Source organism: Streptomyces sp. NPDC042259, assembly GCF_055582085.1.
In genome coordinates, this window is sequence record NZ_JBVJDW010000006.1 from 39,022 (window position 1) to 95,797 (window position 56,776).

49 protein-coding genes, 1 tRNA gene and 1 pseudogene (1 of these 51 cut by a window edge) are annotated in these 56,776 nt (G+C 72.3%); 36 read left to right on the forward strand and 15 right to left on the reverse strand.

All coding sequences use genetic code 11. The features are described 5' to 3' along the window. Positions 1-502: 502 nt before the first annotated feature. On the reverse strand, positions 503-1,285 hold the full coding sequence (locus ACZ6MA_RS17940; protein ID WP_469435178.1) for a hypothetical protein: 783 nt from the start codon (positions 1,283-1,285) through the stop codon (positions 503-505). A gap of 286 nt (positions 1,286-1,571) precedes the next feature. Here ACZ6MA_RS17940 and ACZ6MA_RS17945 point away from each other — a divergent pair, with 286 nt between their 5' ends. Then, on the forward strand, positions 1,572-2,819 hold the full coding sequence (locus tag ACZ6MA_RS17945; RefSeq protein ID WP_469434755.1) for a glycosyltransferase family 4 protein: 1,248 nt from the start codon (positions 1,572-1,574) through the stop codon (positions 2,817-2,819). Continuing rightward, on the forward strand, positions 2,819-3,811 hold the full coding sequence (locus ACZ6MA_RS17950; protein WP_469434757.1) for a hypothetical protein: 993 nt from the start codon (positions 2,819-2,821) through the stop codon (positions 3,809-3,811). Before ACZ6MA_RS17945 ends, ACZ6MA_RS17950 begins: the two co-directional genes overlap by 1 nt. 140 nt (positions 3,812-3,951) lie before the next feature. Here the strand turns inward: ACZ6MA_RS17950 and ctaD are convergent, their stop codons facing one another. Beyond that, a complete protein-coding gene (gene ctaD, locus ACZ6MA_RS17955) occupies positions 3,952-5,637 on the reverse strand; it encodes an aa3-type cytochrome oxidase subunit I (RefSeq protein ID WP_469434758.1) in 1,686 nt (561 codons plus the stop codon). Positions 5,638-6,106: 469 nt separating this feature from the next. Between ctaD and ACZ6MA_RS17960 the strand changes: the two genes are divergently transcribed. Then, positions 6,107-6,322, forward strand: a complete 216-nt coding sequence (locus ACZ6MA_RS17960; RefSeq protein WP_469434760.1) for an I78 family peptidase inhibitor — start codon at positions 6,107-6,109, stop codon at positions 6,320-6,322. 128 nt (positions 6,323-6,450) lie between these two features. Here ACZ6MA_RS17960 and ACZ6MA_RS17965 read toward each other — a convergent pair whose 3' ends face one another. Further along, the gene (locus tag ACZ6MA_RS17965; RefSeq protein ID WP_469434762.1) at positions 6,451-7,458 is read right to left on the reverse strand and encodes a phosphatase PAP2 family protein; all 1,008 of its coding nucleotides are present in this window, start codon (positions 7,456-7,458) and stop codon (positions 6,451-6,453) included. Between the two features lie 282 nt (positions 7,459-7,740). Then, positions 7,741-8,931, reverse strand: a complete 1,191-nt coding sequence (locus tag ACZ6MA_RS17970) for a hypothetical protein (RefSeq protein WP_469434763.1) — start codon at positions 8,929-8,931, stop codon at positions 7,741-7,743. 183 nt (positions 8,932-9,114) lie between these two features. Between ACZ6MA_RS17970 and ACZ6MA_RS17975 the strand changes: the two genes are divergently transcribed. Continuing rightward, the gene (locus ACZ6MA_RS17975; RefSeq protein WP_469434765.1) at positions 9,115-10,824 is read left to right on the forward strand and encodes an MFS transporter; all 1,710 of its coding nucleotides are present in this window, start codon (positions 9,115-9,117) and stop codon (positions 10,822-10,824) included. Positions 10,825-11,074: 250 nt separating this feature from the next. Beyond that, positions 11,075-12,262, forward strand: coding sequence for an acyl-CoA dehydrogenase family protein (locus tag ACZ6MA_RS17980; RefSeq protein WP_469434766.1), 1,188 nt, complete (start codon positions 11,075-11,077; stop codon positions 12,260-12,262). A gap of 152 nt (positions 12,263-12,414) precedes the next feature. On the opposite strand, the gene ACZ6MA_RS17985 is transcribed toward ACZ6MA_RS17980, so the two are convergent. Then, a complete protein-coding gene (locus tag ACZ6MA_RS17985; protein WP_469434768.1) occupies positions 12,415-12,858 on the reverse strand; it encodes a cell division protein SepF in 444 nt (147 codons plus the stop codon). A gap of 270 nt (positions 12,859-13,128) precedes the next feature. Between ACZ6MA_RS17985 and ACZ6MA_RS17990 the strand changes: the two genes are divergently transcribed. From ACZ6MA_RS17990 to ACZ6MA_RS18020, 7 genes are all read left to right on the forward strand, one after another. After that, positions 13,129-14,334 carry a DUF5685 family protein gene (locus ACZ6MA_RS17990; RefSeq protein WP_469434770.1) on the forward strand — a complete coding sequence of 402 codons (1,206 nt, stop codon included), beginning with the start codon at positions 13,129-13,131 and terminating at the stop codon, positions 14,332-14,334. A gap of 961 nt (positions 14,335-15,295) precedes the next feature. Next, positions 15,296-16,390, forward strand: coding sequence for an LLM class flavin-dependent oxidoreductase (locus ACZ6MA_RS17995; RefSeq protein ID WP_469434772.1), 1,095 nt, complete (start codon positions 15,296-15,298; stop codon positions 16,388-16,390). A 113-nt stretch (positions 16,391-16,503) separates the two neighbouring features. Then, on the forward strand, positions 16,504-16,725 hold the full coding sequence (locus ACZ6MA_RS18000; protein WP_469434773.1) for a hypothetical protein: 222 nt from the start codon (positions 16,504-16,506) through the stop codon (positions 16,723-16,725). 13 nt (positions 16,726-16,738) lie between these two features. Next, a complete protein-coding gene (locus ACZ6MA_RS18005; protein ID WP_469434774.1) occupies positions 16,739-17,533 on the forward strand; it encodes a DUF1684 domain-containing protein in 795 nt (264 codons plus the stop codon). 247 nt (positions 17,534-17,780) lie between these two features. After that, a complete protein-coding gene (locus ACZ6MA_RS18010) occupies positions 17,781-18,704 on the forward strand; it encodes a S1 family peptidase (protein ID WP_469434776.1) in 924 nt (307 codons plus the stop codon). A 203-nt stretch (positions 18,705-18,907) separates the two neighbouring features. After that, the gene (locus ACZ6MA_RS18015; RefSeq protein WP_469435179.1) at positions 18,908-19,909 is read left to right on the forward strand and encodes a slipin family protein; all 1,002 of its coding nucleotides are present in this window, start codon (positions 18,908-18,910) and stop codon (positions 19,907-19,909) included. Positions 19,910-20,260: 351 nt separating this feature from the next. Next, complete coding sequence (locus ACZ6MA_RS18020) at positions 20,261-21,328, forward strand: S1 family peptidase (RefSeq protein ID WP_469434777.1); 1,068 nt, start codon at positions 20,261-20,263, stop codon at positions 21,326-21,328. Between the two features lie 137 nt (positions 21,329-21,465). Here ACZ6MA_RS18020 and ACZ6MA_RS18025 read toward each other — a convergent pair whose 3' ends face one another. Continuing rightward, complete coding sequence (locus ACZ6MA_RS18025) at positions 21,466-21,903, reverse strand: subtilase-type protease inhibitor (RefSeq protein WP_469434778.1); 438 nt, start codon at positions 21,901-21,903, stop codon at positions 21,466-21,468. A 411-nt stretch (positions 21,904-22,314) separates the two neighbouring features. Here ACZ6MA_RS18025 and ACZ6MA_RS18030 point away from each other — a divergent pair, with 411 nt between their 5' ends. The 4 genes from ACZ6MA_RS18030 (at position 22,315) to ACZ6MA_RS18045 (ending at position 28,077) form a co-directional block, all read left to right on the forward strand. Further along, positions 22,315-23,286, forward strand: a complete 972-nt coding sequence (locus ACZ6MA_RS18030) for an ABC transporter permease (RefSeq protein ID WP_469434779.1) — start codon at positions 22,315-22,317, stop codon at positions 23,284-23,286. Between the two features lie 122 nt (positions 23,287-23,408). Then, positions 23,409-25,193 (forward strand): ABC transporter substrate-binding protein, encoded by a 1,785-nt coding sequence (locus ACZ6MA_RS18035; protein WP_469434781.1) that lies wholly within the window; start codon positions 23,409-23,411, stop codon positions 25,191-25,193. A gap of 17 nt (positions 25,194-25,210) precedes the next feature. After that, positions 25,211-26,203: an ABC transporter permease gene (locus ACZ6MA_RS18040; RefSeq protein ID WP_469434782.1), complete on the forward strand. Its 993-nt coding sequence runs from the start codon at positions 25,211-25,213 to the stop codon at positions 26,201-26,203. Further along, positions 26,200-28,077: a dipeptide ABC transporter ATP-binding protein gene (locus tag ACZ6MA_RS18045; RefSeq protein ID WP_469434783.1), complete on the forward strand. Its 1,878-nt coding sequence runs from the start codon at positions 26,200-26,202 to the stop codon at positions 28,075-28,077. Before ACZ6MA_RS18040 ends, ACZ6MA_RS18045 begins: the two co-directional genes overlap by 4 nt. A gap of 85 nt (positions 28,078-28,162) precedes the next feature. Here ACZ6MA_RS18045 and ACZ6MA_RS18050 read toward each other — a convergent pair whose 3' ends face one another. Further along, the gene (locus ACZ6MA_RS18050) at positions 28,163-29,647 is read right to left on the reverse strand and encodes an NAD(P)/FAD-dependent oxidoreductase (protein ID WP_469434784.1); all 1,485 of its coding nucleotides are present in this window, start codon (positions 29,645-29,647) and stop codon (positions 28,163-28,165) included. Positions 29,648-29,794: 147 nt separating this feature from the next. Beyond that, positions 29,795-30,838, reverse strand: coding sequence for an ABC-2 transporter permease (locus ACZ6MA_RS18055; protein WP_469434786.1), 1,044 nt, complete (start codon positions 30,836-30,838; stop codon positions 29,795-29,797). A gap of 238 nt (positions 30,839-31,076) precedes the next feature. Here ACZ6MA_RS18055 and ACZ6MA_RS18060 point away from each other — a divergent pair, with 238 nt between their 5' ends. From ACZ6MA_RS18060 to ACZ6MA_RS18105, 10 genes are all read left to right on the forward strand, one after another. Beyond that, entirely contained in the window at positions 31,077-34,556 is a 3,480-nt protein-coding gene (locus ACZ6MA_RS18060) for a DNA polymerase III subunit alpha (RefSeq protein ID WP_469434787.1), read from the forward strand. After that, the gene (locus ACZ6MA_RS18065) at positions 34,553-35,662 is read left to right on the forward strand and encodes a DNA polymerase Y family protein (protein WP_469434788.1); all 1,110 of its coding nucleotides are present in this window, start codon (positions 34,553-34,555) and stop codon (positions 35,660-35,662) included. The genes ACZ6MA_RS18060 and ACZ6MA_RS18065 overlap by 4 nt, the downstream gene beginning before the upstream one ends. Positions 35,663-36,006: 344 nt before the next feature. Then, the gene (locus tag ACZ6MA_RS18070; RefSeq protein ID WP_469434790.1) at positions 36,007-36,219 is read left to right on the forward strand and encodes a hypothetical protein; all 213 of its coding nucleotides are present in this window, start codon (positions 36,007-36,009) and stop codon (positions 36,217-36,219) included. Further along, the gene (locus ACZ6MA_RS18075; protein WP_469434792.1) at positions 36,203-36,715 is read left to right on the forward strand and encodes a DUF6879 family protein; all 513 of its coding nucleotides are present in this window, start codon (positions 36,203-36,205) and stop codon (positions 36,713-36,715) included. The genes ACZ6MA_RS18070 and ACZ6MA_RS18075 overlap by 17 nt, the downstream gene beginning before the upstream one ends. After that, on the forward strand, positions 36,712-37,545 hold the full coding sequence (locus tag ACZ6MA_RS18080) for a helix-turn-helix domain-containing protein (protein ID WP_469434793.1): 834 nt from the start codon (positions 36,712-36,714) through the stop codon (positions 37,543-37,545). Before ACZ6MA_RS18075 ends, ACZ6MA_RS18080 begins: the two co-directional genes overlap by 4 nt. Positions 37,546-37,606: 61 nt before the next feature. Then, positions 37,607-37,768, forward strand: coding sequence for a hypothetical protein (locus tag ACZ6MA_RS18085; RefSeq protein WP_469434794.1), 162 nt, complete (start codon positions 37,607-37,609; stop codon positions 37,766-37,768). Positions 37,769-37,844: 76 nt separating this feature from the next. Continuing rightward, positions 37,845-37,982, forward strand: coding sequence for a hypothetical protein (locus ACZ6MA_RS18090; RefSeq protein WP_469434795.1), 138 nt, complete (start codon positions 37,845-37,847; stop codon positions 37,980-37,982). Between the two features lie 14 nt (positions 37,983-37,996). Next, complete coding sequence (locus tag ACZ6MA_RS18095; RefSeq protein ID WP_469434797.1) at positions 37,997-39,184, forward strand: cupin domain-containing protein; 1,188 nt, start codon at positions 37,997-37,999, stop codon at positions 39,182-39,184. After that, positions 39,181-40,089 carry an aldo/keto reductase gene (locus ACZ6MA_RS18100; RefSeq protein ID WP_469434799.1) on the forward strand — a complete coding sequence of 303 codons (909 nt, stop codon included), beginning with the start codon at positions 39,181-39,183 and terminating at the stop codon, positions 40,087-40,089. The genes ACZ6MA_RS18095 and ACZ6MA_RS18100 overlap by 4 nt, the downstream gene beginning before the upstream one ends. Next, positions 40,070-40,924, forward strand: a complete 855-nt coding sequence (locus ACZ6MA_RS18105; protein WP_469434800.1) for a hypothetical protein — start codon at positions 40,070-40,072, stop codon at positions 40,922-40,924. Before ACZ6MA_RS18100 ends, ACZ6MA_RS18105 begins: the two co-directional genes overlap by 20 nt. Positions 40,925-41,159: 235 nt before the next feature. Here the strand turns inward: ACZ6MA_RS18105 and ACZ6MA_RS18110 are convergent. Further along, positions 41,160-41,247 (reverse strand) — tRNA-Leu (locus tag ACZ6MA_RS18110). A 225-nt stretch (positions 41,248-41,472) separates the two neighbouring features. Between ACZ6MA_RS18110 and ACZ6MA_RS18115 the strand changes: the two genes are divergently transcribed. The 3 genes from ACZ6MA_RS18115 (at position 41,473) to ACZ6MA_RS18125 (ending at position 44,189) form a co-directional block, all read left to right on the forward strand. Continuing rightward, entirely contained in the window at positions 41,473-42,807 is a 1,335-nt protein-coding gene (locus tag ACZ6MA_RS18115; RefSeq protein ID WP_469434801.1) for a M20/M25/M40 family metallo-hydrolase, read from the forward strand. A 142-nt stretch (positions 42,808-42,949) separates the two neighbouring features. Further along, positions 42,950-43,183 carry a chaplin gene (locus ACZ6MA_RS18120; protein WP_469434802.1) on the forward strand — a complete coding sequence of 78 codons (234 nt, stop codon included), beginning with the start codon at positions 42,950-42,952 and terminating at the stop codon, positions 43,181-43,183. Between the two features lie 139 nt (positions 43,184-43,322). Beyond that, the gene (locus ACZ6MA_RS18125; RefSeq protein WP_469434804.1) at positions 43,323-44,189 is read left to right on the forward strand and encodes a chaplin; all 867 of its coding nucleotides are present in this window, start codon (positions 43,323-43,325) and stop codon (positions 44,187-44,189) included. Positions 44,190-44,288: 99 nt separating this feature from the next. Here the strand turns inward: ACZ6MA_RS18125 and ACZ6MA_RS18130 are convergent, their stop codons facing one another. Then, positions 44,289-44,477, reverse strand: coding sequence for a DUF5703 family protein (locus ACZ6MA_RS18130; RefSeq protein ID WP_106678739.1), 189 nt, complete (start codon positions 44,475-44,477; stop codon positions 44,289-44,291). Between the two features lie 47 nt (positions 44,478-44,524). Between ACZ6MA_RS18130 and ACZ6MA_RS18135 the strand changes: the two genes are divergently transcribed. Continuing rightward, positions 44,525-45,262: a hypothetical protein gene (locus ACZ6MA_RS18135; RefSeq protein WP_469434806.1), complete on the forward strand. Its 738-nt coding sequence runs from the start codon at positions 44,525-44,527 to the stop codon at positions 45,260-45,262. Positions 45,263-45,331: 69 nt separating this feature from the next. Here the strand turns inward: ACZ6MA_RS18135 and ACZ6MA_RS18140 are convergent, their stop codons facing one another. Continuing rightward, positions 45,332-47,650: a helix-hairpin-helix domain-containing protein gene (locus tag ACZ6MA_RS18140; protein WP_469434807.1), complete on the reverse strand. Its 2,319-nt coding sequence runs from the start codon at positions 47,648-47,650 to the stop codon at positions 45,332-45,334. Next, positions 47,647-47,800, reverse strand: a pseudogene (locus ACZ6MA_RS18145) (aldo/keto reductase); the annotation flags it as partial. The pseudogene ACZ6MA_RS18145 and the gene ACZ6MA_RS18140, both read right to left, overlap by 4 nt. Before the next feature lie 184 nt (positions 47,801-47,984). On the opposite strand from ACZ6MA_RS18145, the gene ACZ6MA_RS18150 reads away from it, so the two are divergent. Both ACZ6MA_RS18150 and ACZ6MA_RS18155 read left to right on the forward strand, forming a co-directional pair. Next, entirely contained in the window at positions 47,985-49,034 is a 1,050-nt protein-coding gene (locus tag ACZ6MA_RS18150) for an LLM class F420-dependent oxidoreductase (protein WP_469435180.1), read from the forward strand. Between the two features lie 470 nt (positions 49,035-49,504). After that, positions 49,505-50,293, forward strand: a complete 789-nt coding sequence (locus ACZ6MA_RS18155; RefSeq protein WP_469434809.1) for a ferritin-like domain-containing protein — start codon at positions 49,505-49,507, stop codon at positions 50,291-50,293. Positions 50,294-50,373: 80 nt separating this feature from the next. On the opposite strand, the gene corA is transcribed toward ACZ6MA_RS18155, so the two are convergent. Continuing rightward, positions 50,374-51,357: a magnesium/cobalt transporter CorA gene (gene corA, locus ACZ6MA_RS18160; RefSeq protein ID WP_469434811.1), complete on the reverse strand. Its 984-nt coding sequence runs from the start codon at positions 51,355-51,357 to the stop codon at positions 50,374-50,376. 81 nt (positions 51,358-51,438) lie between these two features. On the opposite strand from corA, the gene ACZ6MA_RS18165 reads away from it, so the two are divergent. The 4 genes from ACZ6MA_RS18165 (at position 51,439) to mshC (ending at position 55,011) form a co-directional block, all read left to right on the forward strand. After that, positions 51,439-52,134 carry a histidine phosphatase family protein gene (locus ACZ6MA_RS18165; RefSeq protein ID WP_469434812.1) on the forward strand — a complete coding sequence of 232 codons (696 nt, stop codon included), beginning with the start codon at positions 51,439-51,441 and terminating at the stop codon, positions 52,132-52,134. Positions 52,135-52,281: 147 nt separating this feature from the next. Further along, the gene (locus tag ACZ6MA_RS18170; protein ID WP_469434813.1) at positions 52,282-52,872 is read left to right on the forward strand and encodes a DUF3090 domain-containing protein; all 591 of its coding nucleotides are present in this window, start codon (positions 52,282-52,284) and stop codon (positions 52,870-52,872) included. After that, positions 52,836-53,675 carry an SCO1664 family protein gene (locus ACZ6MA_RS18175; protein ID WP_469434815.1) on the forward strand — a complete coding sequence of 280 codons (840 nt, stop codon included), beginning with the start codon at positions 52,836-52,838 and terminating at the stop codon, positions 53,673-53,675. The genes ACZ6MA_RS18170 and ACZ6MA_RS18175 overlap by 37 nt, the downstream gene beginning before the upstream one ends. A 106-nt stretch (positions 53,676-53,781) precedes the next feature. Beyond that, complete coding sequence (mshC, locus tag ACZ6MA_RS18180; RefSeq protein ID WP_469434816.1) at positions 53,782-55,011, forward strand: cysteine--1-D-myo-inosityl 2-amino-2-deoxy-alpha-D-glucopyranoside ligase; 1,230 nt, start codon at positions 53,782-53,784, stop codon at positions 55,009-55,011. A gap of 166 nt (positions 55,012-55,177) precedes the next feature. Here mshC and ACZ6MA_RS18185 read toward each other — a convergent pair whose 3' ends face one another. Together ACZ6MA_RS18185 and ACZ6MA_RS18190 are read right to left on the reverse strand one after the other, a co-directional pair. Continuing rightward, the gene (locus ACZ6MA_RS18185; RefSeq protein ID WP_469434818.1) at positions 55,178-56,218 is read right to left on the reverse strand and encodes a PAC2 family protein; all 1,041 of its coding nucleotides are present in this window, start codon (positions 56,216-56,218) and stop codon (positions 55,178-55,180) included. A 301-nt stretch (positions 56,219-56,519) separates the two neighbouring features. Then, positions 56,520-56,776, reverse strand: partial view of a glycerol-3-phosphate dehydrogenase/oxidase gene (locus tag ACZ6MA_RS18190; protein ID WP_469434819.1) — the end only. Its footprint extends 1,351 nt past the window's final position; the window shows 257 of its 1,608 coding nt (coding positions 1,352-1,608); the start codon falls outside the window, past its right edge; it ends in the stop codon at positions 56,520-56,522.

Consider the following 56,776-nt stretch of genomic DNA (forward strand, 5'->3'; position numbering starts at 1 on the left):
AACACCCCCCCCCCCCCCCCTTTCCCCCCCCCCCCCCCCCCCCCCCCCTCTCTCCCCCCCCCCCCCCCCCCCCCCCCCCCCCCCCCCCCCCCCCCCCCCCGCTGCCGCCCGTAGTGCGAGTCCCAGGAACCGGGGTAGCCGGACTGCCCGGAGTACGACGACTGCCCGGACTGGCCCGAGGGGTCCTGCCCGCCGTATCCCCGGTGCTGGGCGCCGAAGCCCTTGAACCCCAGGTCCTCCTCCCCCGAGCGGTCGCCCGGGAGCGCCCGGAACGACCTGCGGTACTCGGAGTAGAGCGCGTCGTAGATCGGCGTGACCGAGACGGCGAGGGTGTCCGGGGCGGCGTCGCGGGGTGGCCGCATACCGGGGATGTGGTTGTACGAGGTCCTGGATGCGGGATCGTATGTGTACACATCAGTGCCAACGACCCCGTGGCCCGTCGGATGCGGGCCCGACCGCGAATGGCCCGCCGGTACGTGGCGGGCGGGGTGCATTCCGCTGATCATGTGCCCGCGAGCGGCATCGAGGCCGCCACCAGCTGACCGCGCGCGGCGGCCCGGTCGAGCGCCTCGCGCAGCAGGTCCTCGCGCGGCTGCTGGCCGATCGTCCCGACCGGGGCCGCGAAGACCAGCACCCGCCGGGTCTTGTTGACGGCGGACCGCCACTCGGTGGCGACCTGCATCGCCTGGTGCGCCTGCCACCAGGCGGTGGGCGCGCCCCCGCTGTTGCTCGGCTGGAGGATCGCGTGCAGCTGGCCCATGGCCAGCAGCACCGACCAGCCCGGGCTGGGCGCCGGTACCTGGTCGACGGCGGAGACCGGTGCGAAACCCTGCTCGATGAGCAGCGGCAGGAAGACGTCGACCGGCCCGTCCGTGCCGGGGCGGGCGATGGGGACGAGCGGCTCGACGACGAGCGCTGGCTGCAGCTCGCCGTCGATCAGCAGCAGCCCGCTGGTCACTCCCAGCTCCGCCTGGAGCGGGCTGTCGGTGGGCATCGGAGCCGGGGCGCTCGGCTCGCTCGCGGCCGTGATGGAACGCACCGCTGTCTGCAGCTGCTCCTCGGAGACCGGAACCACCTGGGAGGGGATGCAGGCGGCGTGCGCGAAGGCGAGCACGGCCGTCTCGTCGCCGACGAAGAGCACGGTGCTGGTGCGCTCCCGCTCGGTGTGGCCGGGGGTGCGGCAGGAGGTGCAGTCGTAGCTGCCCGGGGCACTGTCACCGCCGAGCAACCGGGCGGCTTCTTCGTCACCGATCTCGGCACGTACGTCGTCGCTGACGTCGAGCATGCGCGGCACGGGGGGCTCCTCGAACTGTGGGTCGTCACGTGCCGGGCGGTTCCCGGCTCGTAACGAGACAACGGGCGATCCGGGGCAGGGGTCACGCCCCGGACCGGGCTCCGGGACGGCTTTCGGGGAAGATCACCGAAAGTTCCCCGATTCCGCTACCGATTCGTCATCACTTCAAGAACGAGTTGGTGATCAGGGCCAACCGCGAAGCCCTCACCACGGTCTAACCTCTCAGTAGGCGGGCTGCTTGGTAACGTCCGCGGCAAACGGCTGCATACGGGGACGAATGCACATCTCATTCCTGATTCACAACGCGTACGGAATCGGTGGCACGATCCGCACCACGTACAACCTCGCGAGCACGCTCGCCGAGCAGCACGACGTGGAGATCGTCTCCGTCTTCCGTCATCGCGAGGAGCCCGTCTTCGCCCCGAGCGCGAAGGTGCGGCTGCGCCATCTGGTGGATCTGCGCAAGGGCAGCCCGGGCTACGAGGGCGACGACCCCGAGCAGGAGCGCCCCGCCTCCGTCTTCCCCGCCACCGAGGGCCGCTACAAGCAGTACAGCGCGCTCACCGACCGGCGGATCGCGGAGCACCTGGGCAGTCTCGACTGCGACGTCATAGTCGGCACCCGTCCCGGCCTCAACGTGCACATCGCCCAGCAGGCCCGGCGCGGCCCGGTCCGCGTCGGCCAGGAGCACCTGACGCTGAGCACCCACACCCCGCAGCTCAAGCTGACCCTGCGCACGCACTACCCGCGGCTCGACGCGGTGACCACCGTCACCGAGGCCGACGCCGAGACCTACCGCAAGCTGATGCGGCTGCCCGGCGTGCGCGTCGAGGCGGTGCCCAACAGCATTCCCGCCCCGGCCCTGGACCCCGCGGACGGCAGCGCCAAGTGGGTGGTCGCCGCCGGCCGGCTCGCCCCCGCCAAGCGCTACGACGTGCTGATCCGCGCCTTCGAGAAGGTCGTCGCCGAGCGCCCCGACTGGCGGCTGCGGATCTACGGCGCCGGCGCGGAGCGCGCGAAGCTGCGCGCCCAGATCGACAAGCGCGGCCTGTACAACCACGTCTTCCTGATGGGCCCCGCCAACCCGCTGGACCCCGAGTGGGTCAAGGGCTCCATCGGCGCGGTGACCTCCAGCCTCGAGTCGTTCGGCATGACCATCGTCGAGGCGATGCGCTGCGGGCTGCCCGTCGTCTCCACCGACTGCCCGCACGGGCCCGGCGAGATCATCAACGACGGGGTCGACGGTCTGCTGGTGCCCACCGGCAAGGTCGACAAGATCGCCGACGGGCTGCTGAAGCTGATCAACGACGACGAGCTGCGGCAGCGCATGGGGCGCGAGGCGCTGGCGAGTTCGGCCCGCTTCGACCCGGACCGCATCGCCGGGCGCTACGAACAGCTCTTCACCGACCTCACCGGTCGCGGCGGCCTGCGCGGCTCGCTGCACCGCACCCGGGGTGCGCTGCTCAGCGGCGCGTTCCAGGCCAAGGACGCCAGTCGGTCCGCCCTGCGAAAGGTGCGTGCCTGATGACGCCTCCCGCCCAGCCCGCCGGCGCGGCCGGTTCCGGGCAGTCCCACCCGACCGACACTCCCGAGGAGCCCACCACCGTGTCTGCCCCTCTCCAGGCCTTCGGCATGGGCAATCCCACCGCCGACTGCATCGCGGATTCCGCGGGCGGACTCACCTTCGACCTCGACGCCCCCGAGCGCTCCGACGCCTCGGACCACTGGTCGGCCGCGCTGGTCCTGCGCCGCCGGGCCGGCGGTACGACGGCCGCGGCCAAAGGGGCCCAAGCGGCCGAGGAGGCCGACGAGACCGAAGAGACCCGCCTGCCGCTGACGCCCAACGGCGACGGCCGGCTGCGCGCGGTGCTGCCCAGCACCGTCGCCCTGCCCGAAGGCCGCTGGGACGTCCACGTCGCCCAGGGCGACGACGCCCCGGTGCGGCTCGTGCCCGGTCTGCTCGACCTGCGCTCGCTGGTCGACCGCAGACCCGGCCCCAGCACCTCGCCGCTGGCCGTCCGGATCCCGTACGCGACGAAGCACGGCAACCTCTCACTGCGCAGCTGGCTGCGCGGCCCGCACGCCGAGGCGGGGGACCTCCTCCTCGCCGACGACGGCCTGACCCTCCACGGCGTCCTCTACCGGGTCGAGGACCCGGAGGCATGGCTGGCCGACGCGGTCGTGGAGGTCCGCTGCCGCCGCGACGCCGAGCTGGTCGTCACCGCCCCGCTCACCGCCGACGGCGCGGACTTCACCGCCACCGTCCCCTACGCGCGGCTGTCCGCCGAGTGGCGGGGCGGTACGGACGTCTGGGACCTGGCACTGCGCCGCCCGGACGACACCGACCCGGTCCGGATCGCCCGCATCCTGGACGACGTCGTCGACAAGCAGCAGATTTTCGCTTATCCGGCGCGCGCGATCGACACCCCCTACGCGGCTGCCCAGGCAGGCCCGTATTACACCGCCGACAACGACCTTTCGGTCCGGATCGACGAGCGGCCCCCCGCCGCCCGGTAACCCGGCTAGGCACCCGGAGGTTTCGCCGCCCGGCCCGTGGCAGGCAGGGCCGTCGAGGACAGTGGCCGTCCTCGACGGCCGGCCGGGCCGACCGCATCACCCCCGCGCCGCCGCACGGGCCGCGCTGCCGAGGGGGGAGATCAGGAACCGGCTCGGTCGGGCTCCACCGGCGGCGAGGGCTCCTCCAGCTTCGCCACCTCCGGATGGTGGAAGTCGAACGCCGGGGACTCGGAGCGGATCCGGGGCAGGGTGAGGAAATTGTGCCGGGGCGGCGGGCAGGACGTCGCCCACTCCAGCGAACGCCCGAAGCCCCAGGGGTCCTCGACCTCCACCCGCGGGGCGTACTTCACCGTCTTCCAGATGTTGTAGAAGAACGGCAGGTTCGAGAGCCCGAGCAGGAACGCGCCGATCGAGGAGACCGTGTTGAGCGCGGTGAAGCCGTCGGCCGCGAGGTAGTCCGCGTACCGCCGGGGCATGCCCTCGGCCCCCAGCCAGTGCTGGACCAGGAACGTGAGGTGGAAGCCGACGAACAGGGTCCAAAAGTGCACCTTCGCCAGCCGCTCCTCCAGCATCTTGCCCGTGAACTTCGGCCACCAGAAGTAGAAGCCCGCGAACATCGCGAAGACGACCGTCCCGAAGACCACGTAGTGGAAGTGCGCGACCACGAAGTAGGTGTCCGTGACGTGGAAGTCCAGCGGCGGCGAGGCCAGGATCACCCCGGTGAGCCCGCCGAAGAGGAAGCTCACCAGAAAGCCGGTCGCCCACAGCATCGGGGCCTCGAAGGACAGCGACCCCTGCCACATCGTGCCGATCCAGTTGAAGAACTTCACCCCGGTCGGCACGGCGATGAGGAAGGACATGAAGGAGAAGAACGGCAGCAGCACCGCGCCCGTCGCGAACATGTGGTGCGCCCAGACCACCACCGACAGGGCGGTGATCGCCATGGTCGCGCCGATCAGCATCACATAGCCGAAGATCGGCTTGCGGGAGAAGACCGGGATGATCTCCGTGATGATGCCGAAGAACGGCAGCGCGATGATGTAGACCTCCGGGTGCCCGAAGAACCAGAACAGGTGCTGCCACAGCAGCGTCCCGCCGTTCTGCGCCGAGAAGATCATCGACCCGAACCGGCGGTCCGCCTCCAGGCAGAGCAGCGCCGCGGCGAGCACCGGGAAGGCCATGATGATCAGGATCGAGGTGAACAGCACGTTCCAGGTGAAGACCGGCATCCGGAACATCGTCATCCCGGGCGCGCGCATCCCGATGATGGTGGTGATGAAGTTCACCGCGCCGAGGATCGTGCCGAAGCCCGAGAGCGCCAGCCCCATGATCCACATGTCCGTGCCGATGCCCGGCGAGCGTTCCAGGCTGTTCAGCGGCGCGTAGGCGGTCCAGCCGAACGTCGCACCCCCCTGGGGCATCAGCAGGGAGGCCACCACGATCAGACCGCCGAAGAGGTACAGCCAGTACGCGAACATGTTGAGCCGGGGGAACGCCACGTCCGGGGCGCCGATCTGCAACGGCATGATCGCGTTGGCGAAGCCCGCGAAGGCCGGGGTCGCGAACAGCAGCAGCATGATCGTGCCGTGCGCCGTGAACGCCTCGTTGAACCGCTCGTTGCTGATCAGCTGGAGCCCGGGGCGGGCCAGTTCGGCGCGCATGAGCATGGCCAGCAGCCCGCCCGCCAGGAAGAAGGCGAACGAGCTGATCAGATAGAGATGCCCGATCTTCTTGTGGTCCGTGGTCGACAGCCAGTCGACCACGACCTGTCCGCGGCGGTGCTCCCGGACCCGCCCGGCCGCTGCTTGTGCGGTGTCGGTCCCCATCCGCGTACCCCTTCGCTTCAGCTCACCACGGGCTTCGGGCACCCGTCATGATGCTCGTCGCGGGCGCGGGGCGCGAGGGTGCCTCACCTGTCCGGCGTGTCGGTCCGGCCGCCGTCCCGGCCGTGCGCGCGATAGGCGGAATTATTCCTTCCGGCAGATCCGGGCCCGCACTTCCGAAGGCCGGGAATTAACCCCGGGTAATGGCTGCCAGGTGCTCTGTCCGGGGAAGTCCCGCCGGTGGCGGGGGAGTTTCGAGAAGTGTTCGGAAAAGGGTGGGGGGAATTCCGCCCGGGGTGCGCCGGAAGGACCGATGCGGGAGATGAGAAGGCCCGTACGAGTGACCCGCGTTACGGCAAACCGGCGAGAGTTTTCTGTAACAGAAGTGTGACCAGTGGCGGACGTGGGGCGGATGAGGTCATGGCAGGCCCCGCCTTCCACCGCCCCCGCCGGGCCGCCTACGGTGGCTGCCATGGCACCTCTACCGAACCTTCCGACGGACCCCGACGACGCCCCCGAGGCGTATGTGGGACTCGACGCCGAGACGGCCGCCGACCGGGCGCGGGCGCGCGGCTGGACGACCGTCCGGGCGCTGCCGCCCGGCACGGTGATCACCATGGAGTACCAGGTGGGGCGGCTCAACTTCGAGGTCGAGGACGACATCGTCAGGCACTGCTGGAAGGGCTGACCGGCCCCGCACACGAAACGGCCCCGGAAGCTCGGGAAGAGCTTTCCGGGGCCGTCTGCGTCAAGCGCTGTGTCCGGACGCGGGGGAGGGGTGCGTACCGCCCCCGCGCCGACGGGGCCTTGGCGGGGTCAGCCGCCGACGGTGCGGCCGCGGCCCGTGGCCGGGAGCACCGGCGAGGTACGCGGTGCCCGGTCGGCGTGCGGCGGGCGGCGGCTGCCGGTCGGGGTGACCGGTGTCCGCTCGGAGCGCACCGTGTGCGGCCGGGGCGACAGATGGGGCCTGCCGTCGGGCACGCGCCCACCGGTGCGGCTCCCCGCGGTCACCGGCTCGCGGGCGGGCAGTTCGTCGTCCACCGGGGTACGGGGACCGCCCAGGGCGATCGGCGCGACCGGGGCCGGCGCCAGGGCGGTGCGCTCGCGCAGCCGGTGCCAGACGCCCAGCAGCCATGCCTCGGCGACCGCCATCGGCCCCTCGAACCACGGCAGGGCGAGCAGCACCAGCAGTCCGGCGCTCCAGCCGAGCGTCACATCGCTGATCCAGTGCGTGCCGAGGTACACGGTCGTCATGCCGACCCCCAGCGCGAGGAGCGCGGCGGTGACGGAGGCGACCCGGCGGCTCCGCGGCGTGGTGGCCAGATAGGCGAGGACGCCCCAGGTCACCACCGCGTTGGCGGTGTGGCCGGAGGGGAATATGTCCCCCCCGGCGAACATCTCGTTGGAGCCGATCGAGGTGGCGTAGTGCGGGCCGAGCCGGCCCATGCCGATCTTCGCGGCGCCCACGGTGGCGTTGAGCAGCAGCAGGGAGGTGCCCAGCACCAGCAGCGGGCGCAGGGTCTTCTGCTTGTGGGTGCACCAGCCCAGCCAGGCGGCCACCGCGACCGCGGTCGGGCCGCGCTGGCCCAGGACCACGAAGTAGTCGAGGAAGGTGTGGATCTCCGGCCACTGCTTGTACGGCCGGTAGAGCATGACCTGCCAGTCGAAGCGCACGGGCCAGGACGTGGTGAGCACGCCGACCACGATCGCCACGTACACCGTGAGGGTCGCCACGAAGATCCCCAGACGGGTCCGGGTCATCCGTGGCCGCACGGGTTCGGTGGGGTGCTCCACCACGTGGGCGGGCTCGTCGTTGGTACGCACTCAAAGGACGTTACATTGCGTGACGGGAGGGTTCGGCCGATCGGCCCTCATTGTGATGGCGATGTGATGTGGAATGCGTCTCAAGGCGGACCGGCGGCACTTCGGGCGGAGTTCGACCGGACTTCGAGCAGGGGGAATAAGAAACGCTTAAAGAATCCCGCGGCAGTGGCCGGTCCGGGTCCCCGATGCGTTAATTCGCTTTTGTGTGACACCGTTTATCGGAGATTGGCCGCGGCGTCCCGTGCCGTTTTCCCCGGCCCGGCCCCGGCCCCGAACGGACGATCACGGCGGTCCGGAGCCGTGCAGCCAGAACGCCCCGTAGAGCGCCGACGCCAGGGCCACCGCCGCGAGCGTCCCCGCCGCCCCCGCCGTCCGCAGCCGGGCGAGCGCCGCGGCGAGGGGCAGCAGCAACGGGAAGGCGGGCATCATCAGACGCGGCTTGGAGCCGAAGTACCCCTTGGCGGTCAGGGCGAGCAGCAGGACCACCCCGGCGTAGACGAGCAGCGGCAGCGGCTGCCGCTGCCGCACCCCCGCCACGTAGAGGCGGATCACCAGGGCGACACCGATCAGCAGACCGGCCCCGGCGGGCCAGGCGGAGCCCGTCAGAAGCCCGGCGATGAAGGAACCGAAGGCCAGCCCCCCGTCGAAGCCGTTGCCCCAGCCGCCCTGCACGTCCAGATACCCGGTCACGCTCCCGGTCCGCACACCGACCCAGGCGACGTACGCCAGCCAGCCGAGCGGGGCCAGAGCCACCCCGAGCGCCATCCTTACGCGCGACTCCCCGGCCCCCGTGCGGCGCGCCCGCAGCAGGGTCACCGCCGCGCTGATCCACACGGCCGCGACGACCGCGACCCCCACCGGCCGGGTCAGCCCGGCCAGCGCCGCGAGCGCACCCGCCCACACCCACCGGCCGGTCAGCACGCAGTACACCGCCCACGCGGCCAGCGCCGTGAAGAGCGACTCGGAGTACGCCATCGACTGCACGACGCCGACCGGCAGGGCGGCCCACAGCGCGGCGAGCGCGACGCCGGTGCGCCTCCCGCCGGCCCGGTCGCCCACCGCGAAGACCGCCCAGGCGGCGAAGAGCGAGGCGACGGCACTGACCGCGAGGCCCGCGTCGGCGGCCGAGAGCGGGAAGACCGCGGACAGCACCCGCTCCAGCCAGGGCAGCAGCGGGAAGAACGCCAGATCGGAATGGACCTTGCCGCCCCCGAGATGAAGGGTGTGGCCGTAGCCCTCCTCGGCGATCCGGGAGTACCAGAGCGAGTCCCAGCGGGCCGAGAGCAGCTGATGCGGATCCTTGCCCGCGGCCCGTCCCCACACCGCGAGCACCACGACGCCCAGCGCCCGGATCCCCGCGTACACCAGCAGCGCGGGCGCGGCGTGCCGCAGCGCCGCGCGGGCACCGGGCGGGCGGCCCGTACCGTCGGTCACACGGCCGCCCGAGGCGGTGGGGGAAAGGAGATCGGTCACCGAGCGATTGTCCAGCATGCACACCCGTGCCCCGGGCGGTCCGTCGTTCGACGTGAGCGAGGCCACGTATGACGGTCCGGGACTCGCGTACGCTGTCGACTCACTCGCCCGCCTCACCTGCGGCTCCACAGTCCCCCAAGACCCGCGGTCGGCGGCGAGCGCGCATGACACGGAGGTGTGTGAATGTCCGGGACGACCACGGCCGGCCCCGCACGGGCGGCGGGCGTTCCCCGGCAGCGGTCCCGGTACGGGCAGTGGCAGCGGCCGCGCCGTGGGCAAGGACCGGGAGCCGGGGCGAGCCGCTGGACCGTGCTCGTCGTCCTGTGCGTCAGCCTGCTGCTGGTCGCCGTCGACGCGACCGTGCTGCACGTCGCCGTACCGGCCGTCACCGAGGACCTGCGGCCCGGTGCGATCCAGCTGCTGTGGATCGTGGACGTCTATCCCCTCGTCTGTGCCTCGCTCCTCATTCTCTTCGGCACCCTCGGCGACCGGGTGGGCCGCCGCCGGGTGCTCCTCCTCGGCTACGGGCTCTTCGGCGTGGCCTCCGCGCTCGCCGCGGTCGCCACCACGCCGGAGGTGCTCATCGGGGCCCGGGCGCTGCTCGGCGTCGGCGGCGCGATGATCATGCCCGCGACGCTCTCGATCCTGCGGCAGGTCTTCCCCGACCGGCGGGAGCGGGCCCTGGCCATCGGCATCTGGAGCGCCGTGGCCGCCGTGGGCGCGGCCGTCGGCCCCCTGCTCGGCGGCTTCCTCCTCGAACACTTCTGGTGGGGTTCGGTCTTCCTCATCAACATTCCGCTGATGGTGGTCAGCCTTCCCATCGGGCGGTGGATGCTGCCCGAGTCGACCGGCGACCGGAACGGGCCGTGGGACGTCCTCGGCGCGCTGATGGCCGCCTTCGGACTGTTCGGCGTGGTCCTCGGCGTGAAACGGGCGGGCGGCGGCGAACTGCTGAGCCTCGCCACCGTCGTACCGACGGCCCTGGGCATCGCCCTGCTGATCCTCTTCGCCCGCCGGCAACGGCGTCGCGAGCACCCGCTCGTCGACCTCACCCTGTTCGCCCGGCCCGCCTTCGGCACCTCGGTGGGCTGCATCGTGCTGGCCATGCTGGCGCTGGTCGGCCTCGAACTGATAGCCGCCCAGTACCTTCAGCTCGTCCTCGGCCTCACCCCGCTCGAAACCGGTCTGCGACTGCTGCCCCTCACCCTCGCCGCGATGGCCTCGGGCCTCGCGGGCTCCCGCATGCTGCACCGCTTCGGCCCGCGCGCGATGGTGAGCCTCGGCTTCGTCCTGACGGCCGCGGCGGTGCTCTCCCTGACGCTGATGGGCCAGCACGACCGGCCCGCGCTCCTTGTCGCGGGCTTCGTCCTCCTCGGCTTCGGGCTGGAGACCACGCTCTTCGGGGCGTACGAATCCATGCTCAGCGAAGCCGCCGCCGGGTCCGCGGGCGGCGCCGCCGCCATCGGCGAGACCTCCTACCAGCTCGGCGCGGGCATCGGCATCGCCCTCCTGGGCACCGTCATGAACGCCGCCTACGCCCCCGGCGTCACCTCCGCCCCCGGCGTCCCGAGCGCGGCCGGTGCGGCCGCGAGCCACTCGCTCGGCGAGGCCTACCAGGTGGCGCACCGCCTCGGCGGCCCGGCCGGCGAGGCCCTGCGCACCGCCGCGCGCGACTCCTTCGTCCACGGCCTGCACGTCACCCTCGCCGTCAGCGCCGGCCTGCTGCTCCTCGGCGCCCTCGCGGCGCTGCGCCTGCCGCGCGTGATGGAGTGCGGGGCGCCGTCCGGCGGGGAGGCGGGAGCGGACGCTCCGACCGGCTCGCCGCCCGACGAGGGCGGCGTCGAGGCGGCGCCTCGTAACCGTGCCGAGGTGGGCGGGGCCGCGACCGGCTGACGGCCCTTCGCCCCCCGCGGGGCGCCCGGGTCGGCGAGGGGAAGCGCGAGGCGGCGCCTCGGAGCGCGAGGCGGTGCCTCGTGTGATCCTCCCGGCGGGCTGAACACCGGTGCGGCACCGGTGTGGCCGCCCCCCCGCCCGGCAAGGGCAAGGGTCTGGACGGCGGGGGTTACCCGGCCGTAGCGTCGGGGCGACTGGGATGATCACACCGCGGACGGCGATCGCGTCCGTTCCGAGCCGGAGGCCGAGCATGTCCGTACGCACGCTGCCGTCGTTCGACCCGCGCGACCCGCTGGGGCTCGACGATCTGCTGACCGACGAGGACCTCGCCGTACGCGACACCGTCCGCCGCTGGGCCGCCGACCGGGTGCTGCCCCACATCGCCGAGTGGTACGAGCGCGGTGAGCTGCCCGACGTCCGGGGGCTCGCCCGCGAACTGGGCTCCATCGGCGCCCTCGGCATGCAGCTCACCGGCTACGGCTGCGCGGGTGCCAGTGCCGTTCAGTACGGCCTCGCCTGCCTGGAACTGGAGGCCGCGGACTCCGGCATCCGCTCGCTCGTCTCCGTCCAGGGCTCCCTCGCGATGTACGCCATCCACCGCTTCGGCTCCGAGGAGCAGAAGCGGCAGTGGCTGCCCGGCATGGCCGCCGGTGAGATCATCGGCTGCTTCGGGCTCACCGAACCCGACCACGGCTCGGACCCCGCGGCCATGCGCACCCACGCCAAGCGCGACGGTGACGACTGGGTACTGACGGGCCGCAAGATGTGGATCACCAACGGCTCGGTGGCCGGGGTCGCGATCGTCTGGGCACAGACCGACGACGGCATCCGCGGCTTCGTCGTCCCCACCGACCGGCCCGGTTTCTCCGCGCCCGAGATCCGGCACAAGTGGTCGCTGCGCGCCTCCGTCACCAGCGAACTCGTCCTCGATGAGGTACGGCTGCCCGCCGACGCGGTCCTCCCGGAGGTCACCGGGCTGCGCGGGCCGCTCAGCTGTCTCAGCCACGCCCGCTACGGGATCGTCTGGGGCTCGATGGGCGCCGCACGCGCGAGCTTCGAGTCGGCGCTCGACTACGCGAAGACCCGCGAACAGTTCGGCAGGCCGATCGGCGGCTTCCAGCTCACCCAGGCCAAACTCGCCGACATGGCGGTGGAACTGCACAAGGGCGTGCTGCTCGCCCACCATCTGGGGCGGCGGATGGACGCGGGGAAACTGCGGCCGGAGCAGGTCAGCTTCGGCAAGCTCAACAACGTGCGGGAAGCGATCGAGATCTGCCGTACCGCCCGTACGATCCTCGGCGCGAACGGGATCTCGCTCGAGTACCCGGTGATGCGGCACGCCACGAACCTGGAATCGGTACTCACCTACGAAGGCACCGTCGAGATGCACCAGCTCGTGCTGGGCAAGGCGCTCACCGGCCTCGACGCGTTCCGGTGAGCACCTCCCCCCTGTCCGCTTCACCCCCGGTCCGGAACCGCTGGCTCTGATTGCCGTGTCCCCCGGGGGGCAACCCCCGGACCCCCGGCCGGGCCTCTAGCTCTGATTGCTGTGTCTCCCGGGGGCAACCCCCGGACCCCCGGCCGGACCCCCTAGCTCTGATTGAAGAAGCCGCCGTTCGCGCGGCCGGTGTGCTCCCCGCTGACCACCTTGTAGTCGGCGGGGGTGAGCAGGAAGACGCGGTTGGCCACGCGCTCGATCGTGCCGCGCAGGCCGAAGGTCAGGCCGGCCGCGAAGTCCACGACCCGCTTGGCGTCGTCGGGTTCCATGCTGGTGAGGTTCACGATCACCGGGACGCCCTCCCGGAAAAGCTCGCCGATGCCACGGGCGTCTCTGAAGCCGTCCGGGGTGACCGTGGCGATGCGGGTGCCCTGTTCCTGCGCGGCCTCGTCGGTCACCAGCACCTTCGGGTTGGTCACCCAGGAGTCGCCGGGCACCGGCCCCTCGGCGTCGGTGTAGTCGTCGTCGTAGTAGCGCTCGTCATCGCTGTCGTCGACGAGGCCAAGCCAGGCACTCGCCTTGCGCACCGATCCCATGGACGCCTCCTCTCACACGCGGTGTGTTCCGCCCGCTCCTCTATGGTCGTCCATGATGCGGATGATGTGCCAAGTGGATAGCCGCCACACGTGGATTTCGTGACGCATCTGGTGCAAAGCGGTTGGCGATGCGTCAGAAACCCCGAGATTCCGCCACAGGCGCTGGACCTGGGCATATGCGGCGACGATCGGGGTGTGGGCCCCGTCTCGGCGCGTTCCTCCGGTCAATAGGATGCCCGGGTTGATCGGCACCACACACGGGGGCGAGATTTGTTCGGGATTATCAGGCCTTGCAGGCACCGGCTGTCCCAAGGGATGCGGGCGGAGTGGATGGCCCATCTCTGCGGACTGTGTCTCACCCTGAGGGGGGACCACGGTCAGTTCGCGCGAATAGCCACGAATTATGACGGGCTGATCATATCCGTCCTCGTCGAGGCGCAGTCGTCCCGTTCCGAAGGGGCGAACTCCTGGCGGCGCACCGCCGGACCGTGTCCGCTGCGCGGCATGCGTACCGCGTCGGTGGCGAAGGGCGAGGGGGCCCGGCTGGCGGCCTCCGTCTCGCTCGTGCTGGCCTCGGCGAAGATGCGCGACCATGTCGCCGACGGTGACGGAATGTTGGCGCGGCGGCCGGTGGCGGCCGCGGCCCGCAAGGTCGCCGCCAAGTGGGACCGGGCGGGCGCGCGGTCCGGATCGGACCTGGGGTTCGACACCGCCGTGCTGGTCGAGGCGGTCGAACGGCAGGCGGGGATCGAGGCACTGGCCGGGATCGGAACGCCGCTGCTGGAGGTCACCGAGCCGACCGAGACGGCCACCGCCGCCGCCTTCGGGTACACGGCGGTGCTGGCCGGACGGCCGGAGAACCGGGCGCCGTTGGAGGAGGCGGGCCGGCTCTTCGGCCGGCTCGCGCATCTGCTGGACGCCGTCGAGGACTTGGCCGAGGACGCCGAGGCCGGTGCGTGGAATCCCATCGCCGCGACGGGCACGGACCTCGCCGAGGTGCGGCGGCTGTGTGACGACGCCGCGCACGGAGTGCGGCTGGCGCTGCGCGAGGTCGAGTTCGGCGGCAAGGGGCAGGGCAAGCTCGCGCACATCCTGCTGGTGCACGAGCTGGAGCGCGCGGTCGACCGGGCGTTCGGCACGTCCGGCTGCGGGCACCAGGCGGCCGAAGGGCACCAGGCGCACCAAAACGCTTTCGGGCCGCCGCCGGTGATGCCGCCCGGCGCCCCGCCGGAGCCGCCCCGGCAGGGGCGGCGGCGTGGACTGCTGGCGGGCTGCGCGGTGTGGTCCGGGCTCTTCTGCACCTGCCAGGTGTGCTGCAACGGGGAGTACCACGACCCCTGGGACGGCGAGAAGCGCGAGGGCTGGTGCCACAAGTGTGACTGCGGCGGTGACTGTGGTGACTGCGGCAATTGCTGTGACTGCTGCGACTGTTGCGGTAAGTGCTGTGAGGGATGCGACTGTGGTTGTGACTGCTGACGCGATGTAGTACCTGCGCCTCGGCCCGTGCGGACCGTGGCGTGGGCACCTCTGCCGGACGGGCTTGAGGGGGCTGAACCCAGCCTCTTCAAGCCCGTCCGCAGTGGAGGACGCGCCCGCAGGGCGCCCGCCGCCGCGGGCGGAAACGGACGGCCCATACGGAGTGCGGTTCGTGCGAGGGGAGTGGCAGCCAACGGCCGCCGAAGTGAAGGCACGCTGATACGGCGGGAAACGGGATACGGGCGGAAGCCCTCGGCCACCCCCGCAACGCCCGTGGCCGCGCCCTGACATGGGGCGGGCCGGCGCCGGGTGCCGACTGGCGGAGTCAGTCCGGACAGGACGCCGACCACACCCGGCCGAAGTCGATGTGGTCCCGTGTGACCAGCCGTTGCCCTGAGTTCATGGGGTAAGTGGAACAGCCATCCTTTTTCGCGTCAATCCCCTACCGGGGTCCGGTGAGACGCGGTGCCCACAGTCCGGACAGCCTTGACAGCCGGGCGTGGCACCGGAATAGCTTTGGGCCTTGGTCCGTGCTGAGGGGCGCGGCCCATGGTGAAGGCGCAACGGTCCCGCGTTCGGTCTCGGCATCGACGGAAGCCCGCGCATGCCCGTGTGCCCTAGGGCGTGTCCGGCGGATCATGTGGGGTGGGCGCCGCGGCCCGTGGTGTGTGCACCACCACCGCGCGGCGGTGTCCTCAATCGCCGGACGGGCTGGATTCACGTCGCAGGCGGCGAAGCCGGCCGGTAGCCGAAGATCCGCCGGACACGGCCCAGCCCCGCCCCCTCTTCTCGTCGGCCTTCGGCCGTACGGCAACGCGCCCGCCTTCCGGCAGGACGACGCCCCGGCTCGCGCCCCCGCCCTCGCCTTCCCGCGTGGGTGCCGTCGGCACGGCGTGCCCGGCGCCGGCGACCCCCGTCCGATGTCTTCGCGATCCCCGCCCCGTCTACCCAGGGAACCCCCATGCCCGTACCCACCCGGCCCCTGCGTCTGGCCGTCGCCATCGACCGGCCCGGTGTCCTCGACGCCGAGCCCTACGTCCGCGCGGCCCGTCTCGCCGAACGCGGCCGGTTCGACTTCGTCACCCTCGGCGACGGTTTCACCCTGTCCCGACGGGGGCCGGACCACCCCGACGCCCTCGCCACGCTGTCCCGGGTCGCGCCCGCCACCGGGCGGATCGGGCTCGTGCCCACCGTCAGCGCCACCCGCACCGACCCCCTCCAGGTCTCCTCCGCCGTCGCCACCTTGGACCGGGTGAGCCGGGGCCGGGCGGGCTGGACGGTAGGGGTCGGCGCGACCGACGACGAGGCACGGGACTCCGGGCCCCGGCCCGCCGCGCGGCTGTGGCGGGAGGCGGAGGCCGTCACCGATGCCGTCACCCGGCTCTGGGACAGCTGGGAGGACGGCGCGGAGTTCGACGGCGCGGTGACCGGACGGTCCGTCAACGACGCCGAACCGCACCCCGCCGCACCGCGCCCCGCCCGACCGCGCCGCGCCGACTGTGCAAGCCCCCGCTCCAGCGTCCGTGGCCTCGCCGCCGTGCCCCGGACCCCGCAGGGCCGCCCGGTCGTCGCCGTCGACGCCACTGATCCGCTGCCCCGCGCCACCGCCGCCCGGCACGCCGACGTCGCGTTCATCCGGACCCGGAACACCCGTGGCCCGAAGGCGGTCCGCGCCGCCGCCGCCGACTTACGCCGCCGTATCCGGGCCGAGGGCCGCGACCCCGCCCGGACCGTGGTCCTCGCCTCCCTGCCCGTCACGCTCCACACCAGTGCCGACGCCGTCGCCCTCGCCGACCTCGTCGGCGCCTGGTACGCGGACGGGGTGGTGGACGGCTTCCACTTCCGGCCCACGCACGCCGACCGCGACCTCGCGCTGCTCGTCGACGCCACCGTGCACGTACTCCAGCACCGCGGCCTGCCGCGCTCCTTCTACCCGGGCGCGACCCTCCGCGAGCACCTGTCCCTGCCCCGCCCCGCCCGCCGCGACGCGCCCACACCTTCCACACCCACGCCAAGCGCCGCCGCCCCGCGCCCGGCCGGCGGCCCGGGGGCCTGAAGGGGCCTCCCGGGCGCGACCGTCGTCCTCGGCGACACCGCCGCCGAGGACAGGGAGAAGGCCGCGGGGATCGACGAACACGGCAGGTCCCGCCGCGGGCCGCGCTGCTCGCCGTGATCGGGGCGACCGGACGGCAGCCCTTCGCCGGTACCCCGTCGGAGGTCACCGACGGGCTCACGCGCCGCGTCGCGGCCGACGCCACCGACGGCTTCGTCGGCCGGGTGGTGCCGGCGCCCCTCCGTCAGCAGCGTGGTGGCGCGTTTGGTACGGAGTACCCGGGCCCGACGCTCACCGAACACCTCGGCCTGCCGCCGCCCGCCGTGAAAATAGCGTGAAAGGTTGACGACCATGAGTTCTGACGCACAACAGCAGTGGAAGGCGTGGCGCGAGCAGCGCACCGAGGCGGTCTCGGCACCGTACGGGCCGCTCGCGCTCATCGGCACCTACTGGCTCGCCGATATCGCCGCCAACTCGGAGGGACGAATTCCGGCCGTGCCGGGGCAGTGGACGGACGAGGGTGACGACGTGCTGCTGACCGCCACGGCGGCGGACGGTCTGACGCTCGACGGACGGCCGTTCACGGGGGCCGTCCGGCTCACCGCCGACGGCGGGCCGGAGACCGCCCGCGTCGCGCACGGCGACCGGCGGCTGCCGGTGCTGCGCCGCGAGGGGCTGTGGGCGGTCCGGGTCTTCGACCCGGCCGCGGCGACCCGCCGCGAGTTCGCCGGCATCGACGTCTTCGAGCACGACGAACGCTGGGTGCTGCCGGGGCTGTTCCGCCCGTACGCCGAGCACCGCACGGTCGCGGTGGAGAACGCCGACGGACGGGAGCGGGGGCTCGGCCTCGCCGGTGAGCTGGACTTCACCCTCGACGGCCGCACGCGCACCCTGCGGGTCGCGACCGAGGCCGACGGTTCGCTGTGGGCGGTGTTCGCCGACGGCACGAGCGGCACATCGAGCTACCGCTTCCGCTTCCTGCGGACGCCGGCGCCCGACGCCGACGGCAAGGTGACCGTCGACTTCAACCGCGCGCTGCTGCCGCCGTGCGCCTTCGCCGACCACTTCGTCTGCCCCTTCCCGCCGCCCGGCAACGTCCTGCCGGCCGACGTCCCGGCGGGGGAACGGAACCCACTCGCCCGCTGACGCGTCGAAGCGTCACGGCCCGGTGAGCCGACCCGTGACGAGCCCCGGCGGCAACAGCCGTCGGGGCCCTTCGGCCTGCCCGGACGGGCGTCCGAAAGGTGCTCTTGCGCCGCAAGGTCCACGGCCCGAATACTCCCGAACAGCGCTTGTCAGGGGCACGGCGAAAGTGGAATCCGGTGTGCCTCTTGGCTGCGCCTCACGGGCCCGCGCACTCGGCGGACCCCCGACCCCACTCGGGAGGAACAACGTGAGGATCAAGCGCACCACCCCCCGCAGCGGTACCGCGAGACATGCCCGGCTGATCGCCGTGGCCTCCTCGCTCGCGGCCGCGTCCGCACTCGTCGTCACCAACGCCCACGCCGAGGCCGGTTCGGCCGCGAGCCCCGCGACCGCCGCCCAGCTGTCCGCCGCGTCGTCGGCCGTGCGGACCGCGGACGTCCCGGGCACCGCCTGGATGATCGACAAGAAGACCGGCACGCTCCTGGTCACCGCCGACTCCACCGTCTCCGCGGCGGAGATATCGAAGATCAAACGGGAGGCGGGCGCCAACGCCGACGCGATACGCGTCGAACGGGTCCCCGGCACCTTCTCGAAGTTCCTGCGCGGCGGCGACGCCATCTACGCCCCGAGCTGGCGCTGCTCGCTCGGGTTCAACGTCCGCAGCGGCAGCACGTACTACCTGCTGACCGCCGGTCACTGCACCGAGGGCAAACCGGCCTACTACAGCAACTCCGGTCATACGACCAGCATCGGCCCGACCACCGGATCGAGCTTCCCCGGCAACGACTACGGGATCGTGAAGTACACCAACACCTCCCTCGCGCACCCGAGCGAGGTCAACCTCTACAACGGCGGCTCCCAGAAGATCACCTCCGCCGCCGACCCGACCGTGGGACAGAGCGTCCAGCGCAGCGGCTCCACGACCGGTCTCAAGAGCGGCAAGGTCACCGGCCTCAACGCCACGGTCAACTACGGCAACGGCGACGTGGTCTCCGGCCTCATCCGCACCACCGTCTGCGCCGAACCCGGTGACAGCGGCGGCGCCCTGTTCGCCGGCTCCACCGCCCTCGGCCTCACCTCCGGCGGCAGCGGCGACTGCCGCTCCGGCGGCACGACCTTCTTCCAACCGGTCGTCGAGGCCATGAAGGCCTACGGGGTGACCCTCCCCTGACCCCGGCCCCCGCCTGAGCACGTCACGTACGCATCCGAACCCGCCCGACCTCCCTCCGGCCGCGAGCTTGCATCTTCTTCCCCCTCGCCTGCGGCCGGCGGGTGCCAGAGCCCCCGACCGGTGCCCCGGTCGGGGGCTCGACCCTTGCCCGCCGGGGGCATACCGTGGAAGACGACACCCGATGCGGACGGCTGGGGGTCGTGATGGTCGAAGAGCTGGTGGTGGCGGCGGTGGCCGCGGGCTCGGCCTGCGCGCTGTACGTGGCGACGGCGGCCCGGGTGGTCAAGCAGTACGAGCGCGGGGTGGTGCTGCGGCTCGGCCGGCTGCGCGAGGAGATCCGCACGCCGGGATTCACCATGATCGTGCCGGGCGTCGACCGGCTCCGCAAGGTGAACATGCAGATCGTCACCATGCCCGTCCCCGCCCAGGAGGGCATCACCCGGGACAATGTGACCGTGCGGGTCGACGCCGTCGTCTATTTCAAGGTCGTGGACCCGGCGGAGGCCGTCATCCAGGTCGAGGACTACCGTTTCGCCGTCTCGCAGATGGCCCAGACCTCGCTGCGTTCGATCATCGGCAAGAGCGATCTCGACGATCTGCTCTCCAATCGGGAGAAGCTCAACCAGGGCCTGGAGCTGATGCTCGACAGCCCCGCCATCGGCTGGGGCGTGCACATCGACCGCGTCGAGATCAAGGACGTCTCACTGCCGGAGACGATGAAGCGCTCGATGTCCCGGCAGGCGGAGGCCGAGCGCGAGCGCCGCGCCCGCGTGATCAACGCGGACGCCGAGCTGCTGGCGTCGAAGAAGCTCGCCGAGGCGGCCGCCACCATGTCCGAGCAGCCGTCGGCCCTTCAGCTGCGGCTCCTGCAGACCATCGTGGCGGTCGCCGCCGAGAAGAACTCCACGCTGGTGCTGCCCTTCCCCGTGGAGCTGCTGCGCTTCCTGGAGCGGTCGGCCCAGCAGGGCCCGCCGGCCGCCGAGCCCGCGGCTTCGCGACCGGCCCCGCCCGCTCCGGAGGAGGTGCCGCCCGCCGCCGAGTCGGTGCCGTTGGACCCGTCACCGGTCTCCGACGTCGGGCTGCCGCCCGGATTCCCGCAGTCCGTCCGGGCCGAGGAGCAGTCCGTCCGGGCCGAGGACAGGACGACGGGCGCGGGTGAAGCACCGGAGCCCGGAGCTTCGGGAATGCCGCCCGGGCCGGACTGAACCGGCGCACGCCTCCTCGGAGTTACCGCCTTCCGCCCGCCTTCCGCTCTCCTTTCACCCTCTCCCGTAACGCCTGCCCCGCGCGACGGCGGACACGCCCGTTCGTGAGTACGGCGCGTGCGCTCAGGGCGCGCGCACGGCCCTGCGCGCGATCGCCATTCATACTTGTGCACTCCCTCCGCCGGTCGGGATACTCGACGGGCAACTTGGCATGGTCGCGCCTTTCGTACAGCCGGGGGCGGGCCTGTGTCGCCTGACTGCCGCCTGACTGCCGCCTGTCCTGTGGGCCCGGGCCCGCCCCTGCCGCCGGGCCCGACCCCCACCGGAGGTGCCGAGTTGAAGCCCAGCCCGATGCGTGCGCGCACCGCCCTGGCCGCCGCGGCGGTGGCCGCGCTCGCGGCGGTGACCCTCGGTCCGCGGCACGCCGACGCGTCCGCCGCCCCGGACACCCCGGAACCGCGCGCGTCGTCCGCGGCCTCGGCCGGGCAGCTCGCGAGAACGCTCCCCGCCCGGCTGGGAGGCGTGGCGGCCGGTTCGTACGACGACGCCGCGTCCGGGAAGCCCGTCGTCACCACCACGGACCGGAAGGCGGCGGGCGCGGTGCGCGCGGTGGGTGCCGAACCCAGAGTCGTCCGCTTCTCGGGGGCCAGGCTCGCCGCCACACGGTCGGCGTTGGCCTCCCGGGCGGCGATCCCCGGAACCGCCTGGGTGTCGGATCCCCGGGCCGACCGGATCGTCGTCACCGCCGACCCCACGGTCACGGGCGCGAAGCTGAGGCGTCTGGAGGAGGTCGCCGGCTCCCTCGGCGAGACGGTGGTGGTACGCAGGACCTCCACCCGGCTGCTGCGCTTCGTCCAGGACGGTGACGCGATCCACGGGCCCTCCGCCCGCTGCTCGCTCGGATTCAACGTCGTCAGGGCCGGACGGCCCGCCTTCCTCACCGCCGGGCACTGCGGCAAAGCCGTCAAGAGCTGGTCCGGAAGCCGTGGCGGCCCGGTGATCGCACGCACCGTCAAGTCCAGCTTCCCGGGCAACGACTACGCCCTCGTGGAGTACACCGACCCCTCGGTCAGGCCCCCCGGCGCGGTCGACCTCCACAACGGCCGTTCGCGGACCGTCACCGGCGTCCGCGACGCGGTCCTCCGGGAGACCGTCTGGCGCAGCGGGTCCACGACCGGGCTGCGCAGTGGCAAGGTCACCGGACTCAACGCCACGGTGAACTACCAGGAGGGCACGGTCACCGGGCTGATCCAGACCGATGTCTGCGCCGAGCCGGGCGACAGCGGCGGCCCCCTCTTCGCCGGCGGCCGGGCGCTGGGCATCACCTCGGGCGGCACCGGAAACTGCGCCCGGGGCGGGACCACTTACTACCAGCCGGTGGGCGAGGCCCTGGCGGCGTACGGGGCGAGACTGCCTTAGCGGACGCGGACGCCCCCACGGGCACCCCCACGGACAGCGGCCCCCGGACACACCTCCACGGTGTCCGGGGGCCGCCTCATGTGCGGGTCGTGCGGGTCGTGCGGTCATGTCGGGCTGGTCGTTCGTGGGCGATGGCCTCAGAACTCGAAGACGACGCCCTTGCCGTCCGACGCCATGCACGGGTTGGCGAACGTGTGCTCGTACGAGACGCGGCGGCCGTCCCACACGCCGTCGGCGGTGATGACGATCGGGCGGTACTCCTTGGTGCAGACCCGGTCCGACCGCGTGGTGACGAGGGCCTTGAAGTCCCCGTCGACGGCACGCAGTTGGTCACAGGCGGCTCGGGCGGCCGGGTGGGTACCCGCGGCCTTCGGCGTGCAGGTGAGCGTCACCGCTCGCTGTACGCCGGAGTTCGTCGCACTGTCACCCTCACCGACGGTCAGCACCAGTGCAGAGGGCGCGAACAGGCTCTGCGTCTGCGCCGAGGGTGCGGCGGTGGCCGCCGTTCCGGCGCTCAGCAGGCCGCCCAGCGCCACGGCGGCGCCCAGCGCGATCCCCCCAGTGATGTACCGCATTACGAACACTCCTTTGGTGGTTGCTTCAGATAACGGACGGAGTCTTGCGTAACGCGAGCATGAACGCACACCGATCGAACACTTTCGGTCGCTGGTTGAAAACCCTGGGTAGTGGCGTGATTTCGTGTGAGGCAGGTCTCGTATGTGTCCTCAGGGAAACGGCGGGCGTCGACGGGCGCCCGGATTGGGTGGGAATGGTGGGAATTAATGTTTCAGGAGCGTTGACCAGCAAGGATTCCTTGTAATCATCGCTTAAATGGCAGAGGGGCCTTCAAAAGAACGATTTGCGGCGCGGTTGACCATTGGATCTAATGATCCGCAGCCCGACTTGAGAGACCCTCGCAGTCCGGCCGAAAAGAGGCTCGCCCGATGACAGCGCGGCGGCCGGAGCGATTCAGGAGCGCCGCAGCAATGGCCGAAGAGCACTCAGACAGACCCTCGGGCCCCGTCTCACGCGGCCCTTTCGTCACTGCCGTTCGGGCCTTCCGGCGTGACCGGACCGGCATGGCCGCGCTCGCCGTCGTCCTGCTGTGTGCCGCCCTCGCGCTCGCCGCCCCGCTGATCGCCGCGCTCTACGGCAAGGACGCCACCGAGCACTACGGGCAGAACACCCCCGGCCTGCTCAGCCCCGAGGGCCTGCCCGTCCTGCCCGGCGGCGGCATCTCGGCCGACCACTGGTTCGGCATCGAACCCGGCCTCGGCCGCGACGTGCTGGCCCAACTCCTCTACGGCATGCGGACGTCACTGCTGGTCGCCCTGGCCTCCGTCGCCGTCATCGCCGTTGTCGGCATCGTCCTCGGCGTCACCGTCGGCTACCTCAGCGGCATCGCCGACCGGGCCTTCACCTTCGTATGCAATGTGCTGCTCGCTTTCCCGACACTGCTGCTGCTCCTCGCGCTCGGCCCCGTCGTCGAGACGCGCTTCGTCGACCCCGGCGAGAACGAACCCGTCTGGATGCAGTTCACCGTGCTCATCTCGGTGTTCGCCGCCTTCGGTTGGGTGCCGCTGGCGATGGTCCTGCGCACGGCCGTACGGTCGCTGCGCGAGCGGGAGTTCATCGAAGCGGCACGGGCCCTCGGGGCGAGCCGTCGGCACATCGTCTTCCGTGAACTGCTGCCCAACGTCTGGGCGCCGGTGCTCGTCCACATCACGCTCGCCGTGCCCGGCATCGTCACCGCCGAGGCCGCGCTGTCCTTCCTCGGCGTCGGCATCGACGAGCCCGTCCCCGACTGGGGCCGGATGATCTCCCGGGGCTCCGAGGTCTTCTACGACGACCCGACCTACATGGTCTTCCCCGGCGTGACCATCCTCGTCTTCGTCCTCGCCTTCAACCTCCTCGGCGACGCGGTCCGGGACGCGCTCGATCCCCGGACCGCGCGCTGAGGCTTCCGCCGGAAGCGTTGCCGACTGCGGGTCGGCTTCGGCCTGCCGCGCAGTTCCCCGTGCCCCTCATGGGGCGCGCCGCTTCCCCTTCCTCTTCCCATTTCCGATCAACGGAGTTCACCATGGCCCGCATCCGTCCGCGCAGCACAGTCGTCCCGGCGCTCGCCACTGCCGCCGCCCTGCTGATGTGCTCCTGCTCGGCCGGTGCGGGCAAGGGCGCGGAGGGGGCCAAGGGCGGCGGCGCCACGGCTGCCAAGAGCGGTCAGCGGCTGACCGTCGCGCTCGGCACCGCCGCGGACAGCCGGGGCCCGGCGCCCGCGGTGTCCGGCGCACGGTCCGGCGGCACCGTCAAGGTCGCCAACCTCAACGACTACTCCCACCTCGACCCGCAGAAGGTCTACGCGGGCGAGGGCTACAGCACCTCGCTGCTGTGGGGCCGCCAGCTGACCCAGTATCAGGTCGTGGACGGCAGGCCCAAGCTGGTCGGCGACCTGGCCACCGACACGGGGAAGTCCTCCGACGGCGGCCGCACCTGGACCTACCGGCTCAAGGACGGCGTCGCCTGGGAGGACGGGAAGCCGATCACCTCCGCGCACATCAAGTACGGCATCGAGCGCACCTTCGCGCCCGGCTTCGAACTCGGCCCCACCTACTGGCCGGAGTGGCTCACCGACTCCGAGGACCGCAGCGCCGCGGTCAAGAAGTACGGCGGTCCGAAGGACGGTGACCTCAAGGCGATCGAGACCCCCGACGACAAGACCATCGTCTTCCGCTTCCCGAAGCCGCAGTCCGACGTGCCGTACATGGCGGCCCAGTCCTCCTCCTCGCCCGTGCGCGAGGACAAGGACACCGGCACCGGCTACGACGTACGGCCGTTCGCCACCGGACCGTACAAGATCGTCGAACACAAGCAGAACCAGAGCCTGACCCTGGAGCGCAATCCGCACTGGAAGGCGGAGACCGACCCGATCCGCCACCAGTACCCCGAACGCTTCGAGTTCACCTTCGGCAAGAAGACCCTCAACACCGCGCAGGAGGTCTTCAACGCCCGCGGCGCCGGCCCCGACACCGTCACCACCAAGGACGAGGTGCCGCCGGAGCTGTACGCCGAGGCCGCGCGCGACCCGAAGAAGAAGGAACTGATCGTCGCGGGCAGCCGGGGCGCCTACACCAACGACCTCTACATCAAGAACAGCCGGGTCACCGACCCCGAGGTCCGCAAGGCCATCCACTACCTCTTCCCGCGCGAGCAGGCCCGCCAGGTCCTCGGCGGCCCGCGCCTGGGCGACTTCGCCACCACCCTCTCCTCACCCGCCGTCGTCGGCTGGAAGAAGTACGACCTCTACCCCGTCAAGCCCACCGGCGACATCGAGAAGGCCAAGGAGCACCTCGCCCGGGCCAAGACCAAGGTCACCACCTTGACCTACGCCTACGAGAGCGACGCCCCCGAGAAGGACCGCCTCGCCCAGGTCCTCGTCGACGCCTTCGCCAAGGCGGGCGTCAAGCTGGTCGTCAAGCCGCTGGAGAAGGCGACCTTCCACAACGAGGTCTTCCGCGGCCCCGCCCCCTACGACATGTGGCTGTCCACCAACTCCGTCGACTGGCCCACCCCGGCCACCCTGCTGCCCGACAGCTTCCACAGCAAGCTCGACGCCCTCGCCAACTCCATCCGCTACGCCAACCCCGAGGTCGACAAGGAGCTGGAGCGCATCGCGGGGATCGGTGACGCCCAGCAGAAGGCCGACGCCCTCATCGCCCTGGAGCGCACCGTGATGAAGGACGTCCCGGTCGTGCCCTTCCTCTACACCAGCGTCTCCCAGTTCCGCGGCGCGAACATCGGCGGCGCCGCCATCCACCCCATCTACGGGTCCATCGCCGCCGCCTCGCTGTACCTCAAGAAGTCCTGAGAAGAGTCCTGAGAAGCATGACCGGCTACGTCTTCCGGCGGGCCCTGCAGGCCGCGGCGGTGCTCCTCGCGATCACCGCCGCCGCCTTCGGGCTCTTCTACGCCGCACCCTCCGACCCGGCGCTCATCGCCTGCGGCCCCAAGTGCGACACCGCACAGGTCGAGGCCGTCCGCCACAGCATGGGACTCGACCAGCCCCTCGTCACCCAGTACACCGACTATCTGCGCGGCCTCGTCGCCGGGCGCACCATCGCCGACGTCGACGGCAGCTCCATCGACTGCGCCGCCCCCTGCCTCGGCTACTCCTACACCCTCCACCAGCCCGTACTCGACGCCATCGGCGACCGGTTCCCCGTGACGCTGTCACTCGCCGCCGGCGCGCTCGTGGTGATCGGGGTGCTCGGCGTCGGCGTGGGCTTCCTCGCCGCCCTCCGCCGCGGCACCCTCACCGACCGGCTGCTGTCGGGCTTCACCCTCGTCGGCGCGAGCGTGCAGATCTACTTCCTCGGCTACGCCCTGCAGTATCTGCTCGTCTACGCGAGCGACCTCTTCCCGCTCCCTCGCTACAGCCCTCTCGGCGACGGGCCGGGCGCGTGGGCGGCGGGCCTGCTGCTGCCGTGGCTCGTCCTCGGCTTCGTCAACGCCGCCGTCTTCGCCCGCCTCGCCCGCGCGCAGATGCTGGAGACGATGCACGAGGGGTACGTGCGCACCGCGCGCGGCAAGGGCCTCGGCGTACTGCGGGCCCATCTGAAATACACGGCGCGCGGCGCCGCCGCCCCACTGGTGCAGCTGCTCGGCCTGGAGGCGGGTGCGCTGTTCGGCGGGGCGTTCATCACCGAGACCGTCTTCGGACTCGGCGGGGTCGGCAAGCTCGCCGTCGACGCCGTCGTCCAGAACGACCTGCCGACGGTGGTGGGCACGGTGCTGCTCGCCGCCTTCTTCGTGGTGGTGTTCGTGGCCGTCGCCGACCTGGTGGTGGCGTGGCTCGACCCGAGGGTGAGGCTGGCATGACACCGGTTCTTCGCGTACGCGACCTGACCGTCTCCTTCTCCGGCTCGGACGGTGCGGTGACCGCCGTCGACGGCCTCTCCTTCGACCTGGCCCGCGGTGAAGTCCTCGGCCTGGCGGGGGAGTCCGGCTCGGGCAAGTCGACGGTGGGGCTCGCGGCGATGGGGCTGCACGACGCGGCCCGGACGAGCGTCGGGGGCAGTATCACCGTCGGGGGCGTCGAGGTCGTCGGTGCCCCCGACGCCCGCCTGCGCGGTCTGCGCGGTGCGCGGATCGCCATGGTCTTCCAGGACGCGCTGGCCTCGCTGTCGCCCTTCCATTCCGTGGGGGAGCAACTGGCCGAGGCATACCGGGTCCACTCCGGCGCGGGCCGGGCCGCGGCCCGCGCCCGGGCGGCGGACATGCTGGACCGGGTCGGGATCCCGGCCGCCCGGGCCCGGGATTATCCGCACCAGTTCTCCGGCGGGATGCGGCAGCGCGTCATGATCGGCATGGCGCTGATCAACGCGCCGGACGTACTGATCGCGGACGAGCCGACGACCGCGCTCGACGCGCGGGTGCAGCGGCAGGTGCTCTCCCTCCTCGCGGAGTTGCGCCAGGAGAGCGGCACGGCGGTGCTGCTCATCACGCACGACGTGGGCGTCGTCGCCGAGACGTGCGACCGGATGCTGGTCATGCGTGACGGCCACCTGATCGAAGAGGGCCCGACCGGCCGACTCCTGACGGCCGCCGAACACCCGTACACCCGCGCCCTGATCGGCGCCGCCCCCACCTTGACGTCGACACCGGGCACGCGCTTGCCGACCGTGCCTTTGCCCTTGCCGGGCGGCGGGGTGGCCTTTTCCGCCGCGACGGCGAATCGGTCGGCGCCGCCCGGGCCGGGCGCCGTCGCGGCGGGGCCTGCCGCCGGGGCCGCGGTGTCGGAACCGCTGGACGCGGCACGGGCCGGGGTGCCTCTTTCCGTCGCGACGGCGAGTCGACCGGCGGCGGTTTCCGGCGGTGCCGGACAGGGGGCTGGTCTCGCCGGGCACCGCCGGTCCGCGTCACCCGGGCCGGGCGACGTCGCGGCGGACATGGCTGCTGCGGCCGAGAGGCCCCTCGCCGAAGTCGTCGACCTGCACGTCGAGTTCGGTGGGCGGCGGCGGGGGCCGTGGGGGCGGCGGGGGGAGCCCGTGCGGGCCGTGCGGGGGGTCGGATTGCGGATCGAGCCGGGGGAGACCCTCGGGCTCGTCGGGGAGTCGGGGTCGGGGAAGTCCACCACCGCCCGCGTCCTCGCGGGGTTGCAGCGGCCCACCGCCGGAGACGTCCGCTTCGACGGGCGGGAAATCGCGCGCGCCGCCGTCGACCCCCGGCTCCGCCGCGAGCTGAGCCGCGACGTGCAGCTGGTCTTCCAGGATCCCTACGCCTCGCTCAACCCGCGCCGCACTGTCGAGGAGATCGTCACCACCGGGCTACGGATCCACACCGACCTGGACGCCGCCGCCCGCCGCGCCCGCGCCGTCGAACTCCTCGAACAGGTCGGGCTGGACCCCGCCCATCTGACCCGCTACCCGCACGAGTTCTCCGGCGGCCAGCGCCAGCGCATCGGCATCGCCCGCGCGCTCGCCCCCCGTCCCCGGCTGATCATCGCGGACGAGCCGGTCTCCGCCCTCGACGTGTCCGTGCAGGCCCAGGTGCTCAATCTGCTCATGGACCTCCGCGACGAGCTCGGGCTCTCCCTGCTCTTCGTGTCGCACGACCTCGCCGTCGTACGGCACTTCTGCGACCGCGTCGCCGTCATGCGGGCCGGGGTCGTCGTGGAGAGCGGCTCGCGTGACGAGGTCTTCGACGACCCGAAGGCCGTCTATACGCGGGAGCTGCTCGCCGCGACGATGTGACCTCCGGGGTGAGAAATCCGCGCCGCCGCTCGTGGAGGGGACGGGCGGTGGCGCGGGACGGTGCTCCGCGCCGCCGCCCGTGGCTTCACTCGCCGGGCAATGGTCCCGGCAACGGCCCCGGCAACGGCCCGGGCAGCGCCCCCGGCAGACCGAGCGCCGCCCCGGGCAGCGGCCGCGGCGCGTCCCTGCGCGGGGCGGCGCGGAGCAGACGCAGCAGCACCGCGGGATGGACCAGCCCCGCCGGGCTGCCGAGCATGTGCTGGACGCGGGCGAACCGGCGGTAGACCGCGGGGTCTTCGGGGAGGACGGCGAGGAGGTTGAGCACATACCAGCGGGCGATCCGGTGGACCATCGACGCCCGGCAGGCACGGCCGGCCGGGTCGACGCCGGTGGTCAGCGTCCACGGCCCGCGGACGATCCGGGCGCAGCGCCGCTGGAACCGCTGGGCCAGCCCGGCCGGGTCCCCGGCCGTGGCGCACTGGCGGATCATGCTGCGCAGCAGCGTGGCCTCGGCGGCGGCCACGGTCATCCCCTGGCCGTAGACGGGGTTGAAGGTGCACACCGAGTCGCCGAGCGCGATCAGCCCGTCCGGCCAGGGGGTCACCTTGTGGAAGAGCGTCCAGCGGTTGCCGGGGTGGGTGTAGCGGTGGGCGCGGGAGAGCGGCGTGCCCTCCGCCACGCACGCGGCGACATCGGGATTGCGCAGCGTGGCCGCGAACTCCCTGAACCCCGCCTCGTCCGTGGGGGGCAGGTCGCCGGCCGCCGCGATGAGGCAGACGAGCCAGCGCCCGCCGTCGACGGTGAGGATGCCGCCGCCGCGTGGCACGTCGGGGGCGTGGGGGGTTTCGACGGAGGCGAGCCAGTCGGGCCGCTGCCCGGTCCCGGGGATCCGGTACAGCCGTGAGGTATAGGTGAGCCGGGTGTCGACGACGAGCTGCTCGGGGCGGGGGAAGTCGGCCTTCTCCAGCCAGCGGGGCAGCCGGGAGGCGTGCCCGGTGGCATCCACGATCAGATCCGCCTCGATGGTGAGGCTGCCGGCGGTGGGCCGCTGGGAGAGCCGGCGGCCGGTGACCGCGCGCGCCTGGTTGGTGGCGCGGTCGATGACCAGGCCGTCGGCGTGGAAGCCGTCGAGGGTGTGCACCCCGGGCAGGGCGCTCACGCGCCGGCGCAGCCGGTCCTCCAGGGTGGGCCGGCTGAACGACTGCAGCGGTATGCCCAGCGGGGTGCGCGGCGCCCAGCCGGTGGGCAGCAGGGTGCGGTAGGAGGTGCCGAAGTCGAAGACGGGGGCGTCGAGGGCGGCGAGTTCCCCGCGCAGACCGGGGAAGAGGGCCTCCAGCAACTGGCCGCCGTGGGCGAGCATGCCGTGCGGATGATGGGCCTGCGGCACCCCGTCGCGCGGGCCGCCGCCGGGGCGCAGCCGGTCGCGTTCGAGGATGGTGACACGGGCGAAGGTCTCCGAGAGCACCCGGGCGGCGAGCAGTCCCGCGTATCCGCCGCCGATCACCACGGCGCGGTCCCAGCGGCGCGGCCTCGGGGTCTTGCCCCCGTCATCGCCCGTTCCGAACGCCACAGCCGCCTCCCCCTTCCGCCGGAGGCGTCGGCGCGCCTCCGCAGTCCGGACCCACCTCACCAGGGTGGCCGTACGGTCCGCCCGACACCACCGCTCACCAGAGCATCTGTCGGCGCGCGCGTGCTTCCAAGCGCCGTGCCCGGAGCCTCAAGAGGGCGTCATGCCGTGTGTCTTCCGCCGGAACGCGGCACATACGAAAGTAATCACGGTGCCCGCCACCGCCCACGCGGACAGCACCAGCAGCGGACAGGTCAGCGCGTTGCCCCCGAAGTAGGCGAGGGAGCGGGCGGACCAGGTGCCGGCGCCCGGGGGGAGGGCGGGGCCGACGGCCCGCCAGAAGCCCGGCAGCAGCGGGTAGGGGTAGGCGCCGCCCGCGCTCGGATTGCCCATCACCACCACGACCGCGATGGCGAGGCCGATGCCGAGGACGCCCGCCAGCCCCTGGAGGGCCAGCGTGGTGGCGCCGACCGCGAAGACCACCAGCGCTCCCAGGCCCCACAGGCCGGGGATGCTGCCGGGCAGCGCGTCGAGGACCGGGCCCGCGATGACGGCGCCGCCCAGGCCCGAGGCGATCGAGTAGAGGGCGAGCGCGCCCAGCCGGACGAAGGCCCGCCGGGGGTTGGCGGGGCGTGCGCCGGCGCTGATGGCGAGGATCGCGGCACACAGGTACCCGCCCACGCACCAGCCCACCACCAGGTAGAACGAGGACAGCCCCCGGGCGTCGCCCCGGGCGGCGGGGGCGATGTCGACGACCTTCACCTGGCGCTTCTCGGCCCGCTCGGCACGGGTGACGACCGTCTCGACGGCCTGGGAGAGCGAGGCGCCGGCACCGCTGGCGACGAGCAGGGTGTCGGTGTCGCCGCGCGGGTCGACGATCAGCGCCGCGTCGGTGTCGCGGTCGCGGATCTGCCGCTCGGCCTTCGCCCGGTCGCCGACGGCACGCGGGTCGAGGGGGTCGCCCGGCAGCGCGCCGAGCTTCTCCGTCAGCTGTCCGCTGATCTGCCGCGGGGCGACGACGCCGAGCGCGATGTCGGTGGGCTTCGGGCTGTGGAAGGCGCCGATGTAGGAGGTGATGAACGCGAGCTGGAGTACCAGCACCCCGAGCACCAGCAGTGCGGCCCGGCCGGTCACCGCGGTCCGCACCTCCTGGAGGAAGGAGGGGTGGGTGCCGCCGGTCATATAGCTGGCCATGCGTCGCTCCTCGCCGCGCCGGTTCGTGCTCCGGTTCGTTCGCCGGTCTGATCCTTTTGTCCTTATATGGTGCGGGGCCCGGTGGGCCGCCGCAGGTGGCGTGGGCCGTTCGAGGGGGATGAGGGTGGGAGAGGGGCGGTGGCCGGATTGATTCGTACGAACGTTCGAGCAGTGGTTTATGGTGGATACCGGGAGGGCGGTCCGGAAGGTCAGGGGGTGCACACACGCAGGAGGTGCGATGGCAGGGTTCACGCACCTGCACACCGCGTCGGGGTTCTCGATGCGCTACGGGGCCTCGCACCCCGAACGGCTGGCCGAACGGGCCGCCGAGCGCGGCATGGACGCGATCGCCCTCACCGACCGCGACAGCCTCGCCGGGGCGGTCCGGTTCGCCAAGGCGAGCGTGAAGGCCGGGGTCCGCCCGCTGTTCGGCGTGGACCTGGCCGTACGGGAACCCGAGCCCGGGGCGAGCCCGACCGTCCGGCGGCGCACCCCGGTACGCGGCGGGGTCTTCGTCGACGAGTCCGCGCCCCGCGCGGTCTTCCTCGCCCGGGACGGCGCGGCCGGCTGGGCGGCCCTGTGCGGACTGGTCTCCGCCGCCCACGCGGGCGGCACCGAGCGGCCCGAACTGACCTGGACGGATCTCGCCGGCCTCGCCGGGCTCTTCGGCTCCCGCGGCACGGGCGCCCCGGTCACCGTGCTGCTCGGCGCGGACTCCGAGGTCGGCCGCGCGCTCGCCGCCGGCCGCCCCGACCGGGCCGCGCGGCTGCTCGCCCCCTGGCGTGAACGCTTCGGTGCCGCCCTGCGGCTGGAGGTCGTCTGCCACGGCCGCACCGGCACCGGCCCCGGCTCCCTGCGGCTCGCCGCCCGCACCACCGGCTTCGCCGTCGAACAGGGCGTACCGGCCGTCCTGACCAACGCCGTGCGCTACGCCGACCCCGGGCAGGGGCCCGTCGCCGACGTCCTCGACGCGTCCCGGCGGCTGGTGCCGATCGACTTCCGCCGGCCCGAAGGGCTCGACGGCGGTGAGCGCTGGCTCAAGGGGCCCGGTGACATGGCCGCCCTCGCCGGGCGGATCGCGGAGGCCGCCGGCTTCCGGCGCGACACCGCGCACCGGCTGCTCGCCATGACCGAGGAGACCGCCGCCGCGTGCCTCGTCGACCCCGAGGACCACCTGGGCCTGGGCTCCGTCCACTTCCCCGAGCCCTATCTGGTCGGCGCCGGGCCGCGCACCGCCGACCGGGTGCTGCGCTCCCGCTGCGCGGCGGGCCTGGTGCTGCGCCGCCACGACCGCGACCGCCGCTACTGGGACCGGCTGGACCTCGAACTGCGCACCATCGAGGAGCACGGCTTCGCCTCGTACTTCCTCACCGTTGCCCAGGTCGTCGACGACACCCGCGCGCTCGGCATCCGGGTCGCCGCCCGGGGCTCCGGCGCGGGCTCCCTGGTCAACCACCTGCTCGGCATCGCCCACGCCGACCCCGTCGAACACGGGCTGCTGATGGAGCGCTTCCTGTCGAGGCACCGGGCCGCGCTGCCCGACATCGACATCGACGTGGAGTCCGCGCGCCGGCTGGACGTCTACCGCGCGATCTTCGACCGGTTCGGCGCGGAGCGCGTCGCGACCGTCGCCATGCCCGAGACCTACCGGGTGCGGCACGCCGTACGGGACGTGGGCGCGGCCCTCGGTATGGACCCCGCCGAGGTGGACCGGCTCGCCAAGGCCTTCCCGCACATCCGGGCCCGCGACGCCCGGTCCGCCCTGGCGGAACTGCCCGAGCTGCGCGGCGTCGCCGCCGGGCGGCACGGGCCCGCCGACAAGAGGCTGTGGGACCTCGTCGAGGCACTGGACGCGCTGCCGCGCGGTATCGCCATGCACCCGTGCGGGGTGCTGCTGTCGGACGCGACCCTGCGCGGCCGTACCCCCGTCGTGCCGACCAGCGGCGCGGGGTTCGCGATGTCCCAGTTCGACAAGGACGACGTGGAGGACCTCGGGCTGCTCAAGCTCGACGTCCTGGGGGTGCGGATGCAGTCCGCGATGGCGCACGCGGTGGAGGAGATCGAACGGGCCACCGGCCGCCGGGTCGACCTGGACGACCCCGCCCAGGTGCGGCCGGGCGACCGGGCGACCTACGAGCTGATCCGCTCCACCGAGACGCTCGGCTGCTTCCAGATCGAATCACCCGGCCAGCGCGATCTGATCGGACGGCTCCAGCCCTCGACCTTCCACGACCTCGTGGTCGACATCTCGCTCTTCAGGCCGGGCCCGGTCGCCGCCGACATGGTGCGGCCCTTCATCGAGGCCCGGCACGGGCGGGCACCCGTCCGCTTCCCGCACCCGGACCTGGCGGAGGCGCTGGGCGAGACCTACGGCGTGGTCGTCTTCCACGAGCAGATCATCGAGATCCTGCGGATCATGACCGGCTGCGACCGGGACTTCGCCGACGAGACCCGCCGCGCGCTGTCCGACCCCGCCTTGCTGGGCCGGGTGCGCGCCTGGTTCGCGGCCGAGGCGGCGGGGCGCGGCTACCCGCCCGACGCCGCCCGCCGCACCTGGGAGATCGTCGAGGCCTTCGGCTCGTACGGCTTCTGCAAGGCGCACGCCGTGGCCTTCGCCGTGCCCACCTACCAGTCCGCCTGGCTCAAGGCGCACCACCCGGCGGCCTTCTACGCCGGACTGCTCACGCACGACCCGGGGATGTACCCGAAACGACTGCTGCTGGCGGACGCGCGGCGGCGCGGGGTCCCGATCCTGCCGTTGGACGTGAACCGGTCGGCAGCCGCCTATCGGATCGAACTGGTGTCCGAGAAGGAGGGGTACGGCATCCGGCTCGCGCTCTCCGAGGTGCACGGCATCACCGAGGCCGAGACCGGCCGCATCACGGCCGGCCGCCCCTACACCTCGCTCCAGGACCTGTGGCTGCGCGCCCACCCCTCCCGGCCCGTCACCGAACGGCTCGCGCGGGTCGGGGCGTTGGACGCCTTCGGGACCAACCGCCGCGACCTGCTCCTGCACATCGCCGAACTCCACCGGCGGCAGCGCGGCACCACCGCCCAGCTGCCCCTGGTCGACAGCGCGCGGGCCGAACCGGCCGGCCTGCCCGACCTCGACGACGCCGAACGCCTCGGCGCGGAGCTGAGCGTGCTCGGCATGGACACCTCGCGCCATCTGATGTCCGACCACCGGGAGTTCCTCACGGAGCTGGGCGCCCTGTCGGCGAAGCGGCTGCGCGACGCGCGGCACGGTGAGACCGTCCTGGTCGCGGGCGCCAAGACCGCCGTCCAGACCCCGCCCGTCCGCTCCGGGAGACGGGTCGTCTTCACCACCCTCGACGACGGCACGGGTCTGGTCGACTGCGCCTTCTTCGACGACTCCCACGCCGCGTGCGCGCACACGGTCTTCCACTCCTGGCTGCTGCTGGTCCGCGGAGTGGTGCAACGCCGCGGACCGCGCAGCCTGAGCGTGGTGGGCGCGGCGGCGTGGGACCTGGCGGAACTCACCGCGCTGCGCGCGGAAGGCGGGCTGGGCGCGGTGGCGGCGGTCCTGGCCGAAGCCGCGGCCGACCCCGCGGCCGAGCCCGCCACCACCGGTCCGGACCGCCGGATCCACCTGCCCACCGGCTACGCCATGCACCCCTGGTCCGACCTCCGGCCCGCGGGCGAGGGCGCGGCCACCGGCCGCAAGCTGTGGCACGCGAGCCAGGGGAGTGCGGGATGAACACCCGACGGCTCTCCCCGGTCCCGGACGACGGCCCGGCCCGCCCGGCGCCCCCGGACCGGGGGCCCGGCACCGGCAAGGGATACGAGGGGGCGGCGAAGGGACACGAGGGGGCGACGACGGTCCTGTACGCGCACTTCCACCCCGCCGCCCGCACGGCCCTCGACGAGGAGGCATACGACGGCCTGCTCGCCCTGCTCGCCGAAGTGACACCCGTCGTCCAGGCGCTGCCCCCCGACGCCGCGCTCATGGACGTCCGGGGCGCGCTGCGCTACTTCGGGCACGACCCCGCCGAACTCGCCGGCATCCTGCGGGTCCGGTCGCTCGCCCACTACGGCGTGGACTGCACGGTCGGGATCGCGGCCAACCCGATGCTCGCGCGGATGGCCGCGCAGGACGGTCCGCCCGGAGCGGTCCGCGCCCTCCCCGACGAACCGGACGCGGTGACGGCCTTCCTCGCGCGCAAACCCGCCGCCGCGCTGTACGGGGTGGGGCCCGCCACCGCCCGCACCCTGTGCGCCTACGGCCTCGACAGCATCGGCCGGATCGCCGGGGCGCCGCTGTCCGCGCTGCAACGGATCCTCGGCGCGACCGCCGGGCGCCGGATCCACGAACGGGCCCGCGGCATCGACCCCACCCCCGTCACCCCCGACGAGCGGGCCCGCTCGATGGGCGCCGAACACCGCTTCACCCACGACGAACTGGACGCGGAGCACCGGCGCCGCGCGCTGCTCACGCTCGCCGACGGCCTGGGTGCCCGGCTGCGGGAGGGCCGGCAGGTCGCCCGTGGACTGACGCTCACCGTCCGCTACGCCGACGGCTCCTCGACCACCCGCTCCAGGACCTTCGCCGAGCCGACCGCCCACACCCCGGCGCTGACCGCCACGGCCTACGCGCTGCACACCGCGCTCGGACTGCAACGCGCCCGGGTACGGGCCGTGGCACTCCGCGCCGAAGGGCTCGGCGACGCCGCACTCGCCTCGCGCCAGCTGACGTTCGACCTCGCGGACGACAAGGCCTACCGCGTCGAGGCAGCCGTCGACCGGGCACGGGCCCGCTTCGGGGTGGCCGCGGTGGGGCCTGCGGCCACGCTGGACGTGGCGTGAACACGGGCCCCCACGGGCGTTCAGGGAGCGTGTTGGCATGCGTCACCGGAGCGCCTCGGTGCCGCGATCGGGGTCGTCACACCACGGCCCGGAAACGCGATGCGTCAGTCACGTGACCAACCGCCTTCCCAGGCGTCCGTCCCTGGTCAGGCTTCCCGGACGGCGCCACGGCTACGCCCAGCACATGCAAGGTGCACGACCACGTACCTGCGGTGGGCTGAGCCGGTCGGGGACCTGTTTATGCAAGAACACGCATAGTCGCGTTCATGCATAGACGCAGTGCGCCACCCCCTCTACGGTCGTTCGCGGGCGGCCCGAGCAGGGCCAGAGCGAGGGGGTTTGGCATGTCTGAACGTGCGGCGCTTACCCGGCTCACGGGCAGTGGCAACGGCGAGTGCGGAGAGAAGGACTGCCCGAACGTCTACCGCGACGAGACGGATGGCGGAATCGTCGTCCAGGGCGACCAGTGCGCCGCGTTCCAGCCTCCGGTCGGTGAGGCGCTGGTGAAGATTCCCGAGCACGTTCTGAGGGAGGCTATTCATGCACTTGGATGGTGAAGCGTGGAATGACTGCTTCGATTCCATGGAGCGTGCGGCGTGGCGATTGGAAACGCTACCTGCCTACACCATGCCCCAGGAAGCGGAGAAGCTGAATCGCTTCCTTGCTGGGGAGAAATCTCCCGACGATTACACGTCGGCCTGGATGGACGAGGTTCGGCAATGGGCCTCGGCAGGAAAGAGCGTCGGGAGGGTGCACGTCGTGACTCGCCCGCTATCGAACTACCTTCGGTTCGAGTTCGAGTATTACTACCGACACCACGTGAAGGTGGGCGAGGACATTCGCATCCTCGACCTCACCGACCGTGAGAACCCGGGGCTTCCGGATCAGGACTTCTGGATGTTCGATGAGTCCAAGGTAGTCCTGATGAACTACCGGGCGGATGGAACGCAGATAAACCGGGAACTGTACGAGGGCGACCCCGAGCCGTACCGGCAGTGGAAGCAGATTGCCGTTGCCGAGTCGGTTCCATTCCTGGAGTACGTGAGCGGGTGACGTTCGACCCTGAACAGTTGGGGCAGCCGAAGCGGGAACTGGCGGCCCTGCTGAAAGAATTGCGCAAGCGAGCCGGCCTCACTGGGGACCGGCTTGCTCGGCGTTGCAACATGTCCCAATCAAAGATCAGTCGGATCGAGAATGGGAAAGTCCTGCCAAGCCTGCTCGATCTGGAGAGGATCCTCCGGGCCGTCGTGGCTCCGCCCGAGGTCATCGAGGAGGTCATCGCCCTCGCGAGGCTGGCCAACACCGAATGGCGAGACCTTCGCTCGCTGCGCCGCAGAGGCCTGGAGAAGAAGCAGACCGAACTTGCGGCCCTTGAATCATCGTCTACGGAGTTCCGCTTCTTCCTGCTCTCGATGATTACAGGACTGCTGTCCGCCCCCGAGTACATCCGGGCCAGCCTTGCCCATTCCCCGGGCGACGTCACTAAGACGATCGCGAGGAAGCTGGAGCGGCAGGAGGTCCTTTACGACACGAAGAAGCGGTTTACCTTCATCCTGACTGAGCAGGCTGTGAGGTGGCCGCTCCTGCCCCCGGCTGCGATGGCTATGCAGATTGACCGACTGGCCTCACTGACTCACCTTGCGAATGTGCGGCTCGGCGTCATCCCAATCGCGGGACACAAGCCCATGGCTCCGATGGATACCTTCACCATCTATGACAACACGCTGGCCACTGTGGAGAACACGGCCGGTGTCGTGATCCTGAGAGATCCAAGAGACATCGAAATGCACTTGGAGCTGTTCTCCACGCTGGAGGGTTATGCGTCGTTCGGTAACGAAGCGCGAGCCTTGTTGGCGGAATGGTCTACCGCTTGCCGTTCATGATCTTTAGTCCATGACGGGAAAGAACTGCACAGCCGCCACTTTCCGGGGCAATGATTCCCCCATGACGGCGACCGAGCGAGGAACGAGAAGCCGCGACGGTGGGATGTCCGGCTTGGGGCGGTGGGTGCTGCGCCGCTTCGGCCGGTACGCGGGTCCGTTCTACCTGGCGATGATCCTCGGCGGCCTGGCCCTGGTCCTCGCCGGAACTCTTGCGACCCGGTGACCGCCGCGCTCGTGTCTGTTCCTTTGCTTCCTGCCGGATTACCGGTGGGAGTTCCCGAGAAGAGAGAGGTAGTCCGATGGTGGAAGAGAAGACCCCTTCGGTGGCCCCCGAACGGGGTGGCCTGCTCGTCGCGAAGCGGAAGATCGTGGCCGCGCGCACCCGCGCCGAGCAGGAGTCCGACGTCAGCAGTGGCCGTTCCGACGGCAACGACTGACGGGAGCGCCCACGTTGCTTGATGCAGCCTCGTGGGCGGGGCGTCTGGGCGGGGACCGGTTCCTCGCCCAGACGTACCACCGCTCCTACGCGCACTTCCCCGGAGCCGCCGACACGGCGGGCCTGTTCTCCTGGGACGACCTGAACAGGATCATCGCCACGCAGCGGCTGGAGCCGCCCAGACTGCGCCTGTCGGTCGACGGCGAGATGGTCCCGTTGCACCGCTACGCGATCCCGACCATGAACCGCCGAGCGGTCACCTGGTCCCGTATCCAACCGTCCGACTTCCACGCCCGGCTCAGGGACGGGGCGTCGCTGGTCCTCGATGCGGTGGAGAAGATCCACCCCACCGTGGGGGCGGCTGCGGAGGGGCTGGAACGCTTCCTTGGAACTTCCGTGCAGGCCAACGTGTACGCCTCGTGGACCGAGCGGGAGGGCTTCGGCCGGCACTGGGACGACCACGATGTGGTGGTGGTCCAACTGCACGGCTCCAAGCGGTGGCGCTTGTGGGGGATGACCCGCGAAGCGCCCACGTTCCGGGACGTGGAGTCGCCGGAGGAGCCGGAGGGTGACCCGCTGGCGGACTTCGTTCTGTCCCCGGGTGACGTGCTCTACCTGCCGCGCGGCTGGTGGCACGCGGTCACCGCTGACCAGGGGACGGAATCCCTTCACCTCACGTTCGGCATGGTCCCGCACACGGGCGCTGACTTGATGCTGTGGGTCGTCGATCAGCTCCGGGCGTCCCTCGCGCTGCGCAGGGACATTCCGCGCTTCGGCTCGCTGGTGGAACAGTCGGACTTCATCGACGCCGTACGCCGTGAGGTGGCCGACATGATGGCGGACGCGCGTCTCGTGGAGCGGTGGGCGGAGTCGATCGACACGACCGACCTGGGCCATGCGATTCCGTCCCTGCCGTACGTGAACGGGCTCCCCGCACAGGGCGAGATCACGGTCAAACTCACCGCTCCGAGGGGGCGCCTGACGGCGAACCGCGAACAGGGCACGGTCACCTTCTCGGCGGCCGGTACTGCCTGGGACTTCACCGAGTCCGCCGCGCCCGCGCTGGGCGCGCTGCTGACCAACCAGCCGACCACGCTGGGCGAGATGGCCGACTCCGCCGGACTGGAGGTCAAGGAGGTGGCCGAACTGGTCTCCGTCCTCATCGACGGCCATGCCGTCGCAGTGGTGGGGACAGTGCTGTGACCGCCGCGCTCTCCCTGGGGACATACCGCGTGCGTGCCGTCAGTCAGGCGGCACGCACCGCCCTGGCTGCCGGTAGCCCTTGGGTAGACACGGCACCCAACTACGCCCGTGGCCGGGCGCATGAGGAACTGCGCCCGGTTCTCGGGGAGTACCCAACCGCGCGGGTAGCCACGAAGACGGGGTTCTTCACCGAGGAACAGGGCCGCATCGCCCTGGCTGAGGGCGCGCTCACCCGGGAAGGGGAGGCCAGTAGGCACAGCCTTGAGCGGGGCTTCGTCCGCTGGCAGACGGAGCGCTCGTTGGCCGCGCTCGGGCGCGTGGACCTGGTGTTCGTGCACAACCCGGAGCACCACGGGCAGCACGGCCTTGACCGTGCCGCTCTGCACGGGGGCGTGCGGGCAGCCTTCACGGCGCTGGAAGAGTTCGCCCACGCGGGCAGGATCAGCGGGTACGGCGTCGCCACATGGTCGGGCCTGGCCTCCGGAGCGTTCAGCGTTACCGAGTTGCTCACGCTCGCCCGGCAGGCGGCTGGTTCCGCCGAGCACCATTTCGCGGGCTTGCAGATGCCCGTGAGCCTGATCAAGGATGCCCCGATCACGCAGGCCCTGAACGGTGGCGGACCGCTGGTGCAAGCGAAGGACGCTGGGCTGATCACGTTCGGCTCCGCGCCCCTGCACGGGGGCGAACTCCTCGATGCCATGACACCTGAACTGGTGAACCTCATCCGCCCCGGCCTGTCGGCCGCAGCCGCTGCCCTGCTGGCCGCTGGCTCGTGCCCTGGCCTTGATGTCGTCCTGACTTCCGCGAGCACCCGTGAACACTGGGACGATGCGGCGAAGGCTCTGGCTGCGTCTTTGACGGCCCAGGAACTCAGAAGGGTGACGGATGAACTCGCCAGTGAATGAGGAGGTGCAGGCCCTGATGGAGGCCGCCCACGACCGGGCGGCCAAGGCACTGGGGCTCACCGGCACGGGGCCGCTCGCGTGGGGCTTCCTCGGTGTCACCCTCGGACGCCGAGCGGGGGACCGGTGGCTGCGGGTGAGCCGGACGGCGAAGAGGAACGCGGGCAGGAAGCGGGGGGAGGGCATCGTCGGCGCCTCCGAGCTGGTGCCTGACGGCGTCCCTCGTCCCCGCCTGTACGAGGTGCACGACTGGACTGACGGGGAGTGGGCTTTCGAGGCGGAAGTCCTCGACTACGTGACTCAGCCGATCGTGTCCCCCGACCGGGCCGACATCGACCACGACCCGGGGTTGCCTGACGAGTGGTGGGCAGACCTTCGCCAAGCCCTTGCCCTGCTCGCTGAAGTGGGGGGTGTGAAGACGACCGTACGGGATGGGTGGATCGAACGGGCCTTCCCCCAGTTCCTCGGCATCCCGGCCCCCGCCAGGGTGGAGCGGGTGACCGGTCACGGTGACCTGCACTGGGGCAACCTCACCGCTGCGCCCCTGTGCCTGCTGGACTGGGAGCGGTGGGGGCTGGTGCCGTTCGGCTATGACGCTGGGCTCCTTCACGCCAACAGCCTCCTCGTTCCCGACGTAGCCGCCCGCATCCGCAAGGAGTTCGCGCCGACCCTCGACACTCCGGCCGGGCGAACCGGGCAACTCGCGGCCCTGGCCGAGATGCTGCAAGCCGTAGCCCGCGGCTGGTACCCCGACCTTGCACCCCGGCTCGTTGCCCGTGCGGAGGCGCTCACCGGTGTTCGCCCACCCGTCCCGGTGCGCTCCGAGGTGAGCGCCTGACTGCGTCCCTGTCTCAGGCGCTCCACCGATGTGCCGGTACAAAATTGCCCGGGAGATCCCCAGAGCCTTGGCGATGGCGGTGACGCTTTCTCCCTTGGTCGCTGCGCCTTGCGCCCATGCCTTGCCGGAGTTGCGGTCGGCCGGGGGCCGGGAAGTCCGCTCGGCCATCGGTCACATGGTGGGTCACACCACGGCCCGGAAACGCGAAAGACCCCACATGAAGTGGGGTCCCTGCTGGTGTCCGAGGGGGGACTTGAACCCCCACGCCCGATAAAGGGCACTAGCACCTCAAGCTAGCGCGTCTGCCATTCCGCCACCCGGACAAGGTGTCTGTCCTCGGGGCCGTGGCCCTTCCGACAGGGAAAACAATAGCAAACATCCAGGGGTGCTCGATCACCCGGCCGGGCGCCCCGAGGGGGGCTCGTGACGGGCGTGTGTCGGCGGCATTGCGGCCTTGGGCTGTGCGGACGGGAGAGAGAGGATGGCCGTGGACCCATGCCGGGCCGCCGGGCCGCGGCGGCCCCGGCGGCGAACCACGAGGAGGCAGCGTGAGCGAGTCGAAGCCCGGCCACAGCGGAACGGGCCGGAGCGCCGAGGACGAGGTCGTCGACCTCTGCCGTGATCTGATCCGCATCGACACCAGCAACTACGGCGATCACTCCGGGCCCGGCGAGCGCGTCGCGGCCGAGTACGTCGCCGAGAAGCTCGCCGAGGTGGGGCTCGAGCCCCAGATCTTCGAGTCCCATCAGGGGCGGGCCTCGACGGTGGCGCGGATCGAGGGTGAGGATCCCTCCCGGCCCGCGCTGCTGATCCACGGCCACACCGACGTCGTGCCCGCCGACCCCGGCGACTGGACCCACCACCCCTTCGCGGGCGAGATCGCGGACGGCTGCTTGTGGGGGCGCGGTGCGGTCGACATGAAGGACATGGACGCGATGACGCTCGCCGTCGTCCGCGACCGGATGCGCTCGGGCCGCAAGCCGCCGCGTGACGTCGTCCTCGCCTTCCTCGCCGACGAGGAGGCCGGGGGCACCTACGGCGCCCGGTACCTGGTGGACAAGCATCCCGGGCTCTTCGAAGGGGTGACCGAGGCGATCAGCGAGGTCGGCGGCTTCTCGTTCACCGTCAACGAGAACCTGCGGCTGTACCTGGTGGAGACCGCCCAGAAGGGCATGCACTGGATGCGGCTCACGGTGGAGGGCACCGCCGGGCACGGTTCGATGACCAACAACGACAACGCGATCACGGAGCTGTGCGAGGCGGTCGGCCGGCTCGGCCGGCACCGGTTCCCGGTCCGGGTGACCAAGACCGTGCGGTCCTTCCTCGACGAGCTGTCCGACGCGCTCGGCACCCCGCTCGACCCCGAGGACATGGAGGCCACCCTCGCCAAGCTCGGCGGCATCGCGAAGCTCATCGGGGCGACCCTGCGCAACACCGCCGCCCCGACGATGCTCGGCGCGGGCTACAAGGTCAATGTGATCCCGGGACAGGCGACGGCCCACGTCGACGGCCGTTTCCTGCCGGGGTACGAGGAGGAGTTCCTCGCCGATCTCGACCGAATCCTCGGGCCAAGGGTCAAGCGCGAGGACGTTCATGCCGACAAGGCATTGGAGACCACCTTCGACGGCAACCTGGTCGACGCCATGCAGACGGCGCTCAGGGCCGAGGACCCGATCGCGCGCGCCGTGCCGTACATGCTGTCCGGCGGCACCGACGCCAAGTCGTTCGACGACCTGGGCATCCGCGGCTTCGGGTTCGCGCCGCTCAAGCTGCCGCCGGAGCTGGACTTCGCCGGGATGTTCCACGGTGTGGACGAGCGAGTGCCACTCGACGGACTGAAGTTCGGCGCACGGGTGCTCGACCGGTTCCTGGACGAGTGCTGAGGATTTCGTCAATGTGTGCGCTTCCGGCGCGCACTTAACCGGAAAGGGTGAATGGCCAAAGCATCACGTAGCTCGCCCACTTCCTCGTCGTTACGTCTATGCGGTCCGCGGCTGGGACCGCATTGCCAACAAGGAGGAACCAATGCTCAAGAAGGTCGTCGCTGCCGCGGCTGCCACCAGTGGTCTCGTGCTCGCCGGCGCGGGCGTGGCCGCTGCGCACTCGGGCGCCCAGGGAGCTGCCGTGGCCTCGCCCGGCATTGTCTCCGGCAACGTGGTCCAGGTGCCGGTCAGCGTCCCGGTGAACATCTGCGGCAACACGGTCAACGTTGTCGGGCTGCTGAACCCCACCTTCGGCAACACCTGCGTCAACAAGTGACGTTGTTCCTCACCCCGTAAGGGTGTGGACCGAGGCGGCCCCGGAGTGCGCGCCATGCGCTCCGGGGCCGTCGGGCATTCGACGTGCGGCCGACTCGGACGCGCGTAATTCCGCTTGGTAGAAGGCAGAAGGAATAGCTATGCGACAGGTCGCCAAAAAGGGCTTGCTCACAGCGGCGGCGGCGAGCAGCGTACTCGCCGTGACCGGCGGCTACGCCGCACACGCGGACTCGGGCGCCATGGGCACCGCCGCGCACTCGCCGGGCGTCGCGTCCGGCAACACCGTGCAGGTCCCGGTGCACGTGCCGGTCAACGCCTGCGGCAACACGGTGAACGTGGTGGGGCTGCTGAACCCCGCCTCGGGCAACAAGTGCGCCAATGTGTCCGGCGGCCACGGCAAGGGCCACAGCGGCAACGGCCACGGCAACCACGGCCACGGCAACCACGGCCACGGGAACGGCCACGGCCACGGCGGTCACGGGGCCGACGGGAAGAGCGTCGGCTCGCCGGGCGTCGCGTCCGGCAACGCCGTCCAGGTCCCGGTGCAGGTGCCGGTCAACGCGTGCGGGAACAGCGTCGACGTCGTCGGCATCGGCAACTCCGCCACCGGCAACGAGTGCGTCAACAACGGGCACGTCCACGGCCACGGCCCGCAGGGCCCGGGGCACAAGCCGCCGCACGAGAAGCCCGGCCACGAGCAGCCCGGCCACAAGCCCCCGGCGAAGCACAACCCGCCCGCCGAGAAGCCCGGCCACAAGCCGCCGGCCAAGCACACCCCCTCGCACGAGAAGCCCGGCCACGAGCAGCCCGGTCACAAGCCGGCCGGTCACGCCAAGCCGGCCACCGAGGTGAAGGCCGCCCACGAGGAGGAGGCCTCCTTCCCGGTGGCCAAGGCCAGTGAGCTCGCGCACACCGGTGCGGGCCAGCTCGGCATCGCCGTCCCGGCCGTGGGACTCCTGCTCGGCGGCGCGGTGCTCTACCGCCGCGCGCGTGCCGCGCAGGACTGATTCACACCGCCCGGTCCCGGACGGAACCGGCCCGGGACCGGCAGTCAGGCCGACAGCACGGAGCGGGCCCCGCGATCGCGGGGCCCGCTCCGTACGTTTTCACCACGTGGCACGCACCTGGCGGATGATCCGACGCCGCAGCCGCACCCTGCGGCTGCCGTCGGGATAAAGACGCAGTCGGTCCAACTCCCAGTGTCCGTACTCGGCATGGTCGGTCAGCAAGCGAGTGGCTGCTCCTCGGGAGACCCCTCGAGGCACATACACATCACAGAATTCGTATTCCGGCATCGCATCTATTGTGCGGGAACGGCCTCGGTGCGGATAGCGTCTGCACTATGTCTGATGCTGCGCAGCCAACCGCTGCCGAGGTACGCGCCGCCGCCGAGGCGGTCAAAGCCGCGCTGGACCGCCACCTCGATGCCGTCGAACACCGGTCGGGAGCGACCGATCCGGCTGTCTACGCCGCGTTCAACGAGCTGGCCGCGACAGCCGAGGCGTACGACGAGCTGCTGTACGACGCCTATGACGAGGTCACCCCCTTCGAGATCCCCGGCGACGACACGCTGCCCGCGTACGCCGGGCCCGAGGAGCCCAGCGCGCTCAGTGTGCTGATCCGCCGGGACTACGCGGTGCTGGAGCCACACCGGCTGCTCGCCCAGGCCCGGCGCGTGGCGGACCTCGACCCCGACGTCGACGTGCCGCCGGGCGCGCCGGCGGGCGCGGCGGATCTCGTGGGCCGGAGCGTCCACGCCGCCCTCGGGGTGCTTTTCGGCGAGTACGAACCGGACGAGATCGCATCCCGGCACAAGGAGTTCGGCCTGGAGGAAGGCGACTCCACCTTGTGGGTGGCGGCGGCCGACGACCCCGCCGAGCCCGGCGAGTGGCTGTCCGCCCCCTTCGAGCAGGCCGATCCGCAGCGGGTCATCTGCCGCTTCGACGTCAGCGCGGTCTTCGACGAGGAACTCGGTCTCGACGAGGACGGCGACGAGGACGAGGGCCCGGAACCGGCCGGGGCCGCGGAGGACGATGAGGCGGAGGACGAGGAGGCGGGGCCCGCGGGCCCCGGCCGCTGAGGGGCCGCGCGGAGTGACCCCGGGCCGGGAGCGCGGCGGCGCCCCGGCCCCCGGGTCATCCGCCGGGGCTCACGCCTCCGGCTGGGGTGCCTTCAGCAGGGACCGCAGCCGGGTGGTCCGCTCCTTCGCCGGGACCTCCGCCACCGCGCGGGGCAGCGCCTGGTCCACACCGTGCACGACCGACAGATGCCGCTCGCCCCGGCTGAACGCGGTGTAGACCCACGACCTCGTCAGCTCCTGGGCGGTGTCGCCGGGGAGCACCACCACGGCCGCCGGCCAGCGGGTACCGGCCGCCTGGTGCGCGGTGACGGCCCAGCCGTGCCGCACGGTCTCGCCTACCCGCTCGGGCGGGACGACGACGGGCGAGCCCGCGCAGTCCAGCCGGAGCCCCGCCGCGTCCGCCGAGACGACCGTGCCCGGGACCATGCGGCCCGGCGCCGGTACGTAGGCGATCCGGTCGCCGGGGTCGAAGCCGCCGAAGCGGCCCGGCCCGGGGTTGAGCCGCTCCTTCAAGGCCGCGTTGAGCGCCCGGGTGCCGACGGCACCGCCGTGGCCCGGTGTGATCACCTGGGTGTGCTCGGCGGGCACGCCGATGGCGCGCGGCACCGAGTCCGCGACGAGCTGCACCGTGCGGTGCACGGCCTCGCCCGCGTCCCGCACCGGGACGATCACGACCTCCTTGCCGGGGGCGTCCACCGTGGTCAGCTCACCGACCCCGATCCCCGACACCAGCTCGCCGATCGGGCCCGCGTCGGGGGTGCGGGAGACGACCGCCGGGCAGGCCCGGGCCGCCACCACGTCCGCGAAGACCCTGCCCGGGCCGGCCGACCACAGCACACCGGGGTCACCGCTCAGCACCAGCCGGGCACCGTCCGTCAGCGACTCCACCAGCATCGCCGCCGTCTCCACGTCCAGCTGCGGAGCGTCCAGCACCGCCAGCACGTCGAGCGCGAGGGCGCCTTCCGCGTCCCGCCCGGGGCCCTCCCGGCCGGACAGCAGCCCGGCGACGGTGACCGCTTCGGGGTCGCCGAGCGCGACGAGACGCCGCTTGCCGTCCTCGGTGTGCGCGGCGGCACAGGCCCGCAGGCCCAGGGCCCGGGCCGCGACGACGAGGGCGAGGGGCTCCGCACGGGCCGCCTCCCCACCGCTGTGCGTCACCAGCCCGGAGGCCGCGACGGCACGGATCAGCTCCGCGGCCGAGGGGGAGGGCGCGGCGGCCGCGGCGGCCTCCCAGTCGGGGGCACTAGCGGCACCCCCGGCACCCTCCTCGGTACCGGTTTCGGCTTCCGGCCCGGCTCCGGCGGGGGTTCCGGCTCCCGCGCCGTCCTGCCCGTCTGCCGCGGCGGCGTCCGCCGTATCCGTGCCGAAGGTGTTGATCAACCGGGCGAGGCCGTCGGCCAGGCTCTCCTCCGCCATCGCGTAGCGGTCCAGCCCGAGCAGCAGCCGGACCGGGACCTCCGGCTCCGAGCCGTCCGGCTCGGGACGGGTGGCACCCGGGGTCTCCAGGGCCTCCTGGAACACCAGCACCGAGCCCTCCGCGAGCGCGCTCTGCAGCGCCTCGTCGGGCTCCGGCACCGACTGCTTGCCGAGCGCGGCGCGCAGCACCGATGCCTCCAGCACGGTGTGCCCGGCCAGCGCGGCACGCTCCAGCAGCCAGCCGACCAGGGCCTGGCCCCGGCGCTCGTCACCCGGGCCGCACTCCGGGCCCAGCAGCGCCCGCGCGAACCCGTCCGCCTGCTCCGGGCGCACGCCCGGGACCGCCAGCAGCCGCCAGGGGTCCTCGCGCAGGGCCTCGGCGGCCTGCTCCCCGAGCGCCCCCACCACTTGCTCGGCCAGCGTCTGGGGGGCACCGCCCGCGGCGAGCACCTGACGCACGCCGTCGAGGCCTTCGGCGCTGATGGGCGGGGCCTGCCGTGCCGGAGCGGGGGCCGCCACGGCCGCCGGCGCCGAGGCTCGCTCCGGCCGGGGGGCGGCACCGGCCGCCGGTGCCGGCGCGGCGGCGCGCCGGCCACCGGACGGCCCGGTGAAGAACGACGCCGCCGGGCGCTCTCCGCTCTCCACGGCACGTACCGCGGCCGCGAGCGCCTCCGCGGCGGCGGACCGGCCGCCGGGGGCCGGGGCGGCGGCCCCGCCACCGGGGGACCCCGCCGCCGGCGGCGCCGGGGGCTGTCCCTCCCGCGTCCGGTCCTCGGCCTGGGAACCGTCGCCGTCCGAAGCGTCCTCGGCCGAAGCGTCGCCGTCCGGACCGGCCCCCAAGTCGTCGGCGGGGACGGCCGGTGCGGCGCCGTCACCCGGCTCGCCCGGCTTCCCCGGCTCGGCTGGGGCGGCCTCCTCGGGGGAGGGCGCGGGCGCGTCCTCGACGGCGAGGGGGTCGCGGTCGGTACTCACAGCGTGCTCCAGTCCTGATCGGGATAGCGGTGCACGGGCGCCGACACAACGTCGAGCGCCTGGCAGATCTCGTCTGGAAGAGTAAGGCTCTCCACTGACAACGCGGCGCTGAGCCGCGTCGCGCACCCACGCGAGAGCCACCCGCAAGGGGGCCGCCCGGTCCGTGACACCCGCGGTCCCGTGCGGCCCGGCTCCATGAGCGCCGAGGTTACCGGCCACGGCCGCGTCGGTGGCCGCCTGTGGACAACGGGCCGATGACGTACACCGGGTCGGCGCGCTACAGTCCCCGGAACAACGACGTTACTGATCGGTAAGGGGAGTCCGCATGGGTCGGATGAGGCTCGGAATCAACCTCGGCTACTGGGGCGCCGGGATGGACGCGGACAACCTCGCGGTCGCCCGCGAGGCCGACCGGCTGGGCTACGCGGTCTGCTGGGCGGCCGAGGCGTACGGCTCCGACGCGGCCACCGTGCTCTCCTGGGTCGCGGCGCAGACCGAGCGGATCGACGTCGGTTCGGCGATCTTCCAGATCCCGGCCCGTACGCCCACGATGACCGCCATGACGGCCGCGACCCTCGACTCCCTCTCCGGCGGCCGGTTCCGCCTCGGCCTCGGCGTCTCCGGCCCGCAGGTCTCCGAGGGCTGGTACGGCGTGAAGTTCGACAAGCCGCTCGCCCGCACCCGTGAGTACGTCGAGATCATCCGCAAGGCCATGTCCCGTGAGCGCGTCGCCCACGAGGGCGAGCACTGGACGCTGCCGCTGCCCGGCGGCCCGGGCAAGCCCATCAAGCTCACCGTCCACCCGGTGCGCGAGCACATCCCGCTCTACATCGCGGCCATCGGCCCGAAGAACCTGGAGCAGACGGGCGAGATCGCCGACGGTGCCCTCCTCGTCTTCTTCGCCCCCGAGCACGCCGAGGAGACCACCCTGGGCGCCCTGCGGGCCGGCCGCGCGAAGGCGGGCAAGGACCTCGACGGCTTCGACATCGTGCCGACCGTGCCCATGGCCGTCGGCGACGACGTCAACGCCCTCGCGGACCTCTTCCGCCCGTACACCGCCCTCTACGTCGGCGGCATGGGCAGCGCCAAGCAGAACTTCTACAACAAGCTCGCCCAGCGCATGGGGTACGAGAAGGCCGCCGCCGAGATCCAGGAGAAGTACCTCTCCGGGGACAAGGAGGGCGCCGCGGCCGCGGTGCCGCGCGAGCTGATCGACTCCACCACCCTGCTCGGGCCGGTGGAGCGCGTGGCCGACCGCATGCAGGCCTATGCGGACGCCGGGGTCACCACCCTGTCGCTGGCCCCCGCCGGGTTCACCCTCGACGAGCGCCTCGCGAGCCTGCGGGCCGGCGTCGCCGCGCTGGAGCGGGCGGGTCTGGCCTAGCGCTGTCCGCGGAGTTCCGGCCGCGGGCCCGTCTGTGCCGCCTGCGGCGGCGAGCGCCGCTCGCCTGGCCGGCGTCTCTTCGGCTGCGGGCCGGATGTGCCGCCTGCGGCGGCGGGCGCCCTGCGGGCGCGTCCTCAATCGCCGGACGGGCTTGATTTGAGCCCGTCCGGCGATTGAGGACAGAACACAGCAGCCCGTCCGGCGATTGAGGACACACCGCCGCGCAGCGGGCGGACGTCCGAAAGGATCCGCGGCCGTGGTGGGGGCTCGGGGTGTCTTCCCCGCCACGGCCGTCACCGAGGACAACGCCCGTTCGGCCCCGTGGTTACGCGTCGACGGCCCCCGTACCGTGCTTTCGCCGGGCCCCCCGGCGTCCCGCATTCGGCCGAGCGCGCGGTGTCAGCGTTTGCCGCGCCCCGCCCACGGCACTTGACTTTGCCTTCGGGACGTCGTGCACGGAGGTGGCAGTCATGCTCTCGGCCAGAAGCGTGTTCCAGGAGATCCTCGACAACGACGAGTCGTACCGACTCTTCTGCTCCATCGCCGCCGGCGGCGAAACGCAAGGGGGCTGGGAGAACGGCCGGATCGCCGCACTGGTGCCACCGGAACAGCGCGCGCTCGCGCCCAAGATCGCACGGCATGGCGCGGACGAGGACAAGCACGGACGGATCTTCCTCGCCCTGCTCCACAAACGCGGGCTGGAGCCCGTCCCGGTCCCCCCGGAGACCGACTACACGGGCATCCTCGAACGCCGGGGCATCGGCCTTCCGCACACGAAGCTGCGCGCCGACGCCCCGCTGACCGAGCGGGACATCGTCACCTACCTCGCCCACAGCCGGGTCACCGAGCAGCGCGCCTCCGACCAGATGGACATGCTCACCCGGCACTTCGGCGAGCACCCGGAGGTCGGCAGGGCGATCCGGATGATCTGTCACGACGAGGCCAACCACCTCGCCTACTGCCACGAGGAACTGCTGCGGCTCGCCGCCGCGGGACACGGCCGGACGATCCAGTCGATCCTGCGGGAGAGCGCCCTCGCCGAAACCGCTGTCTACCGGGACGTCAGCCTCGCGGTGATGGAACACATGGGCCGTATCCTGCGGTGGCCGAAGGCCAAGTCCGCGGTGCTCACGGCGGGCATCCGCGCCATGTACGGCTACGAGCGGCTCGGCGGCTGGCGGCGGATGGTCGCGCTGCGGCCGCCCGACCGGCTCGACGCGCTGGGCGGCTCCGCCGACCCCGCCCCCGAGTACGCCTGACCCCGGCCGTCCGGCCGGCCCGTCCCGCCCCCTGTGCCGTGCTGTGCCGGGCTGTGCCGCTCCGGGGAGCCCGCGCGGCCTCAGAGCCAGCCGCGCCGCTGGAAGAGCCGGTACAGCAGGATCTCCAGCACGGCCAGCAGCAACAGCACCGCCGGGTACCCCCACGGCTGGTGCAGCTCCGGCATGTGGTCGAAGTTCATCCCGTACACCCCGGCGACCGTCGTCGGGAGGGCCGCCATGGCCGCCCACGCCGAGATCTTGCGCATGTCGTCGTTCTGCTGCACGCCGGTCTGCGCGAGATGCGCCGAGAGAATGTCCGAAAGCAGCCGGTCCAAGCCCTCCGTCGACTCGTTCGCCCGGGTCAGATGATCACTCACATCCCGGAAGAACGGCTGGGATCCGCTGTCCACGAACGGCAGCCGTGCCTCCGCGAGCCGGGTCATCGGCTCGGCCAGCGGGACCGTCGCCCGCCGGAACTCCACCACCTGCCGCTTGAAGGCGTAGATCCGCGAGGCGGTGTTCCTGTTGTCCCCGCCGACCGGCGCGAACACCTCGGCCTCCAGCTCCTCCAGATCCACCTGGAGCGCCGCCACCACCTCGATGTAGTGGTCCACGACCGCGTCGCTCACCGCGTACATCACCGCCGTCGGGCCGTGTTTGAGTACCTCCGGCTCGTGTTCCAGCCGCTGCCGCACCCGCGCGAGCGGACTGCCCTCGCCGTGCCGGACCGAGACCACGAACCCGTCGCCGACGAACAGCATCAGCTCACCGGTGGTGACCGTGCCCGCCGTGTCGTCATAGGTGGTGGGCTTCAGCACCATGAACAGCGAGTCGTCGTACACCTCCAGCTTCGGCCGCTGGTGCGCGTTGAGCGCGTCCTCGACGGCCAGCGGATGCAGCCCGAACGCGTTCGTCACCAGAGCGAACTCGTCCTCCGTGGGCTCGTACAGCCCGACCCACACGAAGGAGTGCCCCTCGGCGCGCGCCTCGGCCAGCGCCGCCGAGAGGTCTGCGGGGCCCTCCGTGCGGTGTCCGTCCCGGTAGATGCCGACGTCGACGATCATGACAAACATTGTTCCCCAATCCGCGAGGAGTGCACCAAAGAGGCGGGTGGGACAGCCGGGTACGGACGTAGGCTGGTCGTCATGCCCACGCTGATCCTGCTCCGGCACGGCCGGTCCACCGCCAACACCGGGGGAGTGCTCGCCGGGTGGACCCCCGGGGTCGCCCTCGACGAGCGGGGCGCCGCCCAGGCGGCCGCCCTCCCCGGCAGGCTCCGGGCCGTCCCGCTCGCCGCCGTCGTCGCCAGCCCGCTCCAGCGCTGCCAGGAGACCGTGGCACCCCTGCTCGCCGCGCGGCCCGCCCTGCCGTCGCACACCGACGAGCGGATCGGCGAATGCCACTACGGCGACTGGTCGGGCCGCAAGCTCGCCGAACTGCACGAGGAGCCGCTGATGGCCGTCGTGCAGCAGTACCCCTCCGCCGCCGCCTTCCCCGGCGGGGAGTCCGTACGCGCCATGCAGGCCCGGGCACTGGAGGCGGTCCGCGACTGGAACGAGCGGATCGAGCGGGAACACGGCCCGGACGCCGTCTACCTCATGTGCACCCACGGCGACATCATCAAGGCCCTCGTCGCCGACGCCCTCGGCCTCCACCTCGACCTCTTCCAGCGGATCGCCGTCGACCCCTGCTCGGTCACCGCCATCCGCCACACCCGGCTGCGCCCCTACCTGGCGCGCCTCGGCGACACCGGTGACCTGGCCGATCTCGCCCCGAGCGGGCAGCCGCCGACCGAGCGCGAGGGGGACGCGGCCGTCGGGGGCGGTGCGGGAGCACCGTGATCGTCGTGCGCAGTAGGGTGGTGAGGCGGGGGCACCCGTCCCACCACCGGTGACCGCCCCGCCGGAGCGGGCCCGTACCGCCCGGCACGGCTCGGTACGCGACCGGGCACCACCACTTCGACCACCCGAACCAAATGGAGCAGGACGTTGTCCCGTCAGGTGTTCCTTTATGACCCGCCGGACCGTTTCGTCGCCGGCACGGTCGGGCTGCCGGGCCGCCGCGTTTTCTTCCTCCAGGCCTCGGCGGCCGGCCGGACCACCAGCGTCATGCTGGAGAAGACCCAGGTGGAGGCGCTCGCCGAGCGCATCGACGAGCTGCTGGACGAGGTGGTCCGGCGTACCGGCGGCAATGCCCCGGTGCCGGCCATGGCGCCCGCCGAACTCGCCGACACCGCCCCGCTGGAGACCCCCGTGGAGGAGGAGTTCCGGGTCGGCACCATGGCGCTGGCCTGGGACGGTGAGCACGAGCGGATGGTGGTGGAGGCACAGGCCCTCGTCGAGCTGGCGGCGGACACCGAGGAAGACCTCGCCGAGGCCGAGGAGCGGCTGCTCAAGGACGAGGCGAACGGTCCGCCGATGCTGCGCGTCCGGCTGACCGGCACCATGGCCCGCGCGTTCGCCAAGCGCGCCCTCGAAGTCGTCAACGCCGGCCGCCCGCCGTGCCCGCTGTGCAGCCTGCCGCTCGACCCGGAGGGACACGTATGTCCGCGCCAGAACGGATACCGCCGCGGAGCGTGAGCCCGCACGAGCTGCTGACCCGGGGTGAGCTGACGGTGCGCGGCCGGATCCGGGAGGCCTCCAACGCGGTCCTGTACTGCACGGTCACCTACGAGGACGTCAGCGCCGCCTGTGTCTACAAGCCGGTCGCCGGGGAGCGCCCGCTGTGGGACTTCCCCGACGGGAGCCTGGCGCGGCGCGAGGTGGCGGCCTACGAACTCTCCGAGGCCATGGGCTGGGGCCTCGTCCCGCCGACGGTGCTGCGCGACGGCCCCTACGGCGAGGGCATGTGCCAGCTGTGGATCGAGGGCCCGGCCGAGGACGGGGAGCGGGCCGCCGGCGCGGAGCTGCTGGCGCTGGTCGAGGGCGCGGAGCCGGGCCCGGGCTGGAAGGCCGTCGGCTTCGCGGACGTGGGGGAGGACCGCACCGCGCTGCTGGTGCACGCCGACGACGTGCGGCTGCGGCGGCTGGCCGTGCTCGACGCGGTGATCAACAACGGTGACCGCAAGGGCGGTCATCTGCTGCCCGCGGCCGACGGCCGGCTGTACGCCATCGACCACGGTGTGACCTTCAACGCCGACGACAAGCTGCGCACCCTGCTGTGGGGCTGGGCCGGTGAGCCGCTGCCCGAGGAGGCCCTGGAGGCCCTGCGGCGACTTTCGGCCGATCTGGCCGAGGGGCAGGCGCTCGCCGCCCGACTGGCCGAACTGATCACACCCGCCGAGATCGCGGCGCTACGGGACCGGGTCGCGGATCTTCTGCGGACCGGACGGCACCGCGAGCCCAGTGGACAGTGGCCCGCCATCCCCTGGCCGCCGGTCTGACCCGCACGGCGGGAACACATGGACCCACACCGCGCAAGAGTGCCTCTTCGGCCAAGAGCCGAGTCCGGTTCGTATCCGGAACATGCGTCCGGTTAGGCTTCAGGACATGCATGCCTGGCCCGCTTCTGAGGTACCCGCCCTGCCTGGCAGTGGCCGCGACCTCCGGATCCACGACACCGTGACCGGCGAACGAGTGACCCTCGCCCCCGGTCCCGTCGCCCGTATCTATGTCTGCGGCATCACGCCGTACGACGCCACCCACATGGGGCACGCGGCGACCTACAACGCGTTCGACCTCGTGCAGCGCGTGTGGCTCGACACCAAGCGGCAGGTCCACTACGTCCAGAACGTCACCGACATCGACGACCCGCTGCTGGAGCGGGCCCTCGCCAACGGTGACGACTGGACCGCGCTCGCCGAGCGTGAGACCGCCCTCTTCCGCGAGGACATGACCGCGCTGCGGCTCCTGCCGCCGCGGCACTACGTCGGCGCCGTGGAGTCGATACCGAAGATCGTTCCCCTGGTGGAGCGGCTGCGCGACGCCGGGGCCGCCTACGAGCTCGAAGGCGACATCTACTTCTCCGTCGAGTCCGACAGCCACTTCGGCGAGGTCTCCGGCCTCGACGCCGAAGCGATGCGGTTGCTGTCCGCCGAGCGCGGCGGCGACCCGGACCGTCCCGGCAAGAAGAACCCCCTCGACCCCATGCTGTGGATGGCCGCCCGCCCGGGCGAGCCCAGCTGGGACGGCGCCTCCCTCGGCCCCGGCCGCCCCGGCTGGCACATCGAGTGCGTCGCCATCGCCCTCGAGCACTTCGGCATGGGCTTCGACGTCCAGGGCGGCGGCAGCGACCTCGTCTTCCCGCACCACGAGATGGGCGCCTCGCACGCCCATGCGCTCACCGGCGAGCACCCGTACGCCAAGACGTACGTCCACGCCGGCATGGTCGCCCTGCACGGCCAGAAGATGTCCAAGTCCAAGGGCAACCTGGTCTTCGTCTCCCGGCTGCGCCGCGACGGCATCGACCCCGCCGCCATCCGGCTCGCCCTGCTCGCCCACCACTACCGGGCCGACTGGGAGTGGACCGACGCCGTCATGGACGAGGCGCTGGAGCGCCTCGGTCGCTGGCGCGCGGCGGTCTCGCGGCCGGACGGGCCGTCCGCCGACGCCCTGGTGGAGGAGATCCGCGACGCCCTCGCGGACGACCTCGACGCCCCGGCCGCGCTCGCCGCGGTCGACCGCTGGGCCGCCGCCCAGAGCGCCGACGGCGGCACGGACGAGGGCGCGCCCGGCCTCGTCTCCCGGGCCGTCGACGCACTGCTCGGCGTGGCCCTGTGACGGCCTGATCCCCCGCACGACCCCACGAGGGCGCCCCCCGGCTCGAACGGCCGGGGGGCGCCCTTCTTCGTGGGCGGACACCGCCCGGGGCCTCGAACGACGGCGCCCGGGACGCCCGCGACGGTCGCGGGCGTCCCGGGCGCGTACCGCGTCCGGGGGGGCCGGTTCAGCCCTCGGTGTCCGGCCCTCCGGGGGCCGGGCCGGAGCCGGGGTCCTCGTCGGGCGCCGGGGGCTGCGGTTCGTCCTTGGGCTGCGGCTTCGGCGGCCGGGTGCGGCCGCTGGAGGTGTCACGGAGGTACGAGGAGTCGCGGCCGTCGGCGACCCCGGGGTCGGCCGCGAGGCCGCCCGGCTGGCCCGGCCCGGGCTGGCCGTCGCGGCGCCGCAGATAGCGCTCGAACTCCCGGGCGATGGCCTCGCCGGAGGCCTCCGGCAGCTCGGCGGTGTCCCGCGCCTCCTCCAGCGACTGGACGTACTCCGCGACCTCGCTGTCCTCCGCCGCCAGCTGGTCCACGCCCAGCTGCCAGGCCCGTGCGTCCTCCGGCAGATCACCGAGCGGGATCCGCAGATTGGCCAGGTCCTCCAGGCGGTTGAGGAGCGCCAGGGTCGCCTTCGGGTTCGGCGGCTGCGAGACGTAGTGCGGCACGGCCGCCCACAGGCTCACCGTCGGGATGCCCGCGTGGGTGCACGCCTCCTGGAGAATGCCGACGATGCCGGTCGGGCCCTCGTAACGGGACTCCTCCAGATCCATGGTGCGCGCCAGGTCCGGGTCGGAGGTGACGCCGCTGACCGGCACGGGCCGGGTGTGCGGGGTGTCGCCGAGCAGCGAGCCCAGGATCACGATCATCTCCACCCCCAACTCGTGGGCGAAGCCGAGGATCTCGTTGCAGAACGAGCGCCAGCGCATGCTCGGTTCGATGCCCCGGACCAGGACCAGATCGCGCGGTGCCGACCCGCCCGTACGCACCACGGACAGCCGAGTGGTCGGCCAGGTGACCTTGCGGACACCGCCGTCCAGCCACACCGTGGGCCGGTTGACCTGGAAGTCGTAGTAGTCCTCGGCGTCGAGCGCACCGAAGACCTCGCCCTTCCACTCGCGGTCGAGGTGCGCGACCGCGCTGGAGGCGGCGTCCCCGGCGTCGTTCCAGCCCTCGAAGGCACAGATCATGACCGGGTCGATCAGCTCGGGAACCCCCTCAAGCTCGATCACCCAGCGCCTCCTTCCGACCGGGGCGCCACGGGGGTCCGTGCCACCGCCGGTTGCAGTTCCGTGCAGTTCTGTCGCGTGTGCCGCGGGCCCGCCGGTCACCCGTCGCCGGCCCGCTTTCCGTGTGCGACCTTAAGCCTACGGCTTCCGCGTCCCGCGGTCGCGACCCCTGTACGACAGGGCGCCCGCCGCTCGACCGGTACGCCCGACGCGCCCGGTGGCGGGACACGGGTCGAGGGGAGAGACGCGTGTCTCTCCCCTCGACGGGTAATACGGTGCCGCCGGCCGTCCGGCGGGCCGGGCGTCAGCCCTTGTCGCTGAGCATGTCCTTGACCTTGGCGCGGACGTCCTCGTTGTCCAGGCCGCGGATCGTCAGGGTGGTACGGCGGCGCAGCACGTCGTCGACCGTCTCGGCCCACTCGTGGTCACGGGCGTAGGCGACCTGCGCCCAGATCTCGGGACCGTCGGGGTGGATGCGCTCGGCCAGCTCCGGGTTCTCGTTCGCCAGGCGCGCGATGTCGAAGGACAGCGAGCCGTAGTGCGAGGCGAGGTGACGGGCGG

What these genes read in the sequence shown, in the direction of transcription:
- ACZ6MA_RS17940 (WP_469435178.1), bottom strand. Translation starts at nt 1,285, where the DNA reads ATGCTCGACGTCAGCGACGACGTACGTGCCGAGATCGGTGACGAAGAA.
- ACZ6MA_RS17945 (WP_469434755.1), top strand. Translation starts at nt 1,572, where the DNA reads ATGCACATCTCATTCCTGATTCACAACGCGTACGGAATCGGTGGCACG.
- ACZ6MA_RS17950 (WP_469434757.1), top strand. Translation starts at nt 2,819, where the DNA reads ATGACGCCTCCCGCCCAGCCCGCCGGCGCGGCCGGTTCCGGGCAGTCC.
- ctaD (WP_469434758.1), bottom strand. Translation starts at nt 5,637, where the DNA reads ATGGGGACCGACACCGCACAAGCAGCGGCCGGGCGGGTCCGGGAGCAC.
- ACZ6MA_RS17960 (WP_469434760.1), top strand. Translation starts at nt 6,107, where the DNA reads ATGGCACCTCTACCGAACCTTCCGACGGACCCCGACGACGCCCCCGAG.
- ACZ6MA_RS17975 (WP_469434765.1), top strand. Translation starts at nt 9,115, where the DNA reads ATGTCCGGGACGACCACGGCCGGCCCCGCACGGGCGGCGGGCGTTCCC.
- ACZ6MA_RS17980 (WP_469434766.1), top strand. Translation starts at nt 11,075, where the DNA reads ATGTCCGTACGCACGCTGCCGTCGTTCGACCCGCGCGACCCGCTGGGG.
- ACZ6MA_RS17985 (WP_469434768.1), bottom strand. Translation starts at nt 12,858, where the DNA reads ATGGGATCGGTGCGCAAGGCGAGTGCCTGGCTTGGCCTCGTCGACGAC.
- ACZ6MA_RS17995 (WP_469434772.1), top strand. Translation starts at nt 15,296, where the DNA reads ATGCCCGTACCCACCCGGCCCCTGCGTCTGGCCGTCGCCATCGACCGG.
- ACZ6MA_RS18005 (WP_469434774.1), top strand. Translation starts at nt 16,739, where the DNA reads ATGAGTTCTGACGCACAACAGCAGTGGAAGGCGTGGCGCGAGCAGCGC.
- ACZ6MA_RS18015 (WP_469435179.1), top strand. Translation starts at nt 18,908, where the DNA reads ATGGTCGAAGAGCTGGTGGTGGCGGCGGTGGCCGCGGGCTCGGCCTGC.
- ACZ6MA_RS18020 (WP_469434777.1), top strand. Translation starts at nt 20,261, where the DNA reads ATGCGTGCGCGCACCGCCCTGGCCGCCGCGGCGGTGGCCGCGCTCGCG.
- ACZ6MA_RS18025 (WP_469434778.1), bottom strand. Translation starts at nt 21,903, where the DNA reads ATGCGGTACATCACTGGGGGGATCGCGCTGGGCGCCGCCGTGGCGCTG.
- ACZ6MA_RS18030 (WP_469434779.1), top strand. Translation starts at nt 22,315, where the DNA reads ATGGCCGAAGAGCACTCAGACAGACCCTCGGGCCCCGTCTCACGCGGC.
- ACZ6MA_RS18035 (WP_469434781.1), top strand. Translation starts at nt 23,409, where the DNA reads ATGGCCCGCATCCGTCCGCGCAGCACAGTCGTCCCGGCGCTCGCCACT.
- ACZ6MA_RS18040 (WP_469434782.1), top strand. Translation starts at nt 25,211, where the DNA reads ATGACCGGCTACGTCTTCCGGCGGGCCCTGCAGGCCGCGGCGGTGCTC.
- ACZ6MA_RS18045 (WP_469434783.1), top strand. Translation starts at nt 26,200, where the DNA reads ATGACACCGGTTCTTCGCGTACGCGACCTGACCGTCTCCTTCTCCGGC.
- ACZ6MA_RS18055 (WP_469434786.1), bottom strand. Translation starts at nt 30,838, where the DNA reads ATGGCCAGCTATATGACCGGCGGCACCCACCCCTCCTTCCTCCAGGAG.
- ACZ6MA_RS18060 (WP_469434787.1), top strand. Translation starts at nt 31,077, where the DNA reads ATGGCAGGGTTCACGCACCTGCACACCGCGTCGGGGTTCTCGATGCGC.
- ACZ6MA_RS18065 (WP_469434788.1), top strand. Translation starts at nt 34,553, where the DNA reads ATGAACACCCGACGGCTCTCCCCGGTCCCGGACGACGGCCCGGCCCGC.
- ACZ6MA_RS18070 (WP_469434790.1), top strand. Translation starts at nt 36,007, where the DNA reads ATGTCTGAACGTGCGGCGCTTACCCGGCTCACGGGCAGTGGCAACGGC.
- ACZ6MA_RS18075 (WP_469434792.1), top strand. Translation starts at nt 36,203, where the DNA reads ATGCACTTGGATGGTGAAGCGTGGAATGACTGCTTCGATTCCATGGAG.
- ACZ6MA_RS18085 (WP_469434794.1), top strand. Translation starts at nt 37,607, where the DNA reads ATGACGGCGACCGAGCGAGGAACGAGAAGCCGCGACGGTGGGATGTCC.
- ACZ6MA_RS18090 (WP_469434795.1), top strand. Translation starts at nt 37,845, where the DNA reads ATGGTGGAAGAGAAGACCCCTTCGGTGGCCCCCGAACGGGGTGGCCTG.
- ACZ6MA_RS18105 (WP_469434800.1), top strand. Translation starts at nt 40,070, where the DNA reads ATGAACTCGCCAGTGAATGAGGAGGTGCAGGCCCTGATGGAGGCCGCC.
- ACZ6MA_RS18120 (WP_469434802.1), top strand. Translation starts at nt 42,950, where the DNA reads ATGCTCAAGAAGGTCGTCGCTGCCGCGGCTGCCACCAGTGGTCTCGTG.
- ACZ6MA_RS18125 (WP_469434804.1), top strand. Translation starts at nt 43,323, where the DNA reads ATGCGACAGGTCGCCAAAAAGGGCTTGCTCACAGCGGCGGCGGCGAGC.
- ACZ6MA_RS18130 (WP_106678739.1), bottom strand. Translation starts at nt 44,477, where the DNA reads ATGCCGGAATACGAATTCTGTGATGTGTATGTGCCTCGAGGGGTCTCC.
- ACZ6MA_RS18135 (WP_469434806.1), top strand. Translation starts at nt 44,525, where the DNA reads ATGTCTGATGCTGCGCAGCCAACCGCTGCCGAGGTACGCGCCGCCGCC.
- ACZ6MA_RS18150 (WP_469435180.1), top strand. Translation starts at nt 47,985, where the DNA reads ATGAGGCTCGGAATCAACCTCGGCTACTGGGGCGCCGGGATGGACGCG.
- ACZ6MA_RS18155 (WP_469434809.1), top strand. Translation starts at nt 49,505, where the DNA reads ATGCTCTCGGCCAGAAGCGTGTTCCAGGAGATCCTCGACAACGACGAG.
- corA (WP_469434811.1), bottom strand. Translation starts at nt 51,357, where the DNA reads ATGATCGTCGACGTCGGCATCTACCGGGACGGACACCGCACGGAGGGC.
- ACZ6MA_RS18165 (WP_469434812.1), top strand. Translation starts at nt 51,439, where the DNA reads ATGCCCACGCTGATCCTGCTCCGGCACGGCCGGTCCACCGCCAACACC.
- ACZ6MA_RS18175 (WP_469434815.1), top strand. Translation starts at nt 52,836, where the DNA reads ATGTCCGCGCCAGAACGGATACCGCCGCGGAGCGTGAGCCCGCACGAG.
- mshC (WP_469434816.1), top strand. Translation starts at nt 53,782, where the DNA reads ATGCATGCCTGGCCCGCTTCTGAGGTACCCGCCCTGCCTGGCAGTGGC.